This window comes from Spirosoma radiotolerans (assembly GCF_000974425.1).
Taxonomy (GTDB): Bacteria; Bacteroidota; Bacteroidia; order Cytophagales; family Spirosomataceae; genus Spirosoma; species Spirosoma radiotolerans.
Genome location: NZ_CP010429.1, coordinates 4,387,501 through 4,445,171, shown reverse-complemented (window position 1 = coordinate 4,445,171; position 57,671 = coordinate 4,387,501). Strand labels below are relative to the sequence as shown.

Here is a 57,671-nt window from a genome sequence, read left to right as displayed (position 1 = left end):
TGGCGGGAAGAGCAGGTGGATGGTTTGCGTTAACAATTCTGAAACGTTTATTACTTCGGAAGCCTGTTGATCAGCACTTTGTCGGGAATACTCAAGAATGGTGCTGATCATCGAAGACAAGTGATACCCGGCGTCTTTCAGGTCAGCTAGATAATGGGCCAGATCCTGCTGGCTAATGGGCTGGCTCTCGTTCATCCCTTCGACCATATGCAACAGGGATATCAGACCCGTAAGTGGCGACTTAAGGTCATGTGCAACTATGTAAACGAACTTCTCAAGCTGCTTGTTGATGATTGCCAGTTCGGTAGCCGACCGCTTCAGGGCCTGCTGATAAAGCCACAACTGTTCAAATACATTTACTTTAGCTTTTGTAATGTTACTGTCCAGCGGTTTAGATAAATAATCAACCGCTCCTTCCTCAAAGCCTTTCATTACGTACTGCTCATCCTTACTGATTGCCGTTACGAAAATGATGGATATATCGCGCGTTTTTTGGTTGGTTTTCAGGAACTTGGCTACTTCGAACCCATCCATGTCGGGCATTTGTACATCCAGCATGATAAGGCCAATCTGATCGTTTTTTAGGGCCTGTTTCAGAGCTTCGTTGCCCGATGTTGCCTTAATAAACTGTCGACTACCATTGTCCAGAAGTTCTTCCAGAACAAGAAGATTTTCGGGCCGGTCATCGACCAAAAGAATTGTAAACGGAATTAATTGCTTCGTAGAAGGAAACGTCATATACTACTAATCAAAAATTTACCAATAACAAGTGTTCATAAACGTAAGATGGATAAGAGGATGTTTGGGCGGATTGTTGGGGTCTGCCAGGTAGGCCGGCCTAACGGGTGCGTCGAAAAATCTTATTTTCGGCGCTGATGGGCTCAAACTGACTTTGCAGGTCAGTAAACAGGAGCGACTCTTTCGATCCGATAGCCAGATAACCCAGGGAAGCCAGGCTATCATGAAAAAGCCGGATAACGTGGTTTTGCAAATCTTTGTTGAAGTAAATGAGCACGTTACGGCAACAAACCAATTGAAACTCGTTGAAGACGCGGTCAGTTACCAGATTATGCTGAGCGAACAGGATCGAGTCTCTCAGGTTCTTGTTGATAATGGCCTGATCACCCTCTGTGGTGTAATACGAAGAGAAATCAGTTTTGCCACCGGCCTCTTTATAGTTAACTTCATACTCATGGATCGTCTGTAACGGAATGATTCCCAGTCGGGCTTTGTCCAGATTAGCAGCATTGAGGTCAGTGGCATAAATGCGACAGCGCTCCAGCAAATTAGCCTCTTTTAACAGAATCGCCATCGAATAAACTTCCTCACCTGTTGAACAGCCTGCGTGCCAGATTTTGATAACTGGGTATGAGGCTAGTAAGGGCAACACTTTCTCCCGCAGATTAGTATAAAAAGGTGGATCCCGAAACATTTCGGTCACGTTCACCATAATCGTTTGTAAAAACCAGGCAAAGAAAGCCGCGTCGTTGGCCAACTGAAACCGAAGCGCAAAAACTGTTTGTATGTTGACCAAACTCATGCAACGCAGGATTCGGCGTTTAAGCGATGCCTGGGCATAGTTGGTAAAATCATAGCCATAAATAACCCGCACAAGCGTCAAGATCTCATCCAGCTCGGTTGTGCTCAGTTCGACATTCGGCTTTATGTTCATGCGGGTATCCAGACATGCATCTTTGCCTGTAACTGGTTGATGTCGAGTGGCTTTGTAATGTAGTCGGAGGCTCCGGCTTCCAGGCATTTTTCGCGGTCGCCAGGCATGGCTTTGGCCGTAAGAGCAATGATAGGCAGCTCCGTAAATCGGTTATCCAGGCGTATCCGTCGGGTCGCTTCGTAGCCATCCATGTTGGGCATCATAATATCCATCAGGATGAGGTCTACCTGGGGTTGCTCGTTCAGGGTATCCAGCGCTTCCTGCCCATCGCTGGCGGTAATAACCGTCAACTTCTGTTCTTCCAATAAGGTGCTGATAGAAAATACGTTGCGCATGTCGTCGTCTACCAGCAACACGGTTTTACCTTCCCAGTTTGTGTGGGCTGGTGCAGGCTGGCTTTCGGGCGTAGGCAACGGTTTCATACCGTTTCGTTCCTGTACTTTATACAGGAAAAGCTCTAACTGGTCCATGAGCCGGTCCTTAGCCTGAACGGAGTCGTGCACAACGGTATCCGACAGTTTCTTCAACTGTAATTCGTCGAAACTGGAGAGCTCATTGTCCAGGTAAATAATAACTGGAATCTGGTTCGTCGGCATGGCCTCCTGTAGCTGGCGTAATTTCTGAATGCCCTGATTCAGATCTTTGCCAATGTCAGCGATGACGCAGTCGTAGGCTTTGTCGTGCACGCGTTGCAGGGCTTTGTCATCCAGTACTGCATAATCGCAGGTAATATCGAAGTGTCGTTCGTTAATGAGCTTGGTAAGTGAGTCGTCGGGCAAGTAATCGCCGGACAGAACCAGCACATTTTTCAGTTGCTCGGCAATGCGGTTACTGATTCGGGTGAAGGCATCGTCCAGATCCTGTTTTTTCAATGGTTTCTGAATGTAAGCCAGTGCACCCGGCAACGCTTGTTTTGGTGCGTCGTTGGCCGATATAACATGGACGGGAATATGCTTCAGGTGTGCATCGTCTTTCAGGATTCGGAGTACGCTCATGCCATCGAGTACCGGCAGTTGTAAGTCGAGGATGATGGCCGATGGCTCATAACGTCGGGCGTAGGCAAGGCCTTCGTCACCCTGCAGGGCAACGAGCGTTTTGTAGCCTTTAGACTGTGAAAAGTCCCGAACGATGGTGGCAAAACGGATGTCATCTTCAATAATGAGCATCACCTTATCGCCTTTCTTGAGGTTGTCCCGGTCGTCGGAAACGGTATCCTGCTGCACCAAAGGCGTTGGTTGACTACTATTGGCGTTGGCATTCCAGTAGGCCTTGTCTGCTTTAACCTCTACGGATTCAGCTGGTACTGGCTCTGTGCCAACTGGCGGCAACCAGATCGTGAAGGTGCTGCCGACGCCTTCTTCACTTTGAAGGGTTATCTCGCCACCCAGGCGTTTGATCAGTTCCCGGCTAATGGATAGTCCCAAGCCTGTTCCGCCATATTTACGGCTGGTTGATCCATCGACCTGCTGAAAGGCTTCGAAAATAAGTTGCTGTTTATCAGGCGGGATGCCGATGCCCGTATCCGAAACGGAAATGGCTACCAGGGATTCTTCCCGTCGGAGTTCCTGCCGGGTGAGCGTAGCATTGGATGCAACGGCAAAGGTTAACGTAACACGGCCATTGGCCGGCGTAAACTTGAAAGCATTGGATAAAAGGTTTTTAAGGATTTGCTCTAACCGAAGCCGATCGGTCGTTATTTCTCTCGGTACCGATTCGTGGATGGTTGTGATAAGCTCCACTTTTTTCTCTTCGGCTACCACCATAAACAGCTGGCTCAGGTCCCGCACGACACTCTTCACGGAAACCGGTTCGCGTTGCACGTTGATGTGACCTGCCTCGATCTTGGCCAGATCCAGAATATCATTGATGAGTTCCAGCAAATCATTACCCGATTTATGAATGACGTTGGCATACTCGATTTGCTTCGGTGTCAGGTTGTCGGGTTTATTGTCGGCCAGGAGTTTCGCCAGAATAAGCACGCTGTTCAGCGGAGTGCGTAACTCGTGCGACATATTAGCCAGGAAAGCCGATTTGTATTGGCTGCTCACCTCCAGTTCGCGTGCTTTCAGGGAAAGCGATTGCCTCGCAATTTCAACTGTTTCATTTTTCTCGACCAGCTCTGCATTGATCTGCCGGAGTTCTTCCTGCTGAACTATCAGTTCCTCTTCCGATTCCTGTAAGCTCTCAGCTTGCCGTATAAGCGACTCATTTGATTGGCGAAGTTCTTCTTGCTGATTGGCTACCAGTTCGTTCTGCCGTTGTACCTGCTCGAGGAGAGCCCGCACCTGCAAATGCGTCTGGGCTGAGTTAATAGCTACCGCTAAGGGCTCCATCAACCGTTTGAGTAAGGTTATGGCCGTTGGTTCCAGCGTTCGAAAGGCGGCCAGTTCGAGTACGCCAATCAGTTCGCGGTCCTTCCGATACCATAATGGAACCAGCACCAACTGACCTGGCTGTGCTTCACCACTACCTGATTTTAGCTCCCAGTATTCCGTTGGAATCTGGTTAACAATAAGAATTTTTAGTCCCTGGCTAGCCTGACCTACTAGCCCTTCACCCAGCCCGAAGGAACTGGGTACATCGGCCGGTAAACCGATGGACGCAACGCGCTCTAACCGGCGTTCATCAGAATTGAACAGGTAAACGGCCCCTGCCGGTAAGTCGAGATGATCAGTTAAGGTAACGATGATCTTCCTGGCTATATCCTGGGGGCTGTCCTGATCCTGTAAACTATGGCTAATGGCCGACAGGCCCGTGAGTTGCCAATTGCGTTCTTCGCTCTCCTGATTATAGCTTTGCAGCTTCGCGACGTTTTCCTTTAATTCACGTTCGGCGCGTCGACGTTTTCGGAATTCTTCAAAAATAACCAGAATTAGAATGGCGATATTAACCACAGCCACCAATACGGCTACCCACATGGCGCATTCTTCCATGTAGTCAGTGTCGGCTTCTTTTTCCTGCCTGGCCAGCAAGTCATGCCGCGCTTGCTGCTTAATCTGGTTTAGTTGCTCCCGAATCGCCTTCAGTTGACTGGTATTTCCAGATAAATAAGCGATTGTTTCCTTCTCAACCCAGTTAAATCGATTAAACTGAGACGGCTCCGAGGCTAGCAAATTTCTTAACTCGCTTAGGTTCCGCTCTATGGCCGATACCGTAAAGAGAGAAGGAGCGGTTTTCGCGGCAGGAGTGGCCGCTGTACCATTTTGAGGAGCGTTTTTTAACTCTAGCAGCGTTACTTCAAGATTGGCAATGTGTTCTGTAATTTTATCAATTTGTGTCGAATGAGCCAACAGCGCATCATGCCGACGGAAGGCGCTGAAATAAAGCAGGATAATTACAGGTACTGTTAAAAACGTAAGCGCAGTTCCAAAATATATTCGGCCAGTTAATGACTTTATCATTTACTAATATAAATTATTATAAACAATAAAGATACTTGTAGTAAAAAATAAAAACAAACGGATTGGTTAATTACCTGAGTATATTTACTGAACGCTTCTGGTATAGTTAATACAAGTGGGTATAGTGATAAACAAGGATAAGTAACTCCGCTAACTAGCTTGATTTTAAGAATACCTATATCTGTAGCCCTACGAAAGGTATACAATAAGACCAGTCAGCTCTTTAGCTAAAACGATAAAATCAGCCTAGTAAACGCTATTCAGTGAATTTAAAAACGCAATCAGGCCAGAGACATCCAGAACGTAATCTACGTCGTTTGTTAAAATAGCCTGTTGGGGCATAAAACCGACTTGGGCCGTTTCGGGTTGCTGAACCACAAGCGTGCCCCCCGCTTTTTTTATTGCTGTCATGCCCAGGCTGCCATCGGCATTGGCTCCTGATAGTAAAATACCGACCAAAGCAGGTCCATATACATCGGCAGCAGATTCGAATGTGACGTCAATCGAAGGGCGGCTGTAGTTGATTTTTTCGGAGTCATCGAGGGCAAATACCCGGTTCTTTTCGATCAGCAGGTGATAGTCGGCGGGTGCTAAATAGATGTTGCCTGGCTTAATCCCATCTTTATCATCTACTTCGTAAAGCGGACTATTCGTTTTAAGCGAGAGCAGATTGGCCAGGGTAGAGTCGGCCGTATTTTTACGATGCACCACGATGATGAGTGCAAACGATAAGGATGCTGGTAAGTGGGGCAGTAGGCTGAGTAATACTTCAATACTTCCCGTAGAGCCGCCAATAACAACCGCTTCACAGGCAGGCGTCAGCTTATTTTTCGCCATATCTTTTCGCCATCTAGTTGCTTGAATCTTGGCTGTAAGGATGAGAATTTCAATGTTTCTTTGGCCCCCAGCGCCAGATACCCCAATGGTCCAAGACTCTCATCAAAAAGGTTCATCACCCGTTGCTGAAGGGCTTTATCAAAATAGATCAGCACATTTCGACACATAATTAAGTCAAACTCGTTGAACGACCGATCGGATACCAGGTTGTGGGTTGAAAAAACCATTTTTTCGGCAAAGTCGGTGCGAAACTTAACGTACCCATATTGGGCTGTGTAGTACGATGAAAAATCGTATATACCGCCCGATAAAATATAACTTTCTGAATACTGCTTCATGGGAGCCAGCGAAAAAATGCCCTTTCGGGCAGTTTCCAGTACTTCTGGATTCAGGTCAGTTGCGTAGAGTAACGATTTGTGAAGCAGGTTCGCTTCGTGGAGTAAGATCGCCATTGAAAAAACTTCTTCGCCCGTCGAGCAACCAGCATGCCAGATTCGAATAAAGGGTTTGGCTGCCAGTGTATGCAATACTTCCGTACGAAGTGCTTTATAGAACTGCGGGTCCCGAAACATTTCGGTCACGTTAACGGTGAGTTCTTCAACAAAACGCCTTAAGTAATCCGCATCCGACCGGATTCGGTAACGCAACTCAGCGAAGCTCGGAAACTTGTCCAGGGCCCATATGCGATTGATCCGGCGTTTCAGAGACGCCCTTGAATAGTGGGTGAAGTCGTACCCGTACACATCGAGCAGATCGGTCAGCAAAAGATCAACTTCATTCTCTTCAATCATGGTGGTCTATTAACTATTCGATAGCAGCAGCACGAGCCGATCTACATCGATTGGCTTGGCTATGTAGTCCGTTGCTCCGGCCCGCAGGCACTTTTCCCGATCACCCAGCATGGCTTGGGCAGTTACGGCAAAAATAGGCGTACTAGCTCGGTTATTTAGCTTCTTGATGCGTGGAATGGCTTCGTAACCATCCATGTCGGGCATCATCATATCAATGAGAATTGCATCAATTACTTCATCGGTTTGTAACAGCTCGAGGGCTTCTGGAGCGCTACTGCAGGCTATACAGTAAAATGATTTTGCCTGAAGCGTTGCTTTCAGTGCAAAAATATTTCTGGGATCATCGTCAATGATTAATACCCGTTTTTTGTCCATTTTATCGAGCGGTTAGTTTTGGGATACAAAGAGGGATTGGTTGTTTTGGGCACCAGCGCAGCTGCCTCCTTTACTTATTTTCTGTCATATAGCCAAACGCGCAGAAGGGATATAAGCTGGTCAATATCAACCGGTTTGGTAATGTAATCAGAGGCTCCGGCCTGAATGCATTTCTCGCGGTCGCCAGTCATGGCTTTGGCCGTAACGGCAATGACCGGCAGGTTCTTCCATTGGTAGTTCTCCCTGATTTTTCGGGCCGTTTCGTAGCCGTCCATCTGGGGCATCATCATATCCAGCAGCACCACGTCGATGGCCGGATTTTCGTCCAGTTTCTGCAACGCTTCCTTTCCGTCCAGGGCCGCTACAACCGTCATGTTGTACTGTTCAAGGGCTTTCGAGAGCGAGAAGATATTGCGTACGTCATCGTCGGCAACCAGCACCGTTTTCTGGTTAAGTACCTGACTCAGGGCACCCAGTTTTTTTGAGCCGCTGGTTTTGTCGGCGGCCTGTTTATTTTCTTCAACCAGATGCAGAAACAACGACACTTCGTCGATCATGCGCTGATAGGAGTGAGCTGTCTTGACAATAATCGAATCGGCGTATTTCTTGATTTTCAACTCCTCCGACATGGACAAACTTTTGCCCGTAAAAATGATGATCGGGACTGATTCCAGTTCTGGGTTTTTCTTGGCTTCCTCCAGCGTTTCATACGCATTCGTATTTGGAATGCCCATGTCCAGAATCACACAGTCTACTTCCTTGCTCTTCAACGCGTCGACACCTTCCGAAATATTGCTCTTCAGTTCCGACGTAATATTGAAGGTTTCCAGGAAATAGGCGAGCGCCTTGGCGTGCTTAGGATTATCTTCGATGATCAGGACCTTCTTGGCATCGCGATTTAGTACCTGTTCTATTTTTTTGAAAACTTCATGAAGTTGTTCGAAAGCGACCGGCTTATCCACAAAGTCAATGGCCCCTTTCAATAAACTCTCATTCTTCATTTTGTGCGACGACATAATGTGCACTGGAATAGGCCTGGTTTGCGGGTTGGCTTTCAGCGCATCCATCACCTGCCAGCCACTCATGACCGGAAGTTGAATATCCAGCAGAATACCCAATGGTTTGTAAATAGCCGCCAGTTTCAACCCTTCGTCACCCTGAACCGCCACAATGCCTTTATAGCCTTTTTTACGGGTGTAATCCAGCAATGATTTCGCAAAATTCGTGTCGTCTTCGACAATAAGAATCGTTTTGTCGTTCTCCGAAATCGAATGGCGGTCGTCGGGAATGGCATCTGGAATCGTGGTGCTGATGTACTTTTTACCGTCAGATTCAGCCGGTGCCGATGGGGCCGGAGAGGGGGACGGACTCGTTAGGCGAGGCTGAAAGGCGGTCGTTGGGGCTGTGTGGCGGGGAAATCCGGTGTCCGAAACGATGGACTGACTCCGTGGCGTTTCGGTTGCAGGAGCCAGTTGAGAACTTAAAATTGGGAGGACTACCGTGAATTCAGACCCCTCGTTTAGCCGGCTGGTCAACGTAATTTCGCCCCCAAGTAGTTTAACCAGTTCGCGGCTAATGGACAAGCCCAGGCCGGTTCCGCCGTATTTTCGTTTGGTAGAGCCATCCGCCTGCTGGAAGGCTTCAAAGACAAGCGGTTGTTTTTCAGGCGCGATGCCAATTCCCGTGTCTTTGACGACAAAGCAGAGCTTGTCTTCCTGCAGTATCTGCTGTCGTTTAATGGTCAGGGAAACGCTGCCCTTGGCCGTAAACTTAAGCGCATTGGAGAGTAGATTTTTAAGCACTTGCCCCAGCCGCATTTGGTCTGTAGTGATGACGGCGGGAACATCAGTTTCCATGTTGATGGTGAAGGCCAGCCCTTTCTCTTTGGCCATGATCCCGAACAGGGACTGCAACTCATTCGTAATTTCGGCAATTGCGACATCCTGATAATCAAGCTTCATCTGGCCGGCTTCGATCTTCGAGAGGTCGAGGATTTCATCAATCAAGCCCAGCAATCCGTTCCCCGACGATTGAATGACGCGGGCATACTCGACCTGATCAGTGGAGAGGGTCGCTTCGTGGTTTTCGGCCAGCAACCGGCTCAATAGTAGGATAGAGTTGAGGGGCGTTCGAAGTTCATGGGACATGTTCGCCAGAAACTCGGATTTGTACCGTGTGGTCAACTCCAGTTCATCGGCTTTCTTCTGAATTTCGCTGTTTTTCTCTTCCAGGAGCAGCCCACGTTCTTCAAGTTCGGTATTGGTTTGTTGCAATTCCTCCTGCTGAACCCGCAGTTCTTCTTCCGATGCCTGGAGCTTTTGAGCCTGCATTTCGAGCTCGGCATTCAGGTTTTCCATCTCCGAATGTTGCGCCTGTAGCTCTTCGGCCTGCGCCTGGGTTTCTTCCAGGAAGTTGTGCAGCTTGAGGTAATCCAGGGCAGAATTAAGGCCAATAGCAATTATTTCCCGATTCTGTTCCAAAAAGCTCATCTCCAGTGAGGTTGGCTTTTTGAGGAGACCCAGTTCAATAACGCCGAGACAAATGTCACCGTAAATAAGTGGAACGATCATCAGGGCCGTTGGCCGAACATGGCCGAGCGAAGACGTTATCTGGCTGTACTCAGCGGGAATGTCCTGTACTATGATTGTCTTTTTTCGGTCAATAGCCTGCCCAATGAGTCCTTCGCCTGCCCGAATAATGGGTGGTGCCTGGTAGGTAGCGTAACTGCCAGCCAGTTTGAAGGTTGCTTCCTGATCAAGCAAATAAAGAGTACCTAATGGGGCGCTGAGATACTCGGCAAGCGTGTCGATCAGGCGAGTAGCTAAACTGCTTACATGTTTCTCCCCACGAATAGCATCGCTTAGTTTGACAGTACCGGTCTGAAGCCAGTTTCGATTGGTTAAATCCTCAAACGTTTCCTGAAGGGAGTTGGCCATTTGGTTCAGTGCCTTCGAAATACGGCCCAAGTCATCGTCTTTCGTATCCTGGCTACGTACCGAGTAATCGCCCCCGGCAATTTCCTGGGTAATGTCCTCCATCAGCGCAATCCGCCCGGTGGTTTCAATGTATTTTTCTTCAGCCAACAGTTGTTGTTTTAGCCGCTCATCGAGATCTTTCTTGATTCGTATGTACGTAAATGCCGTAATCAGTATAGAGATGAGGGCTGCAATGACCAGCAGAAAAGGCGTATAGGTGATGTATAATTCCTGCTGTTTCATATGGTTCTGCAGCAGTGCATTCTCCTCCGTTTTCGTCTGGTTAACAACCATCCGGAGGTTATCCATGATCTGTTTGCCCCGGATCATTTCCTGATGACGCTCTATCGTGTCACGCACGAACGATTTATTCCGCCTGACCAGACCGATGACTCGTTGCATCTGGCTAAATTTAGCCTCATACAACGCCTTTATCTGAGCAAGGTGTTTTTGCTGGGATGGATTATCGATGGTTAGTTCGACCAGGCGATGATGACTGGCCTCCACCTTCTCACGGCTACCGGTATAAGGCTGTAAAAAGAGCGGATCGAGGGTAACTAAATAGCCGCGTTGCCCAGTTTCAGCATCTTTTGTATACGAGATAATGTTTTCCGACTCGATCAGTACCTGATTCGTGTGATTGACTAGTTCTGAATTCAGAATGAGCTGTTGAATGCTGTAGTAAGAAGCCGCAAGGCTAATCAACAGCAGTAGGGTCGAAAACGAAAAGACAGTTTGTAGCTGTCTGATGACCGATTTCGTAGTTTTTTTTGGCATGAGGAATTGGTTAATAGCGTCTGTAGAGCAGGTATCTAACGGGGTTGGCGAATCGGTAAAATAAGAATAAAGCGGGCTCCTTCATTGATCCGGCTCTGAGCCGAAATAAGGCCGTGGTGTTTGTCGACGTTCTTTTTAGCGATAGCTAGGCCGATTCCGGTGCCTTCATAGTTAGTTTGGGTATGCAGCCGCTGGAAAATCACGAAAATACGGCCCAAAAATTTCTCGTCGAATCCAATGCCATTGTCCTGCACGATGATTCGACAGAAAGCGCCTGTAGGGCGGGGTTGGCCATCAATAGCTTTTGTATCAATTTGTTCGGCCCGGATGGTGATAACCGGAGGCACCGACTCCTTCGAGAATTTGAGAGCATTGCTGATCAGGTTTTGGAAAACCTGCCGCATGCGCGTTGGAATGGTATCAATGACGGGTAGTTGGCCAACGTCTATAACGGCCTGTTTCCGCTGCAGGGCATCGTCAAAGTCCAGCAGAAGTTCATCGAGCAACGCATTGAGGTCGGTGGGCTGAAACGCTTCCGGTACGGAAAGCTGGGAGTACGCGAGCAGATCATTGATGAGGGTAGACATGCGCGCCGACGACCGGATGGATCGATCAAGGTAGGAAACCGCGTCGGGATTTTCTTTAAGGAACTTCTCTTTAATCGTGTCGTTGAGCAACTGTATTTTTCGGAGGGGCTCTTTCAAATCGTGCGATACGACCCAGGTAAATTGCTGTAGTTCGTGGTTGGTTTGCTCCAGTTCTGCGTTTTTGAGCATGAGTTCATGCGTTCGCAGCTCCACTTGTTGTTCCAGTAACTCTGCCGCCTGTTTTTGCGGATGAATGTCCGTGAATGTGCCAATCCATCGGCTCAGAATGCCCTGTTGGCTGATGGGAATAATACGCAACAGATGGTAGCGGAAGTCGCCCGTGTTGAGGCCTTTCAGGCGCACCTCACGGGTCAGTTCCGTGCCATTGACAAACGCTTGTTTCCAGTCTTCCCAAACATTGTCGTCGGGGTGAGCTTCCGGAAACGTCGATGAACTGATCGCATACTGAAACCAGTGTTCATTGACGTACTCAATTTTACCATCGGGAGCAATGGTAAAGGCCATTTGGGGTAAGGAGGACAGCACAACCTGCAAGGTCTGCATTTGCTCCGTTAAGGCTTCTTGCGCCTGTTTACGCACCTCAACTTCTTTCCGAAGAGAATCCTGCGTCGCCCGGAGTTCCTGTTGCTGCTGGTATAGCTTTTCAAGTGTTTTGACTTTTAAAACCAGAATGTCCGGATCAACCGGTTTGGTCAGGTAATCGACTCCGCCAGATGTGTAGCCTTTGGTAATGAATCTTTTTTCGGTATTAACCGCCGACAGGAAAATGATGGATGTGTCTCTAGTTTTGCTAAACCCAGCGATGGCATTGGCTACTTCGAAGCCATCCATGCCGGGCATTTGTACATCGAGGATAATGACTGAATAGTCTGTTTTGAGCACTTTTTTCAATGCCTCTTCCCCCGATTCAGCAGTATCGACCGAGAAGCGGTGCAGTTCGAGAATTTTCTTAAGCGGAATGATATTTTCTGGCCTGTCATCAACAAGAAGAATCATGAGTAACCTTTGAAAACGTTAAAAGTGAACGTAGCCAGCAGACGATCGAACGTTGAGCCGAATTGCCTGAAACGCATTTTTTGCAATTCTCCTGTGAAGATAGAGCCTTGATTTGGGTGTTTCCAAATCTGGTCAGTATTGACGTACGGGAATTATCTGACACAAAAATACGTCTGTCTTCAACGAATGCCATTCCATACGGAAGGTTATTGGTAAGCGCGACTTTTTGGGGAGCCATTGCCTTGTCAGGTTGTTTACCGTTCCGGCCTGTACTAAGAGGTGAACAACCTACTCATAATTACTACATTTATTAGACCATACAACCACCGATCGTCTGTCTATGCAATTACTATACTCCTACCTGCGCCAATACTGGGGGTTACTGATTCTGGCCTTGTTTCTGGCCGCAATCAACCAGATTTTCTCATTACTTGACCCGTATATTTTTCGAAAAATTATTGACCAGTTCGTCGTTAAGCCGGGCGGTAAAATACACGATATCAATTTCTGGGGTTTCCTGAGCGATGGCGCTGGTCTGCTCATTCTTCAGGCACTTGGCGTTGCGATGGTGAGTCGAATCGCCAAAAATTTTCAGGATTATTACGTCAATGTCATTACGCAACGGTTGGGTGCCCGGCTCTATACCGATGGATTACGGCATTCGCTGGAGCTACCTTATCAGGTCTTTGAAGATCAGCGGTCGGGGGAGACCCTGGGCAAACTTCAAAAAGTACGGGCCGATGTTGAGAAATTAATTCAGTCGTTTGTCAATGTGTTGTTTACCTCTGTGGTCGGGATTGTGTTTGTGATGTGGTATGCCAGTACTGTTTACTGGCCCATTGCGCCGGCTTACTTCCTGACGATTCCGCTCCTGGGCTTCGTGAGTTCGTTGCTGAGCAAGAAAATTAAGGTTGTCCAGAAAAATATTGTAGCGGAAACAACGGCGCTGGCTGGCTCTACGACAGAAAGTCTGCGGAACATTGAACTGGTCAAAAGCCTGGGGCTGGCTCAGCAGGAAACCGAACGCCTGAATGCCACAACGGGTAAAATCCTGAAGCTGGAGTTGAAGAAGGTTCGCTACATACGGTCGTTGTCGTTTATTCAGGGGACGTTTGTCAACCTGCTACGTAATGCCATTATGCTGCTTATGCTGTTTCTGGTAGTGCAGGGACGCATCACCGTCGGGGAGTTTTTCTCCCTCTTCATCTATTCGTTCGCCATTTTTGGGCCCTTGCAGGAGTTAGGCAACATCATCAACGTATATCGGGAGACAGAAGCGTCGCTGGCCAACTTTCAGCAAATTCTCGATACACCTAGAGACGAAAAACCGGCTCATCCGAAAGCAATCAACAAAATAAGAACCCTGGCGTTTGACGGGGTGCGGTTTAAACACCTCACGGCCAGTGCACCGGCGCTGGATGGTATTTCATTCACAGCAAAACTGGGTGAAACCATTGCATTTGTCGGGCCATCGGGCTCGGGGAAAACAACCTTGGTGAAACTGCTCGTGGGACTCTATCCTCCATTGGCTGGTAAAATACTATACAATGATATTCCCGGATCGGAGATTGACCTTGACGAGTTGCGCGAGCAGATTGGCTTTGTAACGCAGGATACACAGCTTTTTGCGGGAACCATTCGCGAAAACCTACGATTTGTTGCCCCTAATGCCACGGACGAGGAATGCCTGACCGCCTTACACCAGGCCGCGGCCGATACATTGCTCAACCGCGCTCCACAGGGACTCGATACGGTCATTGGCGAGGGTGGAGTCAAGGTGTCGGGTGGAGAGAAGCAACGGCTGAGTATTGCTCGTGCGTTGCTGCGAAAACCAACTTTACTGGTCTTTGACGAGGCCACGTCCGCACTGGACTCCCTTACTGAGGAAGAAATTGGCAAGACGGTTCGTCAATTGTCGGGTTCCCGGCAGCACATTACCATTCTGATTGCCCACCGCCTGAGCACAATCCTACACGCCGACCGGATTTTTGTACTCGAACGCGGCCATGTGGCTGAGGAGGGTGCTCACGCTGATCTATTGACGCAAAAGGGCTTATATTATGCCATGTGGCGCCAGCAAATCGGCGAACGCAAAGAAATTCAGGTGCCCGTTCAAAAAGCGTTATCGCCGAATTAAGGTACTTGTGCAACAGGTGTACACACGGTGTACTGCCACCCAGTTGCTTGGAGTACCCACCCCTCCCGTTGAACTAAGGGGAGGGAGTGAGGTATCTTCCCGCAAAATTTATGTTTACTCTACTTAGCGTTTGCCTTTGACATCCTTTACGGGCTGACCCGAACAAACGCGGCACAGGTAAACGAGCTCTACTGACCAGCCTCGATCAACGTTGCCAACAGAAAGGGTGATTTGCGTTCGGGGTGTTAGCCAGATAATATTCCGGGTGTCGCCCAGGAGGGCGGTTTTTCCACGGCCGTATTTATCGGTCATCTGTTTTTCAAACTCGACGGAGGCCGCCAGAACATCATCTTTGGTAACCGAGGCTGTTGTATAATAATAGTAGGATGCGGACAGCAGCGAATCGCCATTGAATTCATACTCAAGGCCCATAATTCGGTCGTTTATGGGCGTTCGGGCATAAATCAGCTTTTCTTTTTTGACAGACGTTGGCTTTGTCGGCTCGGCTTCTTTAACCTGTTTGGGTGAGAATCCCCATCGAACCGTTCGTACATCGGCGGTCTGTTGCCCATACAGAAGTCCCGTTGTTGGTAAAAGGAAAATGAGTGCTGAAACGGCTGTTTTGAGAAAGAATTTCATACGTATGAGTGTTGAGTGAGCTTAGCGGTACAAAAGAAGCCGTAACGAGAAATGCTAACCTCGTTACGGCTTCTTTGTTTTTACAGACGATCCACCAAAAAGCCTGTTTATTGTTTCACAATCACGCCATCGGCGACAAAAGTGAGTGCTTTTTCGGGTTTCGTAATTTTTGCAATTTCTTCCTTCGATTTCCCGGCGTCTTCGGCGAAATGGCGTAAGTCAGCAACGGGCGTTGTGGTGGTTTCGGCGGTACCTTCGACGACAACGGTTTTCCCGACGATGTCTTTAGGAACAAAGAAGCCATAGTCTTTGAACGTCACGCGCATCGTCTGACCATCGCCGGTTTTGACCTTCATCCAGCAGCCTTTTACTTTGCATACCGACTCAACGGTGCCCTCTACCTTAGCGGGCATTTCTGTTTTATCGGCCATCTTTGCCGTCAGCTCGGTAGCCGGAATGGCCCCCGTTGGTGTAATTTTTTTCCCGTGGTAACTCACATCCGTCTGGGCAAAAGCGCCGAACGATGCCGCAACGAGTAGGGTGGTGAGCAGTAAGTTCTTCATCGTTTATTCGATAAGTGTGAGAGTACTTCTCCTAATTGTATGGCTACCAGACACGCCTATAGATGTCAACGGATGTCTGATATGTGCAGTCAAATTTACCATTTTCAGCGCATTACCAAAATTCTGTGCTAATTGAGTTTGAATAGACTTCTGACAATGTGCTGTCCTGAACGAGCAACTAGGTCCAGTAGAGTATCGGTGCGTTTGGAAACCGCTTTGTCCATTCGGCATAAAAAAACGCTTTCATTTCCTTCATTTCTTCGGGGCGATACACATATTTAGTGCCCCCAAATTTATTGCGTTTCTCCGCACGGGTTGTCTCGTCCAGGTCGAGCGAGGTATTTGGATACCATTGTAACAGCACATCTTTTGAGCCCGGTGTGAAGCGGTGGCTGATAAATTCGACATTCATGTCCACTGGACCGAAGTCAAGTATTTCAGAAATGCGGTCCAGGAGGGATGTGTAGTGCTCGCGCCAGTTAGGAATGGCCATAATCGGGGCTATAACCAGTCCAATGGGGTAGCCGCCACCGCCTAGTTCTTTCGGTAAAGCCAGCTTACGAATAGCCTGCAATCGGGCTTCTACAGAGGCCGTGCCCCCTTCGAGTCGGCGGGCTACGGTGTCGGCGTTGAGGCTTACACGAGCGCGGGTGTGCCCGTTGTGGGGTAAATCAAGAAGGCTATCGACCTGGTCATACTTTGTAACAAAGCGTAGTTCAGCCATGGAGCGTGTCCCATAATACCGAATGCACTCCGCCAGGCTGCCTGTCAGGTGCTCAATACCCAATACGTCGGTGTAGCAGCTTACCTCAAAGGTGGTTGGGCGAGGAGACGTATCCGGGCCGTCAGATTGTTTTTGCCAGGTGCGGTTAGGCGGGTAAGTGCCTTCGTAAGTAGCGGTGCTGGCCAGCATCTTCGGCAGGTTGGCGTAGGCCCGAACAACCGGTGGCCCGGAGAGACTGCCTGCCAGATAACAATATTGACAATGAGCCGGGCAGCCCTCTGCCAGATTCATTTGCCAGTCGGCTGAGGGTGGAATGGGCTGCAACCGGAAGGCGCTGGGGGGCGCGTTCACCACCGCCAGCGTGTTTTTGGCAATGCGATACGTTTCCCGTTCGTCGGCCCCACGTAAGCCTGTAATGCGGTTGTTTTTGGCAATTTCAAGTGGCAAGTCAAGTGATGAAATGCGCTCGTACATTGCCTGACCAAAGGGCTCTTTCAAGGCATCAGCGGTGAAAATAACGCGCTTCGGCATCCAAAGCCGGGCTGATTTAAGGAGGGGTTCGGTTGCTGGCTTTTCAATTGGTTCAGTCGTCATAACGGAGTAGAAAGGGAAACAGCAATGAGGTTGAAACGTACAGCTGTTACCTGTATTTATAACACATAAAAGCATTAGATGAATCCCTGTGATGAAAAATGATTTCATAGTTAACCAATTGTATTTCAGTAGTTTGTTTAATTGTGATCAGTTATTGTGCCGACGTTTTTCAGGCCAATGAGTGGGCGGGGATTTCTGGTTTGTCAAGGCAAAAATTAGGGTACTCAATGAGTACAACGGCCGTACAAAACACCGGATTAAAGCCCGACGCAGAGGATCTAATTAGTACATTGCGCCGGTTTTCAACCCAGTGATACAAAAGTCCTGTTTTTACAACCGTAAGCCTTAAGCACAGAAAAGATGGAGACAGAACCCGAGAACAGTCAACGTCAACTGGACACAGATAGTCAATCGTTTAGTGGCTGGGCAGATGGGCTGACAGACGAACAGTTCTGGGCGAGCCCTAACGGGAAATGGTCCGTTGCTGAGGTGATGCAACACCTGTATTTATCTGCTCGTCCAGTGGTACGTCTGTTAACTGGCCCTCGTGCGGTACTGGCCCAGTGGGGAAGGGCGGATCGGCCATCGAGATCGTACCATGAGCTAGGCGTGGCTTATCGAATGGCACTGGCAACGGGTGTCAAGGCACCCGCAGCAATGTCACCCCGCGTAGATGACATGCAGATAACACGGGATGCGCTTATGGAACGATTCCATAGCGTCTATCGATCGCTGATTGAGGCCACGAAAAACTGGTCAGCCAGTGAGTTGGACGAATACTGCCTGCCTCATCCGGCATTGGGTAGGCTAACGGTGCTGGAAATACTTTATTTTACCAGCATCCACACACAGCACCATCTCCAACTATTGCAAAAGGCATAAATCGGTTTCGATCGGGTTTTGCGGTGGTAAAATACACCGCCGGACATAGTTGACGGTACTTCCTGAACGAAACAGCCCTCCTCAACGCTCACGGGTCCATAAGATCGTGATCGCTGGGAAGGGCATGCAATTTTGTAGTGGAAAACCAGTTCTGCAACCGTAGGCTAACTGGTTCAAGTCGGCCTGATTTAATGGGCGAGCTTAACACCCCGACCAGCGACCCGGCCAAAATAGTAGTTGACGCCAATCTTCAGGCGACCGCCTTTACCCCGGCTAACCGTTGGGTCAATTTTATTATAAAAGCTGCTTTCATACGATACTTCAGCACCTAACCGGTGCAGTATCCAGGCCATAACCCCAATTTCCAGCCCAACACTGGTGTATTTGTACTTCGTATCGGCGGGTGTGTTTTCCGAAAATTCGCGACCACTGTTCAGGCTGGCACCAATGAAGCTGCTGATGCGCGTGCGGAATGGATAATAACGGGCAAACGCACCCACTTGCCGGGAATGGTACTTATTGCCCACCAGTCGGTCGGCATCGTACCGAAAACCAGCCGCAAAACCTGGCTGAAAGAAATAGCCAAGGCGGGTGTTTATGCCCAGATAAACTTGGCCGTTAGTGGCGCCCATACCCAGGCCACCGCCTAAAAAAAGATTGTTTGGCTCAAACCAGCTCAATTGATTTGCCTGCTGGTAACTAATGGATTTGTTGATTTCCTCGTCCATCTTTTCGCTGGCCTGGCCGGCTTTCTGCCGAACATTTCGTTTTGTCTCCTCATCCACAAGTGGCCGTCCATTGTTACTCGAATCTGACCTATTCTGAGCCATAGCACAAAAGCTTAGGCTAGTCAGTAGCGTTACAGTTGTAAGTAATTTCTTCATCGTCGTTGAGTTAATACCTTAAAATCATCGTTCTATTAACCACGAAGCCTAGATAAGGTTTGTCATTGGCCTATAGTACGCGGAAACGGGATAAAAAAAGAACGCCTTCTCAAAAATGAAAAGGCGTTAGACTGAAACGAGAAACGATGGCCGCTTTATTTCTGCAATTGCTCGATGAGGGAGCCCACCTGCTCGACAGATACGGCCGGGAAATTAGCAATTCGAATCTGCGACTCTTTAAACTTACCATAGCCACTGCCAACGATCATATTCGCGGATTTAGCGGCCGAGATAACATCGGCCGATGAGCGCGGCTGTTCCTCCGATCCGACACTGGCGACAATGACCGTTTGCGAACGATGGCGTTCCTGTTTGACAAAAGGCTCGTACCGGCTCGAACTGTCCAGGAATTTGTACAGCATTCGGGCTTTCTCTTCGGTCTGCTTTCGGATGGTGTCAATGCCGATCCGGTTAAAGTCTTCCGCGATTTTACCGAGTATATAAATATATAAAACGTTTGGGGTAGCGGGGGTTTCAAACGTTTTGTAATGCTTCCAGAGCATGGGCAATGTATTGTGTGCCCCAATGGTCATTGTATCGTTTTTCTGTAAACGTTCTGCTTTGGCCAGGCAAGTCTGGTTGGCAATCCAGACACCCAGACCGGCAGGCATGCCAAACGCCTTCTGAACGGAGAAAAACGCCGAATCGATCAAAGTATAGTCCAGGTCTGGAAAAGGAGCCGACGAAACCGTATCTACACAAAAGAGTTTCTTGGGGTATCTGCGCTTGAGTTTATGGATTTCGGCAGGCCGCATCTGCACGCCCGACGAAGTCTCATTGTGCGTAAGGCAAACCAATTCGGCGTAGGCAGGAACCTCAACTTCGGCCGCGTCGAAACCTTCCCCAAATGGCTTTTCCATAATGTGAGCATGCTTGTTTAGGGCATTGGCGTAGTCATAGAATTTTTGCGAGAAGGAGCCATTGACGAGGTGAAAACTTTCGTGTTCAACACAGTTCAGCAGTACACGTTCCCACACTTCCGAAGCCGAACCCGTAAAGAAAATACCGTGTGTTGCGGGAATGGATAGCAACGTCCGCAGTTGCTCGTCCGCAAACTTGTAAATGTCCCGAAACCGCTGACTCCGGTGCGAAATAGAGCCGATCTGTTCGTCCATTGCCGTTTGGAGGTGTTGGTAAAACGTCGGGTAAAGTTCGGCCGGGCCGGGCGTGAAGTACGTGTTTTTCATTTTTAAAGAGCGAAAGAGTGAAAAAGCGAAAGAGTGATGATCCGGCATTCCGGCTGATGCGTCTTGTTTCGCTCCGCACCGGCGGCCCGGATTCACTCTTTCGCTCTTTTACTCATTTAATAGAGAAGCCTAAACTTAATTGTGTTATCAATGTCTTTCAGTTCTTCAACGACCTCGTCGGCATATTCCTTCGCCACGTCTGTGATGACATAGCCGATTTTTTCATTCGTTTTGAGGTACTGGCCGTGAATATTAATGTGGTATTTGGCGAAAATAGTGTTCATCTTGGCCAGAATACCCGGAACATTGGCGTGAATGTGCAGCAGCCGGTGCGCTCCTTTCAATAAAGGAAGCTGTAGTTCGGGGAAGTTTACACTGCCATATGTGCTGCCATTATTGATGTATTCGAGTAGCTTGCTCGGTACAAAATTACCAATATTAGCCTGGGCTTCTTCGGTGCTACCGCCAATGTGCGGGGTCAGAATCACGTTTGGCAGGTTACGCAGGGCACTGGCAAATTCCTCATTATTGGTTTTGGGCTCCTGCGGGAACACATCGACGCCCGCGCCCGCAATTTTGCCCCGCTCAATGGCATCGACCAACGCCGGAATATCGACAATATGACCCCGCGAGAGGTTGAGGAAGATAACCCCATTCTTCATCAGCCCAAACTCGCGATAGCTGATCAAGTTTTTGTTTTCCTTGCGCCCGTCGGTGTGCAGGCTGATGATGTCGGCAACGGCCAGCAGTTCGTCCAGTGTCTTGCATTTCCGGGCATTACCCAGGGCTAGTTTATCCACCACATCGTAGAAATAAACTTCCATGCCCAGCGCTTCCGCTACGACCGATAACTGTGTACCGATGTTGCCATAACCAACCAAGCCGAGTTTCTTGCCACGTACTTCAAAGCTGTTTTTTGCCGATTTATCCCAACCGCCCTGATGCATCATATTGCTTTTCGGTACGATGCTCCGAATTAGCATAATAATCTCGCCAATGGCCAGTTCAACCACCGAACGGGTGTTGCTATAAGGGGCATTAAAGACCGCAATGCCTTTTTCGGTGCAGGCATCCAGATCAATCTGGTTGGTGCCGATGCAAAAGGCGCCTACGGTCATCAGCTTATTGGCATGTTCCAGCACACGAGCTGTTACATTCGTTTTCGACCGGATGCCCAGGATCGACACATCGCGGATGGCTTCGATCAACTCGTCTTCGTCCAGCGCGCCTTTTCGAATCTCGACGTTAAAGCCCTCCTGTTCAAACAGTTGAACGGCAATAGGGTGTACATTTTCGAGCAGCAGTACTTTAATCCGGCTCTTCGGATATGATTGACTACGGCTTAGGTTGTTGTGATACAGGAATTCATCGAGAGAAGGGGCAATATGATCGGCTTTTTCCACCACTCGAGGACGTAGTACGTTCTCTGTGAAGGCATAAAACCGATTAGCCAGTCCCGACGCTTTGATCTCATAGTCCGTGTATCCATCGCCAATCACGTACACTTCCCCATTAAGATGCAGGTTCCGAATGACCTGCGATTTGCCCCCATTGGCTGATAAGGGATTCTCGGTATCGAACCCGACAATTGCCCCCGTCTCATCGAACACAAACGTATTGGCAAAGACGTTCTCCTCCCGAATACCGAGTGACGTGACAATCGGCACAATGAATTCCTTAAACCCATTCGAAACGATGTAGATCATTTCGGCATTTTCGGTCAGGAATTGCTTGTTGCGTTGAAACGAATCAGAGATTTTCCCCATCAGGGTTTCAACGAGCGCAGGCAACTGGCTCTTGTGAGCCTTCAGCAGATTGAGCCGCAGGGTCAGCGAATCCGTAAAGGAAATCTCACCCGACATGCCCCGGTCGGTAATGGCTTTGATTTCGTTCAGTACATCGTTCCGGTCAGGTCGTCCTGTCAGCGAGATTTCGCCCAGCACGTCAAGCGCTTCAACCTTCGTAAAGGTGCTGTCAAAATCAATGATGTAATAGGTTTGTTCGAGTGGTTTGGTGAGCATAATCTAGATTTGGTCAATATCCGCATCTTCCAGCGGGTCAATGTCTAAAATTTGTTTTATCGACTGCTGAAGCGGTGGCAAATGAACGGTTATTATACGCCACAGTATTTTATAGTCCAGCCCAAAATAGTCGTGAACAAGAATATGACGAGTACGGATAATACGCAACCATTCGATGGTTGCGTGTTGATCTCGAAAAGGTTTAGGAATGCGGTTAGCCGCTCCGCCTAACACCTGAACGTTTCGAACAACTGCATCTCGAACCATTTTACTGTTTAAGAACGATTCATAATTTAAGTCGTTCGTATATTCCTGTATTGTATCAACAGCCTCTAGCATATCCGTTAAAAGAATATACAGTGACCGCTTAGACATAATATAATTGTCGAGTGATATAGGGCATTAGTTTAGGCTTTATGGCTTGTCGGGTGACCAAATCAACTGGCTTTTGAAGGAGGTTTTCCAATTCAATTGATAAGTCGATGAATTCGAAACCGACTGGCTGTTTGAACTCAACTAAGATGTCTACATCGCTGTCTTCGATTTCCGTACCTTCTGCATATGAGCCAAACAAGGCCAATGACGCTAGTGGATACGTGACAAATAAATGCTCTTTATTAGCCTTTAACAGTTCTTTTATTTGCTTGCCATCCATAGCGATTTTCTTTATTAATTCGTCAAAAAGGCCAAAGCCCGCTCTTCTGACCAGTAAGTGCCCTGAATTCCACCGGTTTGGGGTGGAAAGCCACAGTGGCCGCCCTGCTCAGGAAACTCCATCCAGACGTTGGGGAGTTCCCGGCCCAAAGCCTCCGGAAAACATTCCGGGGAAAGAAACGGGTCATTTTTGGCATTCACGATCAACGTTGGAATGGTAATGCTTGCTATGAATTGTAACGAACTACTCTGTGTATAGTAATCTGTCACATCCCGAAAACCATTCATCGGGGCCGTAAACAGGTTGTCAAATTCCCGGATGCTTCGCGCCTTGCTCACGGCCTCTGTTGGAAAGACACCCGGCATGGCGGCTGCTTTTTCCAGGACTTTCCGTTTCAGGGTTCGGTTAAACCGGTGGTTATAGACCAGGCTATCCCATTGTTCGAGCCGCCGGGCGGACCCCATTAAATCGACCGGTACCGAAAAAACGACGCCTTTCTTAATGGCTGGATTTAGGGCTGCTCCGCTGCGCTCGCCAAGGTATTTCAGCGTGACGTTGCCGCCCGCGCTGAACCCCATGAGGTAAAGAGTCTGATAGCCCTTCGATAGGGCATGTTGTGTGATGAAGTGTAGATCGCCGGTTTCGCCGATGTGATAAAATCGTTTCTGACGGTTCATTTCGCCACTACAGGAACGATAATGCCAGGCCAGACAGTCGAAGCCATATCGGGTCAGGTGCCGCACCATGCCGGCCAGATACTGGCTGGTTGAACTCCCCTCAAGCCCATGCGTAAGAATTACGAGAGGTTTTGAGGAACCATCGGCATAGCACCAATCCAGATCCAGAAAATCATCATCCGGTGTTTCGATTCGTTCGCGAACGTAGGAAACCGCTACCTTGCGAAAGAGCGAGGGAATGATGGTTTGCAGGTGCCCATTCCATAACTGAATAGGCGGCTTATAACTCGATTTAGCAATCAGCGGCATTACCGAACGCGGGCGATTGAAGCCGCAAAGGTAAAGGTTCTGACGTTAGAAGCTCGAAAAACCTTAAAAAACATAGCTTTACCTTCATATATCATGAATGACCCGGAGATAAAAGCACATTTTTTACAGGCAATAAGTGAGCAGCTAGAGTCCATCGCCAGATACTAAGACACCGACAAGCAAGCAGTGATTTGGCATTACGCCAATACCAACACCTTCGAAAAGAGTATCTGGAGCAGATGCCTTACTCTTTGAGACTTGATGTTGTTGAACGTGTTTAAAAACTAAAAGAGATCGCTTCTCGAAGCGATCTCTTTTAGTAGGTGAAGTTGATTTACAAAGCCAACTCCTTCTCTGATACAATCGTAAGTACTTCGGTATCTTTCAGGCGAACGGCCAGACCCAGTGTTTTAGGAACTTCGTAGTGAAAATAAAACTTCATCGTGTGAATCTTGCCTTCGTAGAAGATCAGATCGTCGCCCTGAGGATTCCGGGTCACCAGTGTTTGTTTGGCGACAACCGCCTGTTTTAACCACTGCCAGGCAACCACCACGATCCCGAATAGCTCCAGAAACAGCGTTGCGTCGGACAAGTAGCGTTCAATGTTCCCTTCCTGCGCGTGCGGTAGCAGACTCATCATGACCTCCTGTACCCGCTTGAGTTCGGCTCCTAACTGGTCTGCATAGGGCTTCAACTCATCGAATGTGCTGGCTTCGGCGATTAGTTTGCTCATTTCGGCAAAAAGCAATTGAGGTGCTTTCCCCCCTTTCATGGTCATCTTCCGCCCTAGTAAATCCTGCGCCTGAATGCCCGTCGTGCCTTCATAGATGGGCGTAATGCGAATATCGCGGTACAACTGCTCGACTGGGAAGTCTTCCGTATAGCCATAGCCGCCAAAGGTTTGTAAACTTTGACTGACCGACTGCACACCCATTTCGGATGGGTAGGATTTTGCCACTGGCATTAGTAAATCGAGCAGTAAGAACGCATTTTCTTTCTCCTCGCCTTCGGCCACTTCGCTGATATCATAAAGCCGGGCTGCCTCCAGCAGTAGCGAGAGCGATCCTTCCGTAACGGCTTTCTGAAATAATAACATCCGCCGAACGTCGGGGTGGTTGATGATTGGCGTCTGTGGAGCGTCTAGCTGGTTTTTATTATTCAACCGTCTGCTTTGTGGGCGTTCTCTCGCATATTCCAAAGCTGCATAATAGGCCGCCGTGGCAATACCAGTTGCTGTCATGCCTACCCCAATGCGGGCTTCGTTCATCATCTGGAACATATACGGCAAGCCCTGGTGTGGCTCACCAACGAGGTAACCGATGGTATTGTCGTTTGAGCCCATGGTGAGGTGCATGGCCGGTACGCCTTTCTGTCCCATCTTATGGTAAACGCCCGTCGAAATGACGTCGTTGTCGACAAAACGGCCCTGTTCGTCGGGCCGGTATTTGGGGACAATGAATAACGAAATGCCTTTTGTACCCTTGGGCGCTCCATCAATCCGCGCCAGCATCAGATGAATGATGTTTTCGGTCGCATCATGATCACCCGCCGAGATAAATACTTTCTGTCCCTTGATTTGGTAAGCGGCCATTCCCGGTTGGCTGTCGGGGAGTGGCGTAGCCGAGGTCGTCACATCGGAGAGCGACGAGCCCGCTTGTGGTTCGGTGAGCGCCATCGTTCCCTGCCAGGTGCCCGCCAGCAGATTCGGTACATAAAGCTCATTTAACTCAGGCGATCCGAACGAAGTAATGAGGTGAGCTGCTCCTGACGTAAGGCCTGTATACATCATGCCGTTATTGGCGGCCATCAGGATAAAGCCCACGCAGGAACTAAGCATTTCCGGTAATTGCTGTCCGCCGTGCTCAAAGGAAAAACCAGCCCCGATCAGGCCCGCGTCGCCCATAGCTTTCAGGTATTCTTTAATTTTTGGATGAACCGTAACCTGCCCGTTTGTAAGTTCCGGCTGGTTTTTATCGACATCCTTCAGGTACGGATGCATGAGTGTATCGGCAATGTAAGTAGCCGAATCGAGCACGAGGTTGAATGTTTCGCGGTCGTGAGCACTGAAGTATTCGTATTTAGTCAGCTCCTCGGCTTTGAAAACTTCGTGCAACAAAAACTGAAGGTTGCGTTTGCTAAAATAAGTTGTTGCCATGGGGGCGATGCGTCTGCTTAAAAGGTTACTAAGGGTCAATGATACGTCTGTAGGGATGAACTACGCCAGAAAAGCAGCGCATTATCCGGAAACGAACATACCGCTTACTACGTATAAAAATACCGAACTTTGCTTGCACTCTTTACCTATATCTCAAAAAACTATCGTTTACTTTGTGTCGTATAGACAGTGATACGTTCAAAACAAATCCAATCATTAACACATGAAAAATCTAATTGCAGTTTTTACGTTGCTTTTTGCTACGGTATCGTGGGTACAGGCGCAAGATAACAAAGCCCCCGCAAGTCCTAAAATAACCGCTGAAAGCCCCGACAAAAACATCAAGGTCGTATATGGCCAGCCTTCCAAAAAAGGCCGGGTTATTTTTGGCGCTGAAGGCTCGAACAGCCTGGAGAAATATGGTAAAGTTTGGCGGACAGGAGCTAATGAAGCAACTGAAGTGACGTTTAAAAACGACGTGATGTTCGGTGGCAAGATGGTTAAAGCGGGTACATACACGCTGTTCACCATTCCTGGTGAGAAAGAGTGGAGCGTTATTTTAAACAGCACGCTGGGCCAATGGGGCGCGTATGATTATGAAAAAATCAAAGGTACCGATGTGGCTACGATCAAGGTGCCCGTTTCGATGACTAAATCACCCATCGAAAAACTAATGATTACCCCGGCTAACAGCAGCATTGCGATTGCCTGGGATAACATGACGATTTCGGTACCTGTTATGAAGCACGGTTGAGATAACGGTCCGGAGATCGAAAAAAAATGTTTATAAGCAAGAAACCCAGTCCATACGACTGGGTTTCTTGCTTATAAACAACGTCTAAACAGGGTAATACTACTTATTTAGCCCTTCTTTCGAACGCAATTAGCCCGGTTGGGGTCATAAACGTATTAATCAATGACCGTTTACGAATTAAATTGTCTGTAAGTGGTTAACAAACAAACGCTTATCGCGTTATTTGTAAAACGCTCTAACCGATACCCGATGATGAAACGCTACTTCCTGTATGTACTACTCGGATTCGCCGTATTACCTACCTATGGGCAGGGTATTACGGACTACTATCGGTTACCAGAGCAGAGCCAGCACTATGATCGGCTGCTCACCCGATACGGTGGGCCTTATATCAAAAGTCGCTGGTATGCGTCGCTCGATGGCTTCATTCGTACCGACCGGGCCAAACTTGATAATTCATTCGATGGCCTTATTCAGAGCGATGTAGTAGGTAAGGCAGGCTGGGGAGCGGTCGTCGGTTGGGTGTACCGGGAGCGGTGGGCCTTCGAAGCGGGTTACGCCCGAATGCCAATTCATACACAGGTATCCGTCACAAACGCCAGTTATCCACTGGTATTCCGATATAACAGCAAGCAAAATGCGTTTGTCCTGCGCGGAAAACGGCTTGTCGTGTCCACCAGCAAACCCTGGCTACGATCGGGATTCTGGTTAAGCGGAGGAATGTGGATAGTGCCGAATAGTGGGCAGCAGGAAGGCAAGTTTTCACTCATTGGGTATCGATATGACGGTCGGCGGGAAACGCCGGATACCCTTCGCCTGGCCAGCCAAACGCAGGCGAACACCAGAATGACCGCCCTGGCCGAACTGGGAGCTGAATATAACATCCGGCTCAGTAACGCCATTGATCTGGGCTTCTCGGTACGTAAATTCTGGGGCCTGAGCAATGCCCTCACCACCGACGTAACCTATGCGGTTAATTACCCAGCTACACAAAGCGGAGAGCCGAATGCAGGTAGCCGCACATCGGTGCAAAAAGCGCAATTGCTGGGCGATGGCAGTGGCATGAGTTATGGCGTTACCTTACGCTATACGTTCGCCACCCGGCGGCAACTGACCAACGCGCTGGACGTACGCGGAAAAACTCCACATATTCGTTAGCCTCAAGGCATCCAAACGCTTCGGTTGGCCTCCGCAAACTGCCGGAAAGTGCGTGGAGGGTGGTTCAATAATCGTTCGGTTTCCTGTGTAAGGACAGCCGCTTTCCCTAATTTCGCTACGGTGTATAAGGCAACCATGGTCAGGGTGAAGCCCAACGGCACAGTTTCTTTATGCCATTTCTGCCAGATGAATTGCAGAATAGATGGATTCCGGTAGGTGATTTTCCGGCCCAATACGTCCGTTAATACATCAGCTACTTCAGAATAGGTCAGGGCTTCGGAGCCGGTCAATTCATAAGACTGGTTTATGAACTCGTTCGTCTGGCTGGTCAGCGACAGCGCGGCCACTTCGCCAATATCCTGAACGTCAATGAAACTGGTGCGGCCATTGCCTGCCGGAACAAAGATTTCGTTTCGAAGTCGAATCTCGTCCCGATGGGTTGTGCTCAAGTTCTGCATGAAAAAACTCGGTCGCAGAAACGTGTAGGGCAAGCCCGAATCAACAATTAGTTTTTCAATTTTATGATGGGGTGTCACCGGATTGTTTTCAACGCCCTGAAGCGACAGAAAAACGACCTGACGGACGCTCGCCCGTTTCATAGCCTCCATGAAGGGTTTAAAATAAAGAGCCACATCGGCCAGTTGAGGAGGCCGGACCAGTAACACCCGATCAATGCCACGCAAGGCTACCTCAAATGTAGCCGAATTGGCAAAGTCAAGGGCAACGGTCCCATCGGGTTGTATTGGTATGGTGGCTATTGGCTTCGCTGGATTCCGTACACCCGCAATGACTTCAAATCGTTCGCGGGTGGCGTCATTTATAAGCGCACGCAGGGTTTCTAACCCCACGTTACCGCTTGCGCCGGTCACTAGTATTCGTTCTGTTTTCATGGCCAGGAGGAAGAGTAACTGAATCCATAAGGATAAAAGTAAATTTTCGACTTTTGTGTTAATAACCACTCCGAGGCTACAAACAACTACATAACTAACGATTGACTACGTATGAGATGCTTTACATGGGGAATATTATTGACGAGTCTGCTTACCTTTCAGACGGCCTTTGCTGATGTGCGTTTGCCGAATGTTTTTGGCTCACACATGGTCTTACAGCGTCGAAAGCCAGTGCCTGTTTGGGGGTGGGCCGAGGCTGGTGAGAAGGTGACGGTAACACTCAACAATCAAACGAAAACGACCAAAGCCGGCAAAGATGGGAAATGGCGCGTTACGCTCGATGCGATGGAAGCCGGTGGCCCTTATCAATTGCTGGTAAAAGGAAAACGCAACACTGTCACGTTTGACGACGTACTAGCGGGCGAAGTATGGATCTGTTCCGGGCAGTCGAATATGGAGTGGCCGCTGGCTGCAGCCGCCAATGCCAAAACAGAAATTCCGGTGGCTAATTACCCAAACATCCGCCAACTGCTGGTTAAGAAAGATATAAGCTTGACGCCCAAAGACAATATCGAAGGAAGCTGGAGTGTATGCACACCAGCTTCCGCCCCACAGTTTACCGCTGTCGGGTACTTTTTTGCGAAGCAGTTACAAAAGGAACTTAACGTACCCATTGGGCTCATCAACACCTCCTGGGGTGGTACGCATTCCGAGACCTGGACGAGTCGCGAAGCAATGAACCAGAACGATGAACTCCGCTTAGTCGCCAATAAACTGCCTGCTGGCAGCGAGGAAGTTATTCAAAGGGGGGCCGCCCGTACTCAGGCGTTAATAAAAGCACAGCAGGGTAGCCTGCCTACAGCCGCTGATGAACAGACCTGGGCGAGTGCCACGCTGAACGATAGTGAGTGGAAAACCATGAACATGCCCGGTGATTGGGAGTGGGGTGGGTTGCCCACGCTGGATGGCGTTGTCTGGTTCAGGCAGGACGTTGTCATTCCGGAAGGAAGCAACAGCCAGAAAATGGTGCTTTACATGGACTCCGTGGCCGACAATGACTCCACGTTTGTGAACGGCCAGCTACTAGGCAGCACAAAAGGCGGGAAAGCCCGCGCCTACGCCGTTCCCGATGGGTTACTGAAGCCCGGCCGGAATGTAATTGCGATTCGGGTTACGGATACGGGTGGGAGCGGGGGCCTGATGGGCCGCCCTGAACAACTAAAGCTCGCTAGTGATAACCTGACCATTCCGCTGGCAGGAAAATGGAAATACCGGGTCGCCAATGTGTTTGCTTCATCCTATAAGCCAGGGCCAAATACCTTCGCTACGCAGTTGTTCAACGCCATGATCAACCCGCTGATCCCGTATGCCGTTGAGGGGGCTATCTGGTATCAGGGCGAGTCGAACGCAGGGCGCGCGTATCAATATCGCAAAACGTTTCCGCTCATGATTCAGGATTGGCGCCAGCACTGGGGCTATGACTTCCCATTCCTGTTTGTGCAACTGGCCAGTTACAATGCGGCCAACGGCGACAGCCAACATGGCAGTACCTGGGCCGAACTCCGCGAAGCTCAAACCATGACTCTTCAGTTGCCTAATACGGGCATGGCCATTACGTCAGACATTGGAGAGCGCACCGATATTCACCCGAAAAACAAGCTGGATGTCGGAAATCGCCTGGCCGCCGAAGCGATGCGGGTCGCTTACGGTAAAAGCGGTGAGCCTGGCAATGAAGTATCTCGCGGACCTCAATTCAATAAAATGACCGTTGAGAATAATCGCGCTATTCTAACATTTTTGAACGTAGGCAGTGGTTTGGTAGCAAAGGATAAATATGGCTACGTGAGAGGCTTTGACGTAGCCGGTGCCGATCAGAAATTCTATTATGCCAAAGCCGAAATTCAGGGAAATACGGTTGTTGTTCACGCTGATTCGGTAGCGGTACCAGTCGCCGTTCGCTATGGGTGGGCGGATGATAATGGCGATGTGAATTTATACAATCAGGAAAACTTTCCGGCCATACCGTTTCGTACGGATACCTGGAAAGGTATTACCGAAGCCGCCAGGTTTGGCGAACAATAACGGACTGCTTTGATTAAAAACGGACAATGCGTATGTTGGCTCTCAACATACGCATTGTCCGTTTTTACCGTAACTTATCTTATTGTTTATGCATCAACACGTCTCCAGTTGGCTGGCTAGTCTATCGCTGATGATTGCGTTTGGCGCCCAGGCTCAAACGACAATTACCACATCGGGGTCGAACACGGCGCAGGCTATTCGCATTTACGACCCTTTCCTGACCCGTTATAGTAACATCGAAGGATCACCGTATATACCGTCAGATTCGGTGCAGAACGGCTGGCTGGTTATCAATAATAAGCGAGTAATAACCAAACTACGTTACAACAGTCAGACCGGAGAAGTCGAATATATCCAACAGGATAAGGTCGTCACGCCTGTCAATCCAGTCACGGAGTTTTTTATTGCCAGTGCAGACACCCTTCATTTTCGCAAAGGGTTTCCGGCGGCAAGTACCTGGTCGGCAAATGATTTTTACCAGGTTTTGTTCGACGGGCGCACGCAAAAATTAGTGAAGCACATTAAAGCTGAGTTGAAGACCAACACGGATGTCATGCAGAATGATTTCGGGAAGGAGCGCTTTCAGAAACGGGAAGAGTATTTTATCTGGGTTGCGAACGAACAACCACCTACTGAAAACTATTTCCTGAAATTAGCGGAAGGGCAAATGAAATCGGTTGTGGCCAGCCGGAAATCGCTGGTAGCCGCTATGCCGGAGAAGACCACCAACATTGACCGTTACCTGGCAGAACAGAAGATGAAGCTAAAATCCTGGTCCGAGCTGATTGGGATACTTAATTACTTGGAGGCACATTAATCTGAACTGCACGGGCGGCCTCCAAATCTTGCGGGACCGCCCGTACGGTTCAGATTAATTTTTACTTTCCTGTTTCCGCATAGGCATGCTGTCTATTGTCTGAAATAGATCTTTGGCAGCCACAGGCTTTTTATAGGTTTGTTTTACGCCCCCGTCTTTGCCAATCAGCCAGGCGGCAAAGGCATCGGCTGGATTCAGCTTGAAGTCATGCATCAGAAACTGGCGATCGGGCTCCATGACCAGCGACGCCACAAGCACGATTACGTCTAAATCGCGCTCGGCGACTCCGTCTCTTACTTCATTCAGCGCTTCCTGCTGCTCAATGGTATAATGTTGTGCATCATCGCGTCCATAAATTAACAACACACGCCGATGATCTTTCTTTTCGGTCAATATCGCTTTAAGCGATTTTTGCTGATTCGCTACACTTTCCATAGTAAGGGTAAATCCCATAAGGAGGATTGTCAACGTTATCAACCAATAGCGTCTCATAGTGTTTGCCGTTATACGGCCATGAAGCCGTCTATTGTATAAACCAGCGGGCTTTTCCGGTCGCCCGATTATAGATCCTCCAGTCGTTCCAGCATTAAAATTGAGGCTTGCGGTACAATAACATACCGTTCGCCCTCATAGTCCAGCTCGATGGCATTACGTTGTAGGTAAAGCGCCACATCGCCTTCCTGCGCCTGCAACGGCATGTATTTAACCTTCTCTTCCGTTTCTTTCCAGGGCTCTTCTTCAACCGCTGCCGGGATTGGGTACCCAGGTCCTACTTTAATAACGTATCCAGACTGAACCTGTTCTTTTTCCTGCACCGTTGGCGGCAAGTACAAGCCACTATTGGTCCGGTCTGCGGGGTCTTTCGGTTTGATCAGGACCCGGTCGCCTACAACAATCAGGCGTTTCAGTTTATTATCGGCGGTGATTCCAAGCATTGGTGTAAGTCGTTAATCGATAGTCGTCAGCGATTCGTCAAAAATCGGGCAAATCTGACGTGTAAGTCAAAATGGCAGACAAAGCGCATACGTAGTACCAGTTACGGCACCGGATCATACCCATGCCCTCCCCAGGGGTGGCAGCTACCAATGCGTTTGAGGCCCAGCCAACCACCCCGCAAAGCCCCGTATTTGCGAATAGCCTCCACCGTATATTGTGAACAGGTGGGTGTATAGCGGCAGGCATTTGGGAAGTAAGGTGACACAATGGCCTGGTATCCTCGAACGAGCCCAATTAAAATTAACTTCATCATAAACCGCTGAACACGAAAACGGTCAAAAACTTTCCCGCAATGCCTATCTTTGCCCAATATCGGTAATTGATTTTGTGTTTGCGGTTTATGGCAGGCTGAAGCATGAGATGCTGGCGCCGATCCAACTCCCGTAAACGTAGAACCGTAAACCTGAAACTTATTTATTGTATGCTTCAATACGTTATTTGGGAAGTCAATCCCGAAATTTTTCACATTGGCTCGTTCTCGGTACGGTGGTACGGTCTCTTATTTGCGCTGGGCTTCCTGATTGGGATGCAGATTATGAGCTATATTTTCAAGAAGGAAGAGAAACCCGTTGCCGATACTGATACCCTGCTTATTTATATGGTTGTGTCCACGATTGTGGGTGCCCGGCTTGGTCATTTTTTGTTTTATGAACCCGAAGTTCTGCTTCATCACCCGCTGACCGTTATCACCCCTCCCTTCGCGGGTTTGGCCAGTCACGGCGCTACAATTGGTATTCTGACCGGCTTGTGGCTGTATTCGCGCCGGAAAGAAAGCCGGTTGACAAACCAGACGTTTCTGTGGGTAACGGATCGAATTGTTATTGTCGTTGCCCTGGCAGGCGCCTGTATTCGTTTCGGTAACCTGATGAACTCCGAAATCGTTGGTCGCCCTACGGATGTGCCCTGGGCGTTCGTGTTCATGAATAATAATGAATACGCCAAAATTCCGCGTCACCCCGCTCAACTGTATGAGTCGCTTTCTTGCCTGGTTCTGTTTTTTATTCTGTTATGGTTCTGGAATCGTGTAAAGGAAAGAACGCCACGTGGGAGTATGCTGGGCATCTTCCTGATCTGGATTTTTGGCCTGCGGTTCTTTTATGAGTACCTGAAAGAAAATCAGGTGCCGTTCGAAGATAGCCTGCCCTTAAACGTAGGGCAAATCCTGAGTATTCCGGCCGTATTAATGGGCGTTTACTTTTTGGTGAGGAGCTACCGGACACCCGTTCCGTTGCCGACATCTGAAGAGTCAAAGCCAGTCGAATCCTGACGATTTGCCAGTTTGCTGCTTTATTCACTGAAGAACATTGGCTTCTGCATAAGCCCTTTATTGGCCAGTGAATAGTGTGGCGAAACGTTAATGTGCTTCATAAAAAGACGGGAACCCGGAAAATGCTGTATTTTTGAAGGTAGCTTACCTCAATCATACACTTCATTCTGTGAGCCCGTCTTTTTTTATGTCACGTCAATTTCTGGCCGCCCTATTGGCAGGTTTAATTGCCTGTAGCGCTCAGGCACAGGTGCCCGGCCGTCAAATGCACTGGTCTGCCGATGGCAATGCGCTTGCCACCGTAGAACAGGGGCAAATCGTTAAAACGGATATTCGCACCGGCCGAAAAACAACCCTTTTAAGCAAAGACCAATTACGTCGGCCGGGTAGTGATCAGCCCATGGCTGTCGCTGATTTTGCCTTCACGTCCGACAGCGCCAATAGCCTGATTTTTACCAACACAGCCCGAGTCTGGCGGTACAACACCAAAGGCGATTATTACCTGATCAACCGGGCGAATGGGCAGGTCCGACAACTGGGCCAGTCGGGTACCAGCAAGCGCCCGGCACAGTCGCTGATGTATGCCAAACTATCACCGGATGGGCGCAGTGTCGGGTACGTGAGTGAACATAATCTGTTTGTTGAGGATGTAGCAACCGGTAAGATTACCCAGCTCACTACAGATGGAACGCGCAAGCGCATTAATGGCACCTTCGACTGGGCATATGAAGAGGAATTTGGTTGCCGGGATGGCTTTCGCTGGAGTCCCGACAGCAAGCAGATTGCTTATTGGCAGGTAGACGCCACCAAAATTCGGGATTACCTGATGCTGAATACCACCGACTCTATCTATTCGCATGTGGTGCCGGTGGAATACCCGAAAGTGGGGGAAAGCCCTTCGCCAACCCGTATTGGCGTGGTTTCCGTATCGGGTGGCCAGAATGCCGTACCACCGACGACCTGGCTCAACATTCCCGGCGATTCACAACAGCATTACCTGACTCGTTTGGAGTGGCTTCCTGCTGGCGGAAGTGTGATTGTGCAGCAATTGAATCGGAAGCAGAACGAAAGCAAACTCTTCCTTTGCAATCTGTCGACTCAAGCGGCTACACCAATTTATACTGAAACCGATAAGGCTTGGATCGATATAAAAGCACGCTGGAGCCGCGATGACCCGAGTGGCTGGGAATGGCTGGAGAATGGAAAATCCTTTGTTTGGGTGTCAGAAAAAGACGGTTGGCGGCATCTGTACCGCGTAGGGGTTGATGGCAAAAAAGAAATCAACCTAACGCCAGGATCGTATGACATTGCTACCATTAGCCATATCGATGAGGCTGCCAATCAAATCTATTTCATTGCTTCGCCCGACAATACCAACCAACGGTACCTGTACCGTACGCGTTTGGATGGCAAAGGCAAAGCCGAACGTGTAACGCCCGCCGGTCTGGCTGGCACTCACGGCTATACCATCTCGCCCAATGGCCGGTTTGCCCAACATACGTTCACTAATTACCAGACTCCCCCGTCGCGCGAGTGGGTAAGCCTGCCCGATCATAAAGCCGTCAATGAGTCGGAGAGTATTGCTGCCCGGACGAAGCCCATTGCCAAATCGAACGTTAGTTTCTTTAAACTCACGACAGAAGAAGGCGTAACGCTGGACGGCTGGATGGCTAAACCGACGGACTTCGATAGCACGAAGAAATACCCGGTTGTCTTCTATGTATACGGTGAACCCGCGGGGAGCACCGTGAATGATGATTTTTCCATCGGGCAAAACCGCCTGTTTCAGGGCGGCATGGACAAGGCAGGTTATATTTACGTAGCACTCGACAACCGCGGAACCCCAAATCTGAAAGGGGCAGCCTGGCGTAAATCAATTTACCGGCAGATTGGTCGGATCAATATTCGCGATCAGGCAATGGGCGCCCGGAAATTATTTGCTCAACATGCCTACATTGATACCAGTCGCGTGGCCGTTTGGGGATGGAGTGGGGGCGGGTCAACAACCCTACACCTGATGTTTCAATACCCGGACATTTATAAAACGGGCATTGCCATTGCCGCCGTTGGTAACCAGTTATTTTACGATAACATCTACCAGGAACGGTATATGGGGCTCCCGCAGGAAAATCGGGAGGATTTCGTAGCGGGTTCGCCAATTACGTATGCCAGGAACCTGCGGGGCAATTTGCTTTACATTCACGGCACTGGCGACGATAATGTGCATTACGACAATGCTGAAGTTCTGATCAACGAATTGGTCAAGTACAACAAGCAATTTCAGGTGATGCCGTATCCAAATCGTTCGCACGGTATCAACGAGGGGCCGGGGACATCGCTGCACCTGCAAACGCTCTATACAAATTACCTGCTGAAATACTGCCCGCCTGGTCCACGCTAACCGCCCGTTTTTTTCATGAATCGACTCCTGTCTTTAATTTTATTGGTGGCGCTGCCCGTTCTGGCTCAGGCACAGAAATATGAATTTACGCATGACGATACCCTGCGCGGGTCGATTACGCCCGAACGGGCGTGGTGGGATCTGGCTTTTTATCACCTAACCGTTCGTGTGCAACCAACCGATAGCACCTTGAGCGGTGCAACCCTCATTCGGTATCGGGTGCTAAAACCCGGCCAGACATTACAGGTCGATTTGCAGCGTCCATTGCGCGTGCTGCGCGTGGAACAGGACGGCAAAAAGCTGGCCGTTCGGCAGGATGGCAATGCATATTTTGTGACCTTGACTAAGCCGCAGAAGCCCGGCCAGACGGAAGCCATAACGGTGCAGTATGCCGGAAAGCCGCGTGTAGCCAAACGACCACCCTGGGATGGTGGCCTTGTGTGGTCGCGGGACAAAAGCGGGAACTGGTTTATTGCAACGGCCTGTCAAGGCTTGGGCGCTAGTGCCTGGTGGCCCTGCAAAGACCATATGTACGACGAACCAGACTCAATGGCCATCAGCGTAACCGTTCCGGAAGACCTGATGGATGTCTCAAATGGCCGCCTGCGTCGGGTCACGACCAACCCAGATCATACCCGTACCTTCGACTGGTATGTAGTTAACCCGATCAATAATTACGGTGTCAACCTGAATATTGGTCGTTACGAACACTGGTCGGAGGAGTACGCAGGCGAAAAAGGTCCGCTTGCACTGAATTATTATGCGTTATCGGATCATGTCGACTCCGCCAGGACACAGTTTAAGCAGGTGCCCAAAATGCTGAAGGCGTTTGAATACTGGTTTGGGCCGTACCCATTCTACGAAGACGGGTATAAGTTGGTCGAAACGCCGTACCTGGGTATGGAGCACCAAAGCTCAGTGACCTATGGCAACCACTTTCGGAACGGCTACCTGGGGCGTGACCTTTCCCGAACGGGCTGGGGACTGCTCTGGGATTTCATCATCGTTCATGAGTCGGGTCACGAGTGGTTTGCCAACAACATTACCTATAAGGATGTAGCCGATATGTGGATTCATGAGAGCTTTACCAATTACTCCGAATGCCTCTTTACGGAGTACTATTATGGTAAAGAGGCTGGTGCTCAGTATGTGATTGGGTGTCGGGCCAACATTCGAAATGATAGCCCAATTATTGGCATCTATAACGTGAACCACGAAGGATCGGCGGATATGTATTATAAAGGAGGGAATATGCTGCACACCATCCGGCAACTGGTGGGCAACGATTCTACCTGGCGGCAGGTTCTGCGCGGACTGAACAAAACGTTCTACCACCAGACAGTCACGACCAATCAGATTGAACAATACATGAGTCAGCAAACGGGCTTGGCGCTGAAGCCTGTATTTGATCAGTATTTGCGGAATACTAAAATTCCGATACTTGAATATCGCTCGGTAGCTGGTGGGTTTCAATATCGCTGGACAAACTGTGTGGCTGGCTTTGCTATGCCGGTTCGGGTGTGTGTCGGCGAGTCAGGACCTTACTATTCGCTGACACCAACGGCTCAGTGGAAAACACTGTCAGCAAAGAACGAAACAGCCCTAACCGTTGACGCTAACTATTACGTGCTCATCAAACGAGTGGAATGATGGGTTCTCATAACGTTTAATCAAAAGGTTGGCAGGGGAATGAATAAAAAAAGTAACTTATTGATGTTTACTCATTTATACCATTCTTAGTGTCGTCACGACTATGCGAACAAACTTAAACTTGCTTTGGACTGGATTGCTGTCAGCTGTGTTGCTTGCCGGATGCGGAAGTAGCAAAGAAGAAGAGAAAAAAGACGAAGAGTCGGTATCGGCCCTGGGTGCTGTATCGGCCATGAAAGAGATGGCTGCCCAAGCCGAAGAAATGCAGAAAGATGGCCCCGTCGAAACGATTGATTTCCGTTCGCTGAAGGAACTGCTGCCCGCTGATGCTGATGGGTTACCCCGCAAAGAAGCGACTGGTGAAAAAAATGGAACCGCTGGCTTCACTATATCGACAGCAAATGGCAAGTACGCCAATGCGGATGACACTGAGAGCATCGAACTCTCGATCATTGATGGAGGAGGTTCGGGCATGATGATGGGGCTGGCGGCCTGGTCGATGCTGGATATGGACAAAGAAACCGCAGACGGATATGAAAAGACCAGTAAAATCGGTGATAATAAATCCTACGAGAAGTATGACAACGGCGATAAGAACGGCGAAGTTGACGTATTGGTCAAGAAACGATTTATTGTATCAGCCAAAGGCCGGGGCGTAAGCATGGATAAAATTAAAGCCGCGCTAGATGATATTGATCTGGACAAGTTGAGCAGTCTCAAGTAAACTGCTCCATAATAACAGAAATGGCCGACTAAATTAGTCGGCCATTTCTGTTATTAAATAAGAAATCAAGGCTTAAAATCCGCTGACGTTTAACCTGCCTCCGGTCAATGTCTTACCTGATAAAGATGGCGTGGACACGACACTGGATAAAATCGCCGTCTTTATCTGAGTCGCTGTAGCACCGGAATGAGTGGAAGCATATAAAGCGGCCGCCCCCGTTACGTGCGGAGTTGCCATTGACGTTCCACTGTAAGACTCATAAATATTATACGCTGTTGACGACCAGATACCTTGTCCGGGAGCGCCCAAATCAACGGTTGTTGCTCCATAATTTGAAAACGACGACAGAGCACCCGTTGAAGTAATGGCCGCAACGGCAATCACATTGGGCAAATCCATGTTAGACGGATAACTGGCCACTACATCATTGTTGTCTCCCACGCCATCACTTCCGCCATTGCCGGCTGCGGCTACAAACAGGATATTTTTGGTATTCGCCCGATTCACTGCGTCATAAAGCGCCTGCGAAAAGCCGCCCCCGCCCCATGAGTTATTGCTTGCGACAATATTCAGTCCATGACGCGTTTTCAAATCGTTCAAGTAGTCAACGGCTTTCACGGCATTAGCCGTAGTGCCCCCTCTTTTCCCTAAAAACTTACAAGAGATAATCGTGATGTTCCAGTTCATACCGGCTACTCCCTGGCCATTATTTGCTTTGGCACCAATGGTTCCCGAAACGTGCGTTCCGTGATCGTCTGAGCTGCCACGGCTGCCACCATCATAAATCGTATTGTTATTGCCATCAAAATCCCAGCCGTGAACATCATCGATATAGCCGTTCCCATCATTGTCTTTGCCATCTACGGGATCATAGGGATTCGTCCAGACCTGACCAGCTAAGTCCGGATGATCGAATTGAATACCCTCATCAATAACGCCAACCACTACCGAACTTGAACCTTTATGACCGGCCGCCCAGGCGGTAGACGCTTGACTTCCATACACATTACCATCCATTCCCCACAATTGGCCACTCGCAATGTAAGTGTCATTTGTTACAGCGGCATGCGCATATATAAAATTAGGCTCAGCAAAGGCTACACCAGGTGTGCCCTTTAAGTCAGCAATGGCTTCAAGTACATTCTTGTTGACTTTGACCAGGAAAAGATCCCCTTTTTTACCTGCCCGTTCCATCGCTTTCGTCAGGATTTTTTCGGCTGGTATTCCCTTTACTTTGTCAAACGCTTTATTTTTCACGTCATCACTCGCGTCTTCGGTAAATTGCAGGAGCAATTCGCCGTCTACGTAATCCTGACCTGCGCCAAGCCGGGCATTGGTTGGGGATGCCGATTGAGGGGTAGATAAATCAACTACCGGTTGGCAACCTATGATCGTTAGGGATGTAATAGCTGCGAGTGCTACAGCTTGAGCAATTCGAGATTTAGTAACTTTTTGCATGTATATTAATAGTTAGAGTTATGACTAAAGATAAAAAAATAACTAATAATATACATGAAAATAAGTAGCATAAATTCTAATGATCCTTTTTTGTTACGGAATGGGCATATCTCTTGGCTACACCCAATACGCCAATGGTAGGGTTGGCTGACATAACCAGCAATAGTTGATTGGGAGTTAGTGTAGATTGAGCTAGAAATAATCTACTCAAATTGGGTATAAAGCGATTTCCGGTCAACCTTGTCGGGTAAAGGGCCTTGTCGGGTAAGTTTCATTTTGGCCAGTGCCGCGCCAACGTGGGCGCAATTGGCAGGCGCGTAGCCATCCAGATACGCTGTCAGAAAACCAGCCCAGTAAGCGTCGCCTGCTCCGGTCACATCCACAACGTCAATCTTTTTACCGGGTATCCGGGCCTGTTTCGCGCCGTTATCATACGACACCATACTTCCATTAGGACCGAGTGTCAGGCAAATCATAGAGGCCCCCATCTGGTGAAAATCGCCCAGAATACGTTCTGGCGTTTGCGTTTCGCCATAAAGCCGTTCGGCATCGTCTTCGCTGATTTTTACCAGAGCACCGGCTGAGCAGTAGTCTCTTAAAACGCGCCATGCCTGCTGGCGATCAGGCCATATGCTCGGCGCATAGTTGGTGTCAATTGTCACCTGGCAACCAGCCGCCCGTGCCCGCAAAGCTGCGTCCACAATGGTATCCTGAGCCGGTTGTCGGCTCAGGGCAAAACAGGTTGTGTGAAACAGCTGAGCCTGGGCCAGTAACGAATCCGGCAATTGTTCCGGCTTAATCTGGCAATCAGCATGACGGTAGGCGACAAAGTCGGGCGTACCAGCCGTGCGCGAAACCAACACGATACTGCTTGGCTCAAAGGGGTCAGAGGTAATGAATTGTGTATCCACACCCGATTCCGCAATTTGCCGGGTCAGATAGGTGCCAATATTATCGCTGCCAACACAAGCGACCAAGGCCGTCGGGTTGCCCAGACGAGCCATGTTCGAGGCCATATTCGCCGGGCTACCACCCTGATATCGACGAAAATCCTGGGCGTCGAGTAAACTGTTCGATACATGGTGGCCGATCAAATCGGCTAATAGTTCGCCAACAGAAAGGAGGGCGTAAGGTCGCGGTGGAGTTGTCATAGTAAAAAGGCCTTCTGACCAGGAAAAGTCTATCAGAAGTCAAAGAAAGGGAAAAGTTAATTAATTCCCACCGGGCTTAATGGGGAAGGCCGCTTCTTCACTTTGCTTTGTTTCATTGACCAAAAAGCAGGCGCCAGCCGCCAGTAACAGACAGACACCAGCTAAAGCCAGTGCATTACGAGGGTCGTTTTTCAGTAGCGTTGGGTAGAAGAGTTGGACCGTCAGGTTATTGACAATCTGTGGCACCACAATAAACCCATTGAAAATTCCCATATAAACACCCATCCGTTCGGCTGGTACGGAACTGGCGAGCAGCACATACGGCATAGATAAAATAGAACCCCAGGCCAGGCCTACCAGTGTCATACCGATAAAAAAGGCGTATTTATCGTCCGATAGCAGCATGGACAGAAAGCCCAACCCACCAATGGTTAGAAAAAGGGCGTGCGTTGCCCGGCGACCAATGCGGTTGGCAATGGCGGGTAAGAAAAACGAAATCGTGAAACAGCCTACATTGAACATGGCGAAGCAAATGTTGCCCCATTCCGTACCTTCCTGAAAACCCGGTGACTCAGGAGTGGGCGCATTAAATGCATGGCGGGCTACAGCCAATGTCAAATACTGCCACATAAGCGGCAAGGCAAACCAGGTAAAGAATTTAACCCACCACAACTGCTTCATCGTAGACGGCATTTCTTTAAGGGCCTGAAAAATTTCCACAAATGCCCGACCAACGCCACTGCTTTCCGTTTTGGTGCGCCTGAACTCTTCCAGATTTTCGGGAGGGTACTCATCCGTCGTATAGATTGTCCACAGAACAGCGAGTAAAACGGCCAGTCCCCCAATATAAAAGGGATATTTGATGCTGTTGGGAATAACGCCAGCTGCCACGACAGCCGTTGTTGTGAGGCCCAAAAGCCGGAAAATAGTTGGCATCAGGTTTGCCATAGTTTGGCCGAAGCCAACAAAGAAGCTTTGTACTGCAAACCCTAAATCGCGTTGCTGATCGTTGAGTTTATCGCCAATAAACGCCCGAAATGGTTCCTGTGTAATGTTCAGACCCGTGTCCAAAATCCACATCAGGCTGGCAGCCATCCACAGGGCCGATGAATTGGGCATGAGAAACAATGCCAAACTGGTGACGATCGCGCCGATCAGAAAAAACGGTTTCCGACGTCCCCACCGCTTGGACCAGGTACGGTCACTGATTGAACCGATGATCGGCTGCACAATCAGGCCAGTTATAGGACCGGCCAGCCATAGAATGGGAATATTGGCTTCGTCTGCCTGCAAATACCGGAAAATAGGACTCATGTTAGCCTGTTGCAAACCAAACCCGTATTGAATGCCTAAAAAGCCAAAGCTCATATTCCAGATTTGCCAGAAACTTAGATTGGGCTTAGCGGTAGCGGTGGGTTTTTTTATGTTTCCAGTTTGCATGGATTGTCGTATATTTAACAGTTGGGTTCCTCAGTGAAGAATAGCCAACAATAATACATACTGATTTGCAGGATACGGAGATATACTTGTCTTATTTTTTCGAAAAGCCGTACTTTTGAGAATGATTCCGAAAAGGTGGCCGATCCTCATTACGGTACTGACGTTTTTCATTTTATCCTCTTTTTCCGCCTTTGCATCCGGGTCGGCCGATTCGACGCAAAAAGTTATTATTCGATCCATTGTCCTCAAAGGCAATTACCGTACTCGCGATCGGATCATTCTTCGGGAAATGACGCTTCACATGGGCGACTCCGTCCGGCTGGGCGATTTGCCGGGGCGGGTTGCCTGGGATCAGCGCAACATCAACAACACAACGCTCTTTATTACGGTAGATGCAACCACCCAAATTACGTCGCCGGTTGATTCGACTCAGCTTGCCCAGGTCGACTTAACCATTACAATGAAGGAACGGTGGTACTTCATCGCGTATCCCGTTTTCGACCTGGCTGATCGTAACCTGAATGAATGGTGGTACGACCGGGGCCACGATTTTAGTCGGGTTATTTACGGTGGTCACCTGAGTTACCGCAACGTAACGGGCAATAACGACCGGCTTCAGGTCGTCATTGAACGGGGTTTTTTGCAGCGGACGATTCTCTCGTACTCAAAACCCTATATTGATCTGGCTCAGAAAATTGGTCTGCGCGTTGATGTGGGCTACATAACCAATAAAGAAATTCCCTACCGTACTCAATTTGATAAGTGGGTATACGTGAAGTCGGAAGATGTGCTTCGCGAACGGGCTTATGCGGCCGTAACGCTTACGCACCGGCGAGGGCTCTATCATTACCATACCTTCGACACGCGGTATACCCGAAATACCATTGCAGATACCATTGCCCGGCTCAATCCGGATTATCTGCTGGATGGCCAAACGGAACAACATTTTCTGTCGGCATCCTATAACTACCGGTACGATCGGCGCGATAACATCGTCTATCCACTGCAGGGCATGCTGCTTTCGGCAGGTATCGGTGTGTCGGGGCTGTTGCCAAAGGATAACTTTCATTTTCTGGACTTATCGGCCTCGGCCACCCGCTACTGGTCGCTGGGAGGGCGGTTTTACCTGGCGGGTAACCTGCGCGCCCGCTCAACCTGGCCCACCCGACAGCCTTATCTTAGTCTGCGCGGCTTAGGAAGCTCCAGTGATATGGTGCGCGGGTATGAGCTTTACGTTGTTGACGGGCAACGCACCTTTATCTGGCGGAATAGCCTGCGTTATCAACTCTTCAATGTTCGTAAGCAGCTTCACTGGCTCCATGTGCGGCAATTTAATACGGTACCTATTTCGGCCTACCTGACGGTCTTTGGCGATGCAGGTTATGTGAGCAGTACGTATGCGGAGCAGTACCAGAGCCGACTGGCCAATAAGCTGCTGGCCGGTACGGGCATGAGTTTGGATGTGGTAACGTTTTATAACCTGGTTATGCGTTTCAGCGGCACGATCAACGCTCAAGGTAAGGCTGGTTTCTTCTTCAATCTGGCGCAGGAACTATAACACGCCATTCATCAAATTCCCTGCACAATTTACCTTTCCGGTAACCAATCATCCGAATCTGGTTCACTGCAAGAGCATTGCCTTGTACCTTTGACCCGTCAATTCGACCTACTTTTTCCTACTCCGATGTAGACGCACCGTCTTCATTCTCCGACCACCTGTCGGATCGATTTTCTCCATTACCACTTATTTCTTAACCACTTAAATCCGTTTTTATCGATGGAAATTTTACCTATGGTATCAACCTGGTCATGGTTGATCGTGCTCATTGTACTAGTTGTACTTTACAAACTAGTACTCCGCTTTTTATTCGGGATGGTTATCGTGCCGGAAGACCGAATTGGTCTGGTGACCAAAAAATACGTACTCGTTGGAACGGACCGAGAGTTGCCCGATGGACGCATCATTGCTACAAAAGGCGAAGCTGGTTATCAGGCCCAAACGCTGGCTCCGGGCTTGTACTGGTGGCTCTGGCCCTGGCAGTATGGTATTACCATGCACCCCTTTACGGTTATACCAGAAGGCCGGATTGGCCTTGTCCTATCGAATGATGGAGCGGAGTTGCCGACGGGTAATATTCTTGCCCGGCGCGTAGAATCCGATAATTTTCAGGATACCGAGCGGTTCCTGAGCAGCGGAGGGCAAAAAGGTCGCCAGACGTCTGTGCTTACACCGGGTACCTACCGGATTAACCCGTTTACCTTTACGGTCACCATTGCTGATATGACCGTTATTAAGGAAAATATGGTCGGTATTATTACCACGCTGGATGGCGACCCTCTGCAACCCGGTCAGATTGCCGGCCGAAATGTAGAAGGTCATAATAATTTTCAGAACATTGATTTCTTCCTGCAACACGGTGGAAACCGTGGCCTGCAACCGCAGGTTGTGCTGGCTGGTTCGTACTACATCAATCCGTGGGCTGTTCAGATTGAAGAGATACCCATGACCGAAGTACCAATTGGGCACGTAGGTGTCGTGATTTCGTATATTGGGGAGGATGGGGAAGACCTGACCGGAGCCGCTTTCAAGCATGGTAACATTGTACGGAAGGGCTTCCGTGGGGTCTGGATGGAGCCGCTGGGGCCAGGTAAGTATCCGATGAATGTATTTACCATGAAGGTGGAGGTGGTGCCAACCACCAACCTTGTACTAAACTGGGCGAATGCCCGTACTGAAGCCCATGCGCTGGATCGTAACTTGTCAACCATTACGGTACGGTCGAAAGACGGCTTCCCCTTTAACCTCGACGTGGCACAGATTATTCACATTCCGTCGGTTGAAGCGCCGAAAGTGATTGCCCGTTTTGGTAGTATGACCAACCTTGTCTCGCAGGTACTGGAGCCAACCATTGGTAATTATTTCCGGAACTCGGCTCAGGACTCCGATGTGATTGCGTTCCTGAGTACTCGAAAAGAACGGCAGGAGGCCGCTCGCGAACACATTCGGGCCGTATTGGAAGTGTACAACGTCAACGCCGTCGATACACTGATTGGTGACATCGTGCCACCCGACAGCCTGATGAAAACGCTGACGGATCGGAAAATTGCTCAGGAGGAAGAAAAGACCTACGAAACGCAGCGGATGGCCCAGGAAAAACGGCAGGGTATGGAACGCGAAACGGCTCTGGCCGACATCCAGCGAGAGGTTGTCAAAGCGCAGCAAAGCGTCGAAATTGCCCAGCGTACGGCCGATGCCGCCGTGAAAAAATCAGAAGGGGAGGCCCGCAGTCTGAAATTGCAGGTGGGCGCCGAATCGGAAGCTACTAAAATTCGGGCCGAGGCCAACGCCGAAGCGCGTCGTCGTCAGGCGGCTGCCGATGCGGAAGCGACCAAACTAACCGCCGATGCCGAAGCCGAACGAATTGCGAAGACCGGTTCGGCCGAAGCCGAGAAGATCCTGGCCATTGGCCGCTCGACAGCCGAAGCCTATGAGTTGCAGGTGAAAGCGATGGGCGAAGAGAATTTTACCCGGTTCAAGATTACCGAAGAGATTGGTAAAGGACAGATTCGGGTTATCCCCGACATCGTTATCAATGGATCAGGTAATGGCACCGAAGGATCGATGAATGGCCTGCTGGGCCTGAAATTACTGGAGCAGATTGAAGAACGGAAGACGGGACAAGCAACAAAAATCGTTGATGTAATTGTGCCCGTTGATAATAAGGCAATCGATAAGAAATAAGGAAGTAACGCTTAGTCAGCTAATTGAGCTAGCGTACTGACAAAAAGCCTCATTGCCACCAGTGCATTTGTGAAAGGAAACCGTCCATTTACAAATTCGCTGGGGGTAATGAGGCTTTCCAGTTCGGTTGCAATACCTTTGCTCTACCCCAAAGCTTCACCACCAGGATTGATTATGGCCACTACCATTCCCAAAAAAGAAGCGTCGAAGAAGCCTTCCTCCGGTTTATTGAGCCTGCTTAAACCGTACACCCGGTTGATTCTGTTACTGATTCTGTTTGCGTTGATCAGCAACGGGGTAAACCTGATTCTGCCCATACTGATCGCGCATGGTATCGATGATTATTCGGCTGGTAAATTCGTGCTGAAAACGATGGTCATCGAGTTTCTGGCGGCAGCCCTGCTGATTTTTATCTTTACCTATCTGCAGAGCGTTATCCAGACGTATGCGTCTGAACGAGTGGCGCGGGATTTACGCACTCAACTGGCGGCTAAAATTTCCCGACAGAGCTTTGCGTATATACAACAGACAAACCCGTCTCGCTTACTGACCAACCTGACTTCAGACATTGATTCGGTCAAGATGTTTGTCTCGCAGGCGATCGTATCCATTGTTTCGTCACTCTGCATCATTTTGGGTGCCAGTGTTTTACTTATTAGTATCAACGGGTTGCTGGCCCTGGCTGTGCTCACTATTGTCCCTATTATCGGAATTACGTTTTATCTGGTTTTGAAGAAAGTTCGGGTTTTGTTTAAGCGGAGCCGGGAAGTGATCGACTGGCTCAACAGAGTCATTAACGAGAGCATTCTTGGTTCAGCCATTATTCGGGTGCTCAACTCGCAGCAACTTGAATACGATAAGTTTCTGGCGGCCAACACCGATGCAAAAGATTTAGGACTGGCCATTTTGCGGTTGTTTGCCGGCTTGATTCCGGTTATCAGTTTCACCGCGAATATCGCTGCATTGACCATTCTGGTATTGGGCGGGCACTTCGTTATCACAGGCAGCATGTCGCTGGGCGATTTTGCCGCGTTCAACAGCTACCTCGCGCTGCTGATCTTCCCCATTATCGTTATTGGGTTTATGAGCAACGTAATTGCGCAGGCATCAGCTTCGTACGAGCGCGTGAATGAGGTGTTGCAGGCACCTGAAACAAGCAGCACCGGCACAATCGATGTTTCCTTAAAAGGCGATATCGAACTTCAGAATATATCGGTTTATTATGGTGAAAAGCCCGCGCTGAAAGATGTTTCTTTTGCGGTGAAAGCGGGTAGTCGAACGGCTATTGTAGGCCCAACGGCTGCGGGCAAGAGTCAACTGTTATATCTGCTGACCGGGCTGATCAACGCCAATGCAGGGACCGTGAGCTACGATGGTAAGCCGATTGCCAGTTACGATGAAGCGTCCTTTCACCAGCAGGTTGGGTTCGTCTTTCAGGATAGCATCATCTTTAACTTAAGCATTCGCGAAAACATCGCCTTTAGTGACGCCGTTACTGACGAATCGCTGGAAAAAGCCATTGATACGGCCGAATTACGGAGCTTCGTTGATGCGTTGCCGGAGAAGCTTCAGACCGTTGTTTCGGAGCGGGGAGGGAGCCTGTCGGGTGGCCAGAAGCAGCGAATTATGCTGGCTCGCGCGTTGGCCCTTAACCCCAAAGTATTGCTTCTGGATGATTTCACGGCGCGCGTTGATGCGAATACCGAACAGAAAATCCTGGCCAATGTGCAGCAGAATTATCCGGGTCTGACACTACTCTCGGTTACGCAGAAAATTGCTCCCGTCGAAGATTACGAGCAAATTATTTTGCTTATGGAAGGAGAAGTGGTTGCCATAGGAACCCACCCGGACCTGATGAAAACGAGTCCCGAATACATTCAGATTTATCAATCCCAACGCAGCACGAGCCAGTATGAACTACGATCTTAGTAAGGCCACCGGGCAGAAGGAAGAAAAAAACGCGACTTATAAAGCGCTTCGTAAACTGCTGGCACTTATCAACGATGAACAACGAATTTTGATCCTGGCCTTCGTCGCCATTCTGGTCAACTCGTCGTTAACCTTGGTAAGTCCTATGCTCATCGGCTATACCATTGACAAGTATGTCCAGACAAAGCAGTATGATGGCGTTTTGCGGAATGCGGCTATTTTATTGAGTATTTACGCCGTCGCGTTCGTCACCAACTATGTGCAAACCCGGCTGATGGGGGGCGTGGGGCAGCGAACGCTTTTCAAACTTCGGAATGCGGTATTCAACAAGCTGCAGGAGTTGCCGGTAGCGTTCTTTAACCAGAACAAAGCGGGCGATTTAATCTCCCGCATCAATAACGATACCGATAAACTAAATCAGTTTTTTTCGCAGTCGTTGATGCAGTTCGTGGGGAGCATTTTCATTATGACGGGCGCCGGTCTGTTTCTGCTGTTTATCAATTTGCCACTCGGGGCAGCGGCCTTGTCTCCTGCCATTCTGATGTGGGTTTTTACGAAAGCGACATCGGCCTGGGTGAAGCGAAAAAATGCGGCCAACCTGAAAAGCGTGGGTAATTTAAGCGCTGAAATTCAGGAGAGTCTGAACAACTTCAAGGTGATTATTGCCTTTAATCGCCGGGATTATTTTCGAAAACGGTTTGATGATGTTAACCAGCAAAGCTACCAAACGTCTATTGGCGCTGGTCTGGCCAATAACGTGTTTACGCCTGTCATTGGCCTGGCGGCCAACTTCGGCCAGTTGATTGTGCTGGGCTTTGGCATTTACTTAATCTCAACTGGTCACTTCACCATTGGTTTGCTAATTAGTTTTCTGTCCTACGTAACTAACTTTTACAATCCGCTTCGGCAACTGGCTGCCTTGTGGGCAAACTTCCAGGTTGCGCTCGCGGGTTGGGATCGAATCTCACACCTGTTGGCCCTGCAAACCGACCTGACAACCATTAGCAATCCATTGACCGGATCCTCTGCAGCGCTTTTGTCGTTTCAGAATGTGTCGTTCAGCTATCCGGATGGAACAGAGGTGTTGCGCAACATCGATTTCGATCTGGTTAGTGGTAAGACTTATGCACTGGTTGGCCCAACCGGGGGTGGAAAAACGACGACGGCCTCGTTGATTGCCCGTTTATATGACCCAACCAGCGGTACGGTTCTGCTGGAAGGGAAAGATATTCGCTCTTATAGCCCGCAGGAACGTACCCGAAAGATCGGCTTTATACTTCAGGAGCCTTTTCTATTCACGGGCACTGTGCGAGACAATATTCTGTATGGAAATGAAGCGTACCAGAGTCATTCCAACGAGCAACTGGCCGACGTTATCCGGGAAGCAAACCTGGATGGCTTACTAGAGCGGTTCGATGAGGGGCTCGACACAAAAGTTCAAACAAGTGGCGATGCCATCAGTTTGGGTCAGAAACAGCTTATTGCCTTTATGCGGGCGGTTCTGCGTAATCCAGACTTGCTGATTCTGGATGAAGCGACGGCCAACATCGACACGGTTACGGAGCAATTGCTGGACGAAATTCTGCAAAAACTGCCCGAAAAAACAACGCGTATTATTATTGCCCATCGCCTGAATACCATTGAAAGTGCGGATGAAATCTTTTTCATTAATTCAGGCCAGGTGACGCAGGCGGGTTCGCTCAACGATGCGGTTGATATGTTGCTTGATGGGAAGCGAGTGAGCTAAATGAACTTAAGTAGCCACTGAATGTACCTATTGCGAATAGTTTAATGCTTACAAACCAGATGAAACAAATAAGTCTACTAGCTATATTATTGTTACTTTCATACTATCAGCAAGCCTGTCGGGGTCGGCAGCAGACCGCTTCGCAAACGGCCGATTCAACAACTGTTGCCTCTAGCTCTGAGGCAGCATCAGCTCCCGCGATAACTGGTCATTTGGCACAGCTTGGCCTGACCTCCGATAGCCATTGGCGCGGCATTAACCTTGGTGATGAGTTCACGAAAGTAAAAGCCACCGAAAAAGGCGAGCCGTTCGAGAGCGATGCCGATCATATTGGCTACACGATTGAATTGCCCAATCTCGAATCGGCCGATATCCTCTATTACCAAACCGCCAGGAAGGTGTCGGCTATTGATGTCGATTTGTTTTTAAATAGTCGTCAATCAGTCACGGATTATCAGAAAGAGTTGGGTACTTATTTCTCAGGTCGCTACGGTGTATCCAAACCTACTTCGGGCGGCACGGGATGGACGGGACAGACAGGCGAAACCGTTTTGTTAAAAGACGTTTCGAAAGGAAAAGATTTCGGCCTGACGATCAAGATCGCTCCGGCAAAGGGAGCAACGACTGCTTCTGCAAAGTGACTATGGCGATGTAAGCCGCACGTTGACAAAGCTGATAACTCTAATAATCAGATGGCTATAAGCTCCGGCTTCGTCGAAGGTTTAAGCTGAAGAGGTGTTCCGTGTAAAGTGCCAACGGATCAGTACCCGAGAAAATATTATTTGTAATATCCCCATACTTCTCTGGGAACGACTGACGATTTAGCAACAACGAAGGGAATGGTGACCTCTTCCAGCAGCGTACGGTTTTGGTAGCGGTCTTCTGGCAACCGATTCGTGGGAATGTGCGGCCCCGAATTTTCTTTGGAGTTGGTAAACGTGAAGGCAATAGGAAGCGCATATGCACCACGAAAATGCGGGTCGATATTGGAAAGCGTTTCCAACGCTCGTTTGACTTCAAAGGTAAACCCGAAGCCCATATTGTCTGGACTAAGAATCACCACATTCCTGACCAAACCCAGCGAATCAACATCAAAGCCAGCATAGACACGTCCATAAATTCCCTGATTGCCGACCCAGCCCGGATAGTTGATTTTATTCTGAAGAATTTCTCTAAAGACTTCTTCCTTGCTTAAATGAGCCCGGTTTTGTCGGGCTTCAGCTACCCGCAAATCATAATAATTGAGGATGTTGATAACATCGCTGGTCGTAAGTTCCCGGTTTGGAATTTTGTCTGCAAGTGCTTCTGATTGATCGGCTAAAACATCGAGCAGCGATTTCCTGGAAAAACTGATAAGTGTAGGCTCTGCGTTTTCTTTTTGAACGAAATACTTCGTGACAGTTCGATAAATACCCCTGAGGTTCAAATCTTTATAGTGCCTCATATTGACTTGTTCAGCACTATTCATGTAAGTCAGCTGATTACTTAAACTTTTCAGCAACTTCGTTGGTCCACTATGGACAGTTGAAAAATACATACGATAGTCCATACCGGCTAGTTTGTTCTGCTGACGAACATATTCCGTGTTGTTGATCGAAAAAAACTCCGGCGTAACGGTTTTAATGGCCGAGTCACCGTCGAACCGACATAAAACTTCATTCGTATTCAAATTATAGGCAAGTTGGCAATCCACTGTTCTGCCCTCCATATCCAGCCGAATCTTACCGGGTTGCCAAACCGGAAATGTGAGGAAAGGACTTCCCATATACGTTGTTCTCGTATAGGTGCTCGTCATGCCGGGGCTATAGTCATCAACACTTGTAAACACGTTTCCATCTTTTTCCTGATAGACAAAAATTTGCCCTCGGCAAGTCAGGTAAGGCATCGACAACATACAAAGTAGTAAGATGAGCCGAATCATAACACAAAGTAGGTAAGAGATAGAAGAGATGTGTAGGCCTAAATAACGTATTAAATCAATAATATCACAAAATAGATCAAAATTATTGTAGCAGGGGGAATCTATAAGCATCAGTTGGGTTATAAAGCAAAAGCCCCAACCAACTGGTCGGGGCTCTTACTTAAGCGTTGTAGTAGTCTATACCTGGTGCATCCAGCCAAAAGTATCCGCTATCTTACCCGTGCGCAGGTCGGATAGATAATCCTTAATACGAACGGCAAAGGACTCTTCAGGCGCGAATTCTGGAAGCATATAATCTTTACCATTATAACCGATGAGCGAGTAAGGAGAAGAACCTACCGCTGTACCAGCCCCGAAGGCTTCGGTTAAGCGGCCGCTCTCGATCGCGCCAATGACTTCGTCGATAGAGACAAGCCGTTCTTCAACCTCGATACCCCAGCTACGGGCAATTTGCAGGATCGAATCGCGGGTAACACCTTTCAGAATCGAATCAGATGTTGCCGGGGTTACCAACTTACCATCGATCATGAACATGATGTTCATGGTGCCCGATTCCTCAATGTATTTATGCTCGCGGGCATCTGTCCAGATTAACTGGTCGTAGCCCTGTTGTTGAGCCAGCATCGTTGGATACAGGGAGCCGCCATAGTTACCAGCACATTTGGCATAGCCAACGCCACCCGGTGCCGAGCGAATATATTCCGTCTCGACTTTAAGTTTCGGTGGGTTTGTATAATAAGCACCTACGGGACAGGTGAAAATGCAGAAACGATACGTTTTCGAAGGAGCTACGCCCAGAAATGTATCGGTGGCAAACATATACGGACGCACATATAGGGAGCTTTCGGGAGTGCCCGGTACCCAGTCGGCATCTACGCGCAACAGCGCTTCAAGGCCGCCAATGAACACCTCTTCGGGGAGCGTAGCCATACACATACGACGGGCTGACTCGTTCATCCGTTCGAAGTTTGCGTAAGGACGGAACAGGAATATTTCGTTGGCCTCATTTTTGAACGCTTTCATGCCTTCAAAAATAGATTGACCATAATGCAGCGACGACAGAGCAGGGCTTAGCGTGAAATTGTCGAACGGCACAATCATCTGATTTTGCCATTGACCATCTACAAAATCGGCCACAAACATGTGATCCGAGAAATGTTTTCCGAAAGGCAGGTGATTAAAATCTACCTCCTGAATGCGGGAGCGCTCCGCTTTCCGCAATTCAATTTGTAATACGTCCGTCGTCATAACAGCTTGTGGTTAATACGTTAGCCCGCTTGTGAACCGGCTGAGGCAAAGCTAAAAAATTAGATTGAGTAAGTTAGTTGTCAAGACAACTTTTTTTTCTTTGTCATGCTGATCGGTCCGCCGGTGCGGAAGGAAGCATCTTACTATCCGGTCAGCATGACAAAATAAAGTTACGTTCTAGGCTGCCAGGCTACCTCGTCTGCGCTCAATTCCTGCGCCATTTTTCGGCTCAACACGAAGAGGTAGTCAGACAGGCGATTTATATATTGTAAGACCAACTCATCGACACCAATACCCGTTTGCAGGGTGGTATCGTTGAGGGCAATGATCAATCGTTCGGCTCGGCGGCAGACCGTTCGGGCAAGGTGACAGAACGACACGGCCTGGTGGCCACCGGGCAAAATGAAGGCTCGTAATTCGGGTAGTTCAATGTCCATAGTGTCCATCGCATCTTCGAGTACCTGGACATCGTCTGGCGTAATAGCGGGCATGGCCCGCTTTGGTGCTTTTTCTGGGTCTGTTGCCAATTCGGACCCAACGGTGAACAGCCGGTCCTGAATCTCTTTCAACAGCTCTTTTCGTTCGCTGTTGACAGGCTGATCGCGAACCAGGCCAATCCACGAATTAAGTTCATCTACAGTGCCATACGCATCGATCCGTAAATCAGCTTTGCTTACCCGACGGCCACCAATCAAAGCCGTTTGCCCCTTATCGCCTGTTTTTGTGTAAATCTTCATCGTATAACTTAAACCAAAATGCTCAACAAGTGGCTAAGCTAACGGATTTACCGCGTTCGAGCCTTACCTTTGCGCCCTGATTTGAAAAGCTATTTGATATGGCCGATTAAATCGCAGGAAGTAGCCAGCGTTATTAACTGCTTGGTGGCTCATTCATTTCGCTTTAGTGCGGGGCGGCCTGTGCCGTCTGATCTCGCTTATTTACATGAAAGTAGGTACTTTTTTCGTCCGTGTCTGGCGCATGGTGTCCATTGCCGGATTTTTATTGGCGCTGTTCAGCAGTTATATTTCATACCCGGATGCGGTTGCCGTTCGCTTTGATGAACTAAACCATCCCGTTCAAACGCTCGACCGGGAAGTGATTTTTTACCTGGCAATCGGTATTTTTATTATCAATAATACATTACTTGATCTTATTGCCCGGTTGTTTCTTAAAGTTCCGACGGCCCAGATTCCCATACCGAACCAGGCCACCTGGGCTGCTAACCGTCCTCAGTTGAATAAGGTCTTTAAGAATTGGTTCAATGCCCTAATGGCCTCTGTAAATACGATTCTGGGCCTTGGTTTATTGGTACTTTCATTTCTCAACCGGTCTGACCGTCCTATTCGGGCGATTGAGTATGCCTGGCTGTTGCCGCTCAGTACGGCCATCATTCTTGTCGTGCTGGTTTCGTTGCCAATTCGTTTGTCCATGAAACCTGGTGACGATGACTGAAATGAATGAATTGTCGTTGAGCCAATTTCAGTACGATCTTCCCGACGACCGTATTGCGCGCTTTCCATTAGCCCAGCGTGATGCATCGAAATTACTCGTTTATCAGGGCGGTCAAATAAGCCATCAGCAGTTCTCGGATTTGCCTGCGCTACTGCCCGAAAACAGTTTTCTGGTTTTCAATAACACGAAAGTTATTCCGGCCCGGCTGCATTTCACCAAGCCAACGGGAGCCATCATTGAATTATTTCTGCTGAGTCCATTTCCCACTGAGCAGCCAATCTCGTTGGCTATGGAAGCTACTGGCTCGGCTGTTTGGCAGGGTATGATTGGCAATCGCAAACGCTGGCGGCCAAACGAGACGCTGGAAACTACATTTTCGACACCTGCTGGCGACGTGACGCTAACCGTTACCTGGTACAACTATGAACAGTCGGCTGTTCAGCTTAGCTGGCAACCGGCAGAATTTACTTTTGCGCAGATCGTCCAGTATGCCGGTGAAATACCATTGCCACCATACCTTAAACGTGATGCAACCGACGCTGACAGAGATACCTATCAAACAATTTATTCAAAGCAGGAGGGAGCTGTCGCGGCTCCTACTGCAGGGCTACATTTTACGCCCGCCATATTCGAGGCCATTAGTAAACGTGCCATTGGGTACGACTACCTGACGTTGCATGTAGGAGCCGGTACATTTCAGCCTATAAAGACGGACGATGTGCGGCAACATCATATGCATACGGAGCAGGTCGTTTATACAGAGCAAATCATACGGCACCTGCTCGAACACAGGGACGCCATTATTGCTGTAGGAACAACATCTATGCGGGCGCTGGAAAGTTTGTACTGGATGGGAACAAAACTGCTTCGAAACGAGCCTGATCCATTCCGGCTCGACCAGCAGTATGCTTACCAGCTTCCGGCCGACCAACAGCCGAGCGTAGCTGATTCCTTGAATGCCGTTCTGACTTATTTTAGGGATACTGACAAGGCGTCTATAGTCGCGCAGACAGGTATCTATATTACACCCGGCTATCCGGTCAAACTATGTAGGGGGATTATTACTAATTTCCATCAGCCCGGCTCAACGTTGATTCTGCTGATTGCTACCCTGATTGGCGATAATTGGAAACGCGTCTATAATGACGCACTCGAAAACCAATATCGTTTCCTGAGTTACGGTGATTCATCCCTGCTATTGCCATAAACCATTAATTTTGCGAACTCAAAGAGCAAAAGAATGAGTGAAAGAGCGGTATGAAAAGATGCCCACAAACCGCTCTTTTGCTCATTCATTCTTCCGCTCTTTAAATTTTCTTTTTTATGAATTTTATTGACGAACTCCGCTGGCGTGGCATGTTAAACGACATGACACCCGGCACTGAAGAACAACTCCAGAAAGAAATGACGGCGGGCTACATTGGGTTTGATCCCACGGCTGCATCGCTTCATATTGGTAATCTGGCTACTGTTATGCTCCTGGTGCATCTGCAACGGGCTGGTCATAAACCGTTCGCCCTAGTCGGTGGCGCTACAGGGATGATTGGTGACCCATCAGGTCGTTCTACCGAGCGGGATTATTTATCTGAAGAGACATTACGGCATAATCAGGAGGGCATCCGGGCGCAACTTGCCCGTTTCCTTGATTTTGACTCTGGGGCGAACGCGGCTCAGATGGTCAACAATTACGATTGGTTTAAAGAGATGACGTTCCTTGATTTTCTACGGGAGGCCGGTCAGCACATAACCGTCAATTACATGGTTGCCAAAGATTCGGTCAAAAAACGCCTGGATACTGGTTTGTCATTCATGGAGTTCTCATACCAACTTCTTCAGGGATATGACTTCTATTGGTTGTATAAGAACCGGAATGTACGGCTGCAGATGGGCGGTTCTGACCAGTGGGGCAATATCACTACGGGAACAGAACTGATTCGGCGCAAGGAAGGCGGTCAGACGGATCTGCGGGAAGAGCACCATGCGTTCGCGTTGACTACCCCGCTAATCACCAAAGCTGATGGCACAAAGTTTGGTAAATCGGCGGGAGGAAACGTCTGGTTGGACCCAGCCATGACATCACCGTATCAATTCTATCAATTCTGGTTGAACGCCACCGACGCGGATTGTCCACGTCTGATTCGGGTCTTTACCTTGCTAACACGTGAAGAGATTGAAGAACTGGAACGCCAGCATAATGAAGCTCCGCATCTAAGGCTATTGCAAAAAGCAATTGCGAAAGAAGTAACCATACGCGTTCATTCGCAGGCTGGCTACGATTTAGCCGTAAAAGCATCGGACGTTCTTTTTGGGAAAGCCACCCTTGAAACGTTACGTTCTATTCAGGCCAATGAGTTTGATATTATTTTCGAAGGAGTACCTCAAACCGAAGTATCAGCCGAAGAATTAGCCAATAGTAAAGATATTACAGATCTATTATCAGTAGCCAGCCGAGGTGAAGTGTATGCATCGAAGGGCGAAGCTCGTCGGGCCATCACGCAAAATGCAGTCAGTATAAATAAAACGAAGGTAGCCGATCCTGCTGCTGCCGTTGACTTAGAATGGCTACAGGGGCGGTATGTGTTGGTTTCGAAGGGAAAGAAAAACCATTTATTGAAAAAAGTTTAAACTTTTTTCAATGGCTAAATCACTGACATAAGGCGACTTACCAAATACTGATTGGCGAGTCGCCTTTTATTTTTGGAATGGGCCTTGACAACGGGAAAAAAGAGGCCTACCTTTGCACTCCCAAACATCGGGAATGAGTCGAAAACAGAAGCGAAAGCTGTTGATAATCAACTCATTACGTGCAACCCGCTGAAAATCAATTGCAAAATTTATTTTCAGATTTACTTGACAAACTGATTTACGTCTCGTACCTTTGCACTCCCAAACAATACGGGGGCTTGCTGAATAAGCAGTAACAGG

General features: G+C 48.9%; 46 protein-coding genes (1 of these 46 running past the window's edge). 18 read left to right on the top strand and 28 right to left on the bottom strand.

Annotated elements, in window-relative coordinates; translation table 11 throughout:
• The 8 genes from SD10_RS18095 to SD10_RS18060 form a co-directional block, all read right to left on the bottom strand.
• On the bottom strand, window positions 1-738 hold the 5' portion of the coding sequence (locus SD10_RS18095) for a hybrid sensor histidine kinase/response regulator (protein ID WP_046575659.1). 381 nt of this gene lie to the left of the window's left edge; 738 of the gene's 1,119 nt are visible here — the first part of the coding sequence; the start codon lies at window positions 736-738; its stop codon lies off the left edge, out of view.
• Window positions 739-838: 100 nt separating this feature from the next.
• Window positions 839-1,672, bottom strand: a complete 834-nt coding sequence (locus SD10_RS18090) for a CheR family methyltransferase (RefSeq protein WP_046575656.1) — start codon at window positions 1,670-1,672, stop codon at window positions 839-841.
• Window positions 1,669-5,073, bottom strand: a complete 3,405-nt coding sequence (locus SD10_RS18085) for a GAF domain-containing hybrid sensor histidine kinase/response regulator (RefSeq protein WP_052731219.1) — start codon at window positions 5,071-5,073, stop codon at window positions 1,669-1,671. The genes SD10_RS18090 and SD10_RS18085 overlap by 4 nt, the downstream gene beginning before the upstream one ends.
• Before the next feature lie 246 nt (window positions 5,074-5,319).
• Window positions 5,320-5,910, bottom strand: coding sequence for a chemotaxis protein CheB (locus SD10_RS18080; protein ID WP_046575655.1), 591 nt, complete (start codon window positions 5,908-5,910; stop codon window positions 5,320-5,322).
• A complete protein-coding gene (locus SD10_RS18075) occupies window positions 5,892-6,701 on the bottom strand; it encodes a CheR family methyltransferase (protein WP_046575653.1) in 810 nt (269 codons plus the stop codon). Before SD10_RS18075 ends, SD10_RS18080 begins: the two co-directional genes overlap by 19 nt.
• Before the next feature lie 9 nt (window positions 6,702-6,710).
• Entirely contained in the window at window positions 6,711-7,076 is a 366-nt protein-coding gene (locus SD10_RS18070; RefSeq protein ID WP_046575651.1) for a response regulator, read from the bottom strand.
• A 74-nt stretch (window positions 7,077-7,150) separates the two neighbouring features.
• Window positions 7,151-10,828: a response regulator gene (locus SD10_RS18065; protein WP_046575649.1), complete on the bottom strand. Its 3,678-nt coding sequence runs from the start codon at window positions 10,826-10,828 to the stop codon at window positions 7,151-7,153.
• 35 nt (window positions 10,829-10,863) lie between these two features.
• Window positions 10,864-12,432, bottom strand: a complete 1,569-nt coding sequence (locus SD10_RS18060; protein ID WP_046575647.1) for a sensor histidine kinase — start codon at window positions 12,430-12,432, stop codon at window positions 10,864-10,866.
• Window positions 12,433-12,772: 340 nt separating this feature from the next.
• Here SD10_RS18060 and SD10_RS18055 point away from each other — a divergent pair, with 340 nt between their 5' ends.
• On the top strand, window positions 12,773-14,569 hold the full coding sequence (locus SD10_RS18055) for an ABC transporter ATP-binding protein (protein ID WP_046575645.1): 1,797 nt from the start codon (window positions 12,773-12,775) through the stop codon (window positions 14,567-14,569).
• A gap of 123 nt (window positions 14,570-14,692) precedes the next feature.
• Here the strand turns inward: SD10_RS18055 and SD10_RS18050 are convergent, their stop codons facing one another.
• From SD10_RS18050 to SD10_RS18040, 3 genes are all read right to left on the bottom strand, one after another.
• Entirely contained in the window at window positions 14,693-15,208 is a 516-nt protein-coding gene (locus SD10_RS18050; RefSeq protein WP_052731218.1) for a hypothetical protein, read from the bottom strand.
• 107 nt (window positions 15,209-15,315) lie between these two features.
• Complete coding sequence (locus tag SD10_RS18045; protein WP_046575644.1) at window positions 15,316-15,771, bottom strand: DUF4920 domain-containing protein; 456 nt, start codon at window positions 15,769-15,771, stop codon at window positions 15,316-15,318.
• A 178-nt stretch (window positions 15,772-15,949) separates the two neighbouring features.
• Window positions 15,950-17,026, bottom strand: a complete 1,077-nt coding sequence (locus SD10_RS18040; protein WP_148562553.1) for a spore photoproduct lyase family protein — start codon at window positions 17,024-17,026, stop codon at window positions 15,950-15,952.
• Window positions 17,027-17,449: 423 nt separating this feature from the next.
• Here SD10_RS18040 and SD10_RS18035 point away from each other — a divergent pair, with 423 nt between their 5' ends.
• Entirely contained in the window at window positions 17,450-17,971 is a 522-nt protein-coding gene (locus SD10_RS18035) for a DinB family protein (RefSeq protein ID WP_046575641.1), read from the top strand.
• 188 nt (window positions 17,972-18,159) lie between these two features.
• Here SD10_RS18035 and SD10_RS18030 read toward each other — a convergent pair whose 3' ends face one another.
• The 7 genes from SD10_RS18030 to SD10_RS18000 form a co-directional block, all read right to left on the bottom strand.
• Window positions 18,160-18,855, bottom strand: a complete 696-nt coding sequence (locus SD10_RS18030; RefSeq protein WP_046575639.1) for a hypothetical protein — start codon at window positions 18,853-18,855, stop codon at window positions 18,160-18,162.
• Window positions 18,856-19,010: 155 nt separating this feature from the next.
• Complete coding sequence (locus SD10_RS18025; RefSeq protein ID WP_046579738.1) at window positions 19,011-20,102, bottom strand: aminotransferase class V-fold PLP-dependent enzyme; 1,092 nt, start codon at window positions 20,100-20,102, stop codon at window positions 19,011-19,013.
• Window positions 20,103-20,218: 116 nt separating this feature from the next.
• On the bottom strand, window positions 20,219-22,123 hold the full coding sequence (gene serA / locus SD10_RS18020; protein ID WP_046575638.1) for a phosphoglycerate dehydrogenase: 1,905 nt from the start codon (window positions 22,121-22,123) through the stop codon (window positions 20,219-20,221).
• 3 nt (window positions 22,124-22,126) lie between these two features.
• On the bottom strand, window positions 22,127-22,462 hold the full coding sequence (locus SD10_RS18015; RefSeq protein WP_158500575.1) for a HepT-like ribonuclease domain-containing protein: 336 nt from the start codon (window positions 22,460-22,462) through the stop codon (window positions 22,127-22,129).
• 28 nt (window positions 22,463-22,490) lie between these two features.
• Window positions 22,491-22,778 (bottom strand): nucleotidyltransferase family protein, encoded by a 288-nt coding sequence (locus SD10_RS18010; RefSeq protein WP_046575635.1) that lies wholly within the window; start codon window positions 22,776-22,778, stop codon window positions 22,491-22,493.
• A 14-nt stretch (window positions 22,779-22,792) separates the two neighbouring features.
• Window positions 22,793-23,764: a YheT family hydrolase gene (locus SD10_RS18005; RefSeq protein ID WP_046575633.1), complete on the bottom strand. Its 972-nt coding sequence runs from the start codon at window positions 23,762-23,764 to the stop codon at window positions 22,793-22,795.
• A 334-nt stretch (window positions 23,765-24,098) separates the two neighbouring features.
• Window positions 24,099-25,919, bottom strand: coding sequence for an acyl-CoA dehydrogenase (locus tag SD10_RS18000; RefSeq protein ID WP_046575632.1), 1,821 nt, complete (start codon window positions 25,917-25,919; stop codon window positions 24,099-24,101).
• A gap of 223 nt (window positions 25,920-26,142) precedes the next feature.
• Between SD10_RS18000 and SD10_RS17995 the strand changes: the two genes are divergently transcribed.
• Together SD10_RS17995 and SD10_RS17990 are read left to right on the top strand one after the other, a co-directional pair.
• Window positions 26,143-26,673: a DUF2911 domain-containing protein gene (locus SD10_RS17995; protein WP_046575631.1), complete on the top strand. Its 531-nt coding sequence runs from the start codon at window positions 26,143-26,145 to the stop codon at window positions 26,671-26,673.
• Window positions 26,674-26,922: 249 nt separating this feature from the next.
• Entirely contained in the window at window positions 26,923-27,831 is a 909-nt protein-coding gene (locus tag SD10_RS17990; protein ID WP_046575629.1) for a hypothetical protein, read from the top strand.
• A gap of 2 nt (window positions 27,832-27,833) precedes the next feature.
• On the opposite strand, the gene SD10_RS17985 is transcribed toward SD10_RS17990, so the two are convergent.
• Window positions 27,834-28,721 (bottom strand): SDR family oxidoreductase, encoded by an 888-nt coding sequence (locus SD10_RS17985; protein WP_046579736.1) that lies wholly within the window; start codon window positions 28,719-28,721, stop codon window positions 27,834-27,836.
• A 111-nt stretch (window positions 28,722-28,832) separates the two neighbouring features.
• Between SD10_RS17985 and SD10_RS17980 the strand changes: the two genes are divergently transcribed.
• Entirely contained in the window at window positions 28,833-30,803 is a 1,971-nt protein-coding gene (locus SD10_RS17980; RefSeq protein ID WP_046575628.1) for a sialate O-acetylesterase, read from the top strand.
• An 88-nt stretch (window positions 30,804-30,891) separates the two neighbouring features.
• Complete coding sequence (locus SD10_RS17975; RefSeq protein ID WP_148562467.1) at window positions 30,892-31,620, top strand: hypothetical protein; 729 nt, start codon at window positions 30,892-30,894, stop codon at window positions 31,618-31,620.
• Between the two features lie 54 nt (window positions 31,621-31,674).
• Here the strand turns inward: SD10_RS17975 and SD10_RS17970 are convergent, their stop codons facing one another.
• The 3 genes from SD10_RS17970 to yidD form a co-directional block, all read right to left on the bottom strand.
• Entirely contained in the window at window positions 31,675-32,073 is a 399-nt protein-coding gene (locus SD10_RS17970; RefSeq protein WP_227699005.1) for a DUF4174 domain-containing protein, read from the bottom strand.
• A 107-nt stretch (window positions 32,074-32,180) separates the two neighbouring features.
• Window positions 32,181-32,555: a co-chaperone GroES gene (locus SD10_RS17965; RefSeq protein ID WP_046575624.1), complete on the bottom strand. Its 375-nt coding sequence runs from the start codon at window positions 32,553-32,555 to the stop codon at window positions 32,181-32,183.
• A 101-nt stretch (window positions 32,556-32,656) separates the two neighbouring features.
• A complete protein-coding gene (yidD, locus tag SD10_RS17960) occupies window positions 32,657-32,866 on the bottom strand; it encodes a membrane protein insertion efficiency factor YidD (RefSeq protein WP_046579734.1) in 210 nt (69 codons plus the stop codon).
• A gap of 171 nt (window positions 32,867-33,037) precedes the next feature.
• Here yidD and lgt point away from each other — a divergent pair, with 171 nt between their 5' ends.
• The 4 genes from lgt (at window position 33,038) to SD10_RS17940 (ending at window position 38,658) form a co-directional block, all read left to right on the top strand.
• A complete protein-coding gene (lgt, locus tag SD10_RS17955) occupies window positions 33,038-33,883 on the top strand; it encodes a prolipoprotein diacylglyceryl transferase (protein ID WP_046575622.1) in 846 nt (281 codons plus the stop codon).
• Window positions 33,884-34,148: 265 nt separating this feature from the next.
• Window positions 34,149-36,284, top strand: a complete 2,136-nt coding sequence (locus tag SD10_RS17950; RefSeq protein ID WP_046579732.1) for a S9 family peptidase — start codon at window positions 34,149-34,151, stop codon at window positions 36,282-36,284.
• A gap of 15 nt (window positions 36,285-36,299) precedes the next feature.
• Window positions 36,300-37,934: a M1 family metallopeptidase gene (locus SD10_RS17945; RefSeq protein WP_046575620.1), complete on the top strand. Its 1,635-nt coding sequence runs from the start codon at window positions 36,300-36,302 to the stop codon at window positions 37,932-37,934.
• 103 nt (window positions 37,935-38,037) lie between these two features.
• Window positions 38,038-38,658, top strand: a complete 621-nt coding sequence (locus SD10_RS17940; RefSeq protein WP_046575618.1) for a hypothetical protein — start codon at window positions 38,038-38,040, stop codon at window positions 38,656-38,658.
• A gap of 72 nt (window positions 38,659-38,730) precedes the next feature.
• Here SD10_RS17940 and SD10_RS17935 read toward each other — a convergent pair whose 3' ends face one another.
• From SD10_RS17935 to SD10_RS17925, 3 genes are all read right to left on the bottom strand, one after another.
• Window positions 38,731-40,116: a S8 family peptidase gene (locus SD10_RS17935; RefSeq protein ID WP_046575616.1), complete on the bottom strand. Its 1,386-nt coding sequence runs from the start codon at window positions 40,114-40,116 to the stop codon at window positions 38,731-38,733.
• A gap of 203 nt (window positions 40,117-40,319) precedes the next feature.
• The gene (locus tag SD10_RS17930) at window positions 40,320-41,267 is read right to left on the bottom strand and encodes a carbohydrate kinase family protein (protein ID WP_046575614.1); all 948 of its coding nucleotides are present in this window, start codon (window positions 41,265-41,267) and stop codon (window positions 40,320-40,322) included.
• Between the two features lie 60 nt (window positions 41,268-41,327).
• The gene (locus tag SD10_RS17925) at window positions 41,328-42,707 is read right to left on the bottom strand and encodes an MFS transporter (RefSeq protein WP_046575611.1); all 1,380 of its coding nucleotides are present in this window, start codon (window positions 42,705-42,707) and stop codon (window positions 41,328-41,330) included.
• Between the two features lie 121 nt (window positions 42,708-42,828).
• Between SD10_RS17925 and SD10_RS17920 the strand changes: the two genes are divergently transcribed.
• The 5 genes from SD10_RS17920 (at window position 42,829) to SD10_RS17900 (ending at window position 50,766) form a co-directional block, all read left to right on the top strand.
• Window positions 42,829-44,265, top strand: a complete 1,437-nt coding sequence (locus SD10_RS17920) for a BamA/TamA family outer membrane protein (RefSeq protein WP_046575609.1) — start codon at window positions 42,829-42,831, stop codon at window positions 44,263-44,265.
• A gap of 219 nt (window positions 44,266-44,484) precedes the next feature.
• On the top strand, window positions 44,485-46,449 hold the full coding sequence (locus SD10_RS17915; protein WP_046575607.1) for an SPFH domain-containing protein: 1,965 nt from the start codon (window positions 44,485-44,487) through the stop codon (window positions 46,447-46,449).
• A gap of 174 nt (window positions 46,450-46,623) precedes the next feature.
• A complete protein-coding gene (locus SD10_RS17910) occupies window positions 46,624-48,378 on the top strand; it encodes an ABC transporter ATP-binding protein (protein WP_046579730.1) in 1,755 nt (584 codons plus the stop codon).
• On the top strand, window positions 48,362-50,125 hold the full coding sequence (locus SD10_RS17905; RefSeq protein WP_046575605.1) for an ABC transporter ATP-binding protein: 1,764 nt from the start codon (window positions 48,362-48,364) through the stop codon (window positions 50,123-50,125). Before SD10_RS17910 ends, SD10_RS17905 begins: the two co-directional genes overlap by 17 nt.
• 59 nt (window positions 50,126-50,184) lie before the next feature.
• A complete protein-coding gene (locus SD10_RS17900; protein ID WP_046575603.1) occupies window positions 50,185-50,766 on the top strand; it encodes a hypothetical protein in 582 nt (193 codons plus the stop codon).
• 137 nt (window positions 50,767-50,903) lie between these two features.
• On the opposite strand, the gene SD10_RS17895 is transcribed toward SD10_RS17900, so the two are convergent.
• From SD10_RS17895 to SD10_RS17885, 3 genes are all read right to left on the bottom strand, one after another.
• Window positions 50,904-52,046, bottom strand: coding sequence for a hypothetical protein (locus SD10_RS17895; RefSeq protein ID WP_052731217.1), 1,143 nt, complete (start codon window positions 52,044-52,046; stop codon window positions 50,904-50,906).
• Between the two features lie 177 nt (window positions 52,047-52,223).
• Window positions 52,224-53,294: a branched-chain amino acid aminotransferase gene (locus SD10_RS17890; protein WP_046575601.1), complete on the bottom strand. Its 1,071-nt coding sequence runs from the start codon at window positions 53,292-53,294 to the stop codon at window positions 52,224-52,226.
• 170 nt (window positions 53,295-53,464) lie between these two features.
• Window positions 53,465-54,031 carry a cob(I)yrinic acid a,c-diamide adenosyltransferase gene (locus SD10_RS17885; protein WP_046575599.1) on the bottom strand — a complete coding sequence of 189 codons (567 nt, stop codon included), beginning with the start codon at window positions 54,029-54,031 and terminating at the stop codon, window positions 53,465-53,467.
• Window positions 54,032-54,236: 205 nt separating this feature from the next.
• Here SD10_RS17885 and SD10_RS17880 point away from each other — a divergent pair, with 205 nt between their 5' ends.
• From SD10_RS17880 to tyrS, 3 genes are all read left to right on the top strand, one after another.
• A complete protein-coding gene (locus SD10_RS17880) occupies window positions 54,237-54,746 on the top strand; it encodes a hypothetical protein (protein WP_046579726.1) in 510 nt (169 codons plus the stop codon).
• Window positions 54,739-55,953, top strand: a complete 1,215-nt coding sequence (locus tag SD10_RS17875) for an S-adenosylmethionine:tRNA ribosyltransferase-isomerase (protein WP_046575597.1) — start codon at window positions 54,739-54,741, stop codon at window positions 55,951-55,953. Before SD10_RS17880 ends, SD10_RS17875 begins: the two co-directional genes overlap by 8 nt.
• Window positions 55,954-56,069: 116 nt before the next feature.
• A complete protein-coding gene (gene tyrS, locus SD10_RS17870; RefSeq protein WP_046575595.1) occupies window positions 56,070-57,371 on the top strand; it encodes a tyrosine--tRNA ligase in 1,302 nt (433 codons plus the stop codon).
• The last annotated feature ends 300 nt before the right edge of the window (window positions 57,372-57,671 follow it).

Coding starts and splice junctions, on each gene's coding strand:
- SD10_RS18035 (WP_046575641.1), top strand. CDS start 17,450: ATGGAGACAGAACCCGAGAACAGTCAACGTCAACTGGACACAGATAGT.
- SD10_RS17985 (WP_046579736.1), bottom strand. CDS start 28,721: ATGAAAACAGAACGAATACTAGTGACCGGCGCAAGCGGTAACGTGGGG.
- SD10_RS18085 (WP_052731219.1), bottom strand. CDS start 5,073: ATGATAAAGTCATTAACTGGCCGAATATATTTTGGAACTGCGCTTACG.
- SD10_RS17970 (WP_227699005.1), bottom strand. CDS start 32,073: ATGGGATTTACCCTTACTATGGAAAGTGTAGCGAATCAGCAAAAATCG.
- SD10_RS17910 (WP_046579730.1), top strand. CDS start 46,624: ATGGCCACTACCATTCCCAAAAAAGAAGCGTCGAAGAAGCCTTCCTCC.
- SD10_RS18060 (WP_046575647.1), bottom strand. CDS start 12,432: ATGATTCTTCTTGTTGATGACAGGCCAGAAAATATCATTCCGCTTAAG.
- SD10_RS17880 (WP_046579726.1), top strand. CDS start 54,237: ATGAAAGTAGGTACTTTTTTCGTCCGTGTCTGGCGCATGGTGTCCATT.
- SD10_RS17890 (WP_046575601.1), bottom strand. CDS start 53,294: ATGACGACGGACGTATTACAAATTGAATTGCGGAAAGCGGAGCGCTCC.
- SD10_RS17940 (WP_046575618.1), top strand. CDS start 38,038: ATGCGAACAAACTTAAACTTGCTTTGGACTGGATTGCTGTCAGCTGTG.
- SD10_RS18005 (WP_046575633.1), bottom strand. CDS start 23,764: ATGCCGCTGATTGCTAAATCGAGTTATAAGCCGCCTATTCAGTTATGG.
- SD10_RS17900 (WP_046575603.1), top strand. CDS start 50,185: ATGAAACAAATAAGTCTACTAGCTATATTATTGTTACTTTCATACTAT.
- SD10_RS18055 (WP_046575645.1), top strand. CDS start 12,773: ATGCAATTACTATACTCCTACCTGCGCCAATACTGGGGGTTACTGATT.
- SD10_RS18080 (WP_046575655.1), bottom strand. CDS start 5,910: ATGGCGAAAAATAAGCTGACGCCTGCCTGTGAAGCGGTTGTTATTGGC.
- SD10_RS17875 (WP_046575597.1), top strand. CDS start 54,739: ATGACTGAAATGAATGAATTGTCGTTGAGCCAATTTCAGTACGATCTT.
- SD10_RS18070 (WP_046575651.1), bottom strand. CDS start 7,076: ATGGACAAAAAACGGGTATTAATCATTGACGATGATCCCAGAAATATT.
- SD10_RS17920 (WP_046575609.1), top strand. CDS start 42,829: ATGATTCCGAAAAGGTGGCCGATCCTCATTACGGTACTGACGTTTTTC.
- SD10_RS17965 (WP_046575624.1), bottom strand. CDS start 32,555: ATGCTTGGAATCACCGCCGATAATAAACTGAAACGCCTGATTGTTGTA.
- SD10_RS18050 (WP_052731218.1), bottom strand. CDS start 15,208: ATGAAATTCTTTCTCAAAACAGCCGTTTCAGCACTCATTTTCCTTTTA.
- SD10_RS17885 (WP_046575599.1), bottom strand. CDS start 54,031: ATGAAGATTTACACAAAAACAGGCGATAAGGGGCAAACGGCTTTGATT.
- SD10_RS17950 (WP_046579732.1), top strand. CDS start 34,149: ATGCACTGGTCTGCCGATGGCAATGCGCTTGCCACCGTAGAACAGGGG.
- SD10_RS18000 (WP_046575632.1), bottom strand. CDS start 25,919: ATGGCAACAACTTATTTTAGCAAACGCAACCTTCAGTTTTTGTTGCAC.
- tyrS (WP_046575595.1), top strand. CDS start 56,070: ATGAATTTTATTGACGAACTCCGCTGGCGTGGCATGTTAAACGACATG.
- SD10_RS18045 (WP_046575644.1), bottom strand. CDS start 15,771: ATGAAGAACTTACTGCTCACCACCCTACTCGTTGCGGCATCGTTCGGC.
- SD10_RS17905 (WP_046575605.1), top strand. CDS start 48,362: ATGAACTACGATCTTAGTAAGGCCACCGGGCAGAAGGAAGAAAAAAAC.
- serA (WP_046575638.1), bottom strand. CDS start 22,123: ATGCTCACCAAACCACTCGAACAAACCTATTACATCATTGATTTTGAC.
- SD10_RS17945 (WP_046575620.1), top strand. CDS start 36,300: ATGAATCGACTCCTGTCTTTAATTTTATTGGTGGCGCTGCCCGTTCTG.
- SD10_RS17975 (WP_148562467.1), top strand. CDS start 30,892: ATGCATCAACACGTCTCCAGTTGGCTGGCTAGTCTATCGCTGATGATT.
- SD10_RS18065 (WP_046575649.1), bottom strand. CDS start 10,828: ATGCCAAAAAAAACTACGAAATCGGTCATCAGACAGCTACAAACTGTC.
- SD10_RS18030 (WP_046575639.1), bottom strand. CDS start 18,855: ATGAAGAAATTACTTACAACTGTAACGCTACTGACTAGCCTAAGCTTT.
- SD10_RS18090 (WP_046575656.1), bottom strand. CDS start 1,672: ATGAACATAAAGCCGAATGTCGAACTGAGCACAACCGAGCTGGATGAG.
- SD10_RS17915 (WP_046575607.1), top strand. CDS start 44,485: ATGGAAATTTTACCTATGGTATCAACCTGGTCATGGTTGATCGTGCTC.
- SD10_RS17925 (WP_046575611.1), bottom strand. CDS start 42,707: ATGCAAACTGGAAACATAAAAAAACCCACCGCTACCGCTAAGCCCAAT.
- SD10_RS18010 (WP_046575635.1), bottom strand. CDS start 22,778: ATGGATGGCAAGCAAATAAAAGAACTGTTAAAGGCTAATAAAGAGCAT.
- SD10_RS18040 (WP_148562553.1), bottom strand. CDS start 17,026: ATGCCGAAGCGCGTTATTTTCACCGCTGATGCCTTGAAAGAGCCCTTT.
- SD10_RS17990 (WP_046575629.1), top strand. CDS start 26,923: ATGATGAAACGCTACTTCCTGTATGTACTACTCGGATTCGCCGTATTA.
- SD10_RS18025 (WP_046579738.1), bottom strand. CDS start 20,102: ATGAAAAACACGTACTTCACGCCCGGCCCGGCCGAACTTTACCCGACG.
- SD10_RS17935 (WP_046575616.1), bottom strand. CDS start 40,116: ATGCAAAAAGTTACTAAATCTCGAATTGCTCAAGCTGTAGCACTCGCA.
- SD10_RS17995 (WP_046575631.1), top strand. CDS start 26,143: ATGAAAAATCTAATTGCAGTTTTTACGTTGCTTTTTGCTACGGTATCG.
- SD10_RS17895 (WP_052731217.1), bottom strand. CDS start 52,046: ATGATTCGGCTCATCTTACTACTTTGTATGTTGTCGATGCCTTACCTG.
- SD10_RS18075 (WP_046575653.1), bottom strand. CDS start 6,701: ATGATTGAAGAGAATGAAGTTGATCTTTTGCTGACCGATCTGCTCGAT.
- yidD (WP_046579734.1), bottom strand. CDS start 32,866: ATGAAGTTAATTTTAATTGGGCTCGTTCGAGGATACCAGGCCATTGTG.
- lgt (WP_046575622.1), top strand. CDS start 33,038: ATGCTTCAATACGTTATTTGGGAAGTCAATCCCGAAATTTTTCACATT.
- SD10_RS18015 (WP_158500575.1), bottom strand. CDS start 22,462: ATGCTAGAGGCTGTTGATACAATACAGGAATATACGAACGACTTAAAT.
- SD10_RS17980 (WP_046575628.1), top strand. CDS start 28,833: ATGAGATGCTTTACATGGGGAATATTATTGACGAGTCTGCTTACCTTT.
- SD10_RS17930 (WP_046575614.1), bottom strand. CDS start 41,267: ATGACAACTCCACCGCGACCTTACGCCCTCCTTTCTGTTGGCGAACTA.